Here is a 55,849-nt window from a genome sequence, read left to right as displayed (position 1 = left end):
GCGGCGCGTCGCCCATATCCGGGCCCCGGTGTGCAGGTCGGCGGCGGAGTCGGCGCGCATGCCGGGGCTGCCGAGGACGACGAGGTCGGCGACCTCGCTGCCGTCCAGGCCGTGGACCGCCAAGCCGCACAGGACCGAGCCGTAGCTGTGGCAGAAGAGGGCGGGCGGTGCCGCCGGGGCGAGTGCGGCAAGGCCCGACAGGAAGCGGTCCAGCTGCTCGGCGCCGGATTCCGCGAGGCGTCCGGTGGCGGCGTCGAGGCCGACGCCCACGGGTGTGGTGTAGCCCGCCCATGCGATCACGGCCGTCGGGGTGCCCGGGGCCTGCCGGGCCGTCTCGGCGAGCAGGGAACGGGCCATCCCGGCGGGGGTGCCGTAGTGGTCCTTCGTCCGGTCGAAGGAGTCCAGGTCGATGTCCGAGCCGGGCACGACGACCGCGGTGCGCCGGGCCGCCGCCAGGTCGCCGTGGACCTCGGCGAGCCGGCCCCGCCCGCGGGGGTCGAAGGCGAGGATCTGCCGGCCCGGCGCCAGCAGCCGGGCGCAGCGTCCGGCGCGTTCGCCGGCCCGTTCGCGCTCGTGGGCGGGGAGGGCGGGGTCGGCCGCCCTGGCCCGCTGCAGGTCGCGCTCGGCACCGACGGCGCGCCGGTTGGCCGCGTAGCGCAGCGGCAGAGGGGCGCCGTCGAAGTTGCCCACGATCAGCGGGTGACGGGCCGCCAGTTCCTGCTGCTGCCGGTCGTCGAGGGTGGCGAAGAAACGGGCCACCCCGGCCGGGGACGCGGTGGCCGGATCCGGGAGCGGGCGGTGGAGGGAGCCGTCCGCGCGCCAGGCCGCGGCGGCGCCGGCCGGCGGGCCGGTCACCACGGTCTGCTCGCCTCCGACGGCCCAGCCGGCCGTGCCTGCCATCACGGTCGTGGCGAGCGCGACGGCGGCCAGGGTGCGCTTGAAGCGACGCATGGACGGTTTCCCCTCATGGTGGTGCAGTGACGAGGGGGACCGTAGGGAGGGGATGGGTGACGGTACGTCACCCCACGGAGCCAACCACGAGGTCATACCGGGGTATGACGGGTACCGACCGGCCGGGCCGGAGACGGGTGTTCATCTGCGTGTGCAACTCCTGAGCCCGCTGGGACGGCAGGGCTAGGGTGGGGAGATGTTCACTGCATTTCGCTCCTATGTCATTGCTCCGGGCTTTCTCCTGCGCCCGGCGACGCCGGACGACGCGGACGGCCTCGCCGTGGCCTACCGGCGCAACCGGGAACATCTGCGGCCGTGGGAGCCCTTCCGGGACGAGGCGTTCTTCACGACGGACGGGCAGACGGACCGGCTGCGCAACCTGGCCGAGCTGCGGCGGACCGGGCGGGCGATGCCCTGGTTGCTGGTGGCCGACGAGGGACAGGGCGATGTGGTGGGCGTGGTGAACGTGACCAACGTCGTGCAGGGTCCGCTCCTCAGCGCCACCCTCGGCTACTGGATCGCGGCCGACCACACGGGCAAGGGCCTGGCCCCGTCCGCCGTGACGGCGGTGTGCCGGGACGCCGACGAGCACCTGGGCCTGCACCGGATCGAAGCGGGGACCGTGACCTCCAACACCGCCTCGCAGCGGGTGCTGACCAAGTGCGGATTCGAGCTGATCGGCAAGGCCCCGAACTACCTGCACATCCACGGGGCTTGGCGGGACCACTTCCTCTTCCAGAAGATCCTCAACGATCGCGTGCCCGACTGAGGTCCCGGGCTCCGGAGTCCGCGGCCACCACCAGCGTCACGCCCAGCACCACCAGCACGGCGTTCGCATATATCTCGTAGCCGTGCAGAAAGCCCGCGTACCGCACGAGCGCCCAAGAGCGGAACCAGCCGGTGGCCCAGTGGAGAATGCCGGCGAGACCCTGCAGGACGAGAAGGCCCCCGAGACCTTCGAGAAGTTTCCTCATGCGAGCCATCGTCGTCCGCCGGCCCCGGCCCGGGCATCGGCCGGAAGACGGCACGATGCCGCCGGAAGGAGAGGAAGAACCGGGCGCCTTGATGCCAAAGTCTCGACCTCGGCAACTTTGGTCGCGAGCACCGGCCCGACGGGCCGGCGGCGGCGTTCCGGTCAGTAGATTTGCGGCGTGACCAGGAACCGCAGTGGCGAGGCCGCCGCCCGGGGCATCGGCCTCGCGGGCCGGGCCCGGCGCACGGTGCGCGACTGGGCCGTCGACGTCCTCTGCCTCACCGCGGCTGCGCTGGTGGGGCTGCTGGCCGCGGCGGCGCTGCGCACCGATCCGCACACCTCCGGGGCCGTCCTCCTCGCCGATCAGATCGTCGGCGCCGCCGCGTGCGCGGCGCTGTGGGTGCGCCGGCGCCGGCCGGTGGGGCTGGCCGTGACACTGATCGCAGTGAGCACGGTCACACCGCCGTCCGCGGGCGCGATGCTGGTGGCGCTGTTCACCGTGGCGGTGCACCGCCCCTTCACGGTGACCGCCTGGGTGGGCGGGGCCGCGCTGCTGTGCGCCGTGGTCTCGGCCGCCGTGCGTCCCGACCCCGACCTGACGTTCGCGGTCTCGGCGATCACGGGCGTGCTGATGGCGCTGACCGCGATCGGCTGGGGCATGTTCGTCCGCTCCCGGCGTCAGCTGCTGCTGTCGCTGCGCGAACGGGCCCAGCGGGCCGAGGCCGAGGCGGGGCTGCGCGCCGAGCGGGCGCAACGGCTGGCCCGGGAGCGGATCGCCCGGGAGATGCACGACGTGCTGGCGCACCGGCTGTCGTTGCTCTGCGTGCACGCGGGGGCCCTGGAGTTCCGGGCCGACGCCTCCCCGGTGGAGGTGGCCCGGACCGCCGGCGTCATCCGCTCCAGCGCACATCAGGCGTTGCAGGAGCTGCGGGAGGTGATCGGTGTGCTGCGTGCCCCCACGGTGGCCGACGCCGGTGATCCGGGCCGGCCTCAGCCGACGCTCGCGGCGCTGGGGGGACTGGTGGAGGAGTCCCGTCAGGCGGGCGCGGCGGTCGTGCTCGACCAGCGGGTCGCCGACCCCGCGGCGGTGCCGGACGTCGCGGGCCGCACGGTCTACCGCATCGTCCAGGAGGGCCTGACCAACGCCCGTAAGCACGCGCCCGGTTCGGAGGTCACGGTTGTCGTCGAAGGTTCCCCGGAACGGGGGTTGACGGTCGAGGTGAGGAACCCCGCAAGCGTGGTGGTGGCGGACGGTCCGGCGGCGGTGCCGGGGGCGGGGCAGGGCCTGATCGGCCTGGCCGAGCGCGCCGCGCTGGCGGGCGGCCGCCTGGAGCACGGCCCGGACCCCGGCGGAGGTTTCCGCCTCCGCGGCTGGATACCGTGGCGGCCATGAACGCACCACTCCCACCACCGCCTCCCGCCGGCCTCGGGGACGGGCAGGAGCCGCAGTGCCCGCCGATCCGTGTGCTCCTCGTCGACGACGATCCGCTCGTCCGGGCCGGGTTGTCGTTCATGCTGGGCGGGCTGTCGGACATCCGGATCGTGGGCGAGGCGGCGGACGGCTCGGAGGTGGCCGCGCTCGTCGACCGGCACACCCCCGACGTGGTGTTGATGGACCTCCGCATGCCATCGCTGGACGGGCTGGCCGCCACCGAGCAGCTGCGCGGGCGCGAGCGGGCGCCGGAGGTGATCGTCCTGACCACGTTCCACGCGGACGAGCAGGTGCTGCGGGCGCTGCGCGCCGGGGCGGCGGGCTTCGTGCTCAAGGACACGCCGCCCGCCGAGATCGTGGAAGCCGTGCGCCGGGTGGCGGCCGGTGTCCCCGTGCTCTCCCCCGGTGTGACCCGGCAGCTGATCGCCCGGGTCACGGACCGGGCGCAGGACGAGCGGGGCGGCCGGGCGCGCGAGCGGCTGGCGCTGCTGGGCGGCCGGGAGCGGGAGGTCGCGGTGGCCGTGGGGCGCGGGCAGTCCAATGCGGACATCGCCGCGTCCCTCTATCTGAGCGTGGCGACGGTCAAGGCGCACGTCTCGCGCATCCTGACCAAGCTCGGTCTCAACAACCGGGTGCAGATCGCCCTGCTCGTCCACGACGCCGGGGAGATCCCGGACGACGTCTGAGGTCCCGGCCGCGGGTCCGGGTCGCGCTCACGGTGACCCACCGTAGTGCCCCGGGCGCACCGGGCATCGCCTTGCCCGATCGCCTCGGAATCTATGCCTCGCCGTGGCATGGCTGTTACACGACCGCAGGGAAACGGCGGGTTGCGGATCATAAGATCGAAGTCTTGATCAGCGGGGCGATCGATGGTAGTCGCCCCCGTTTTCGTGCACTACCGCGCTCACTTGGCGCAGGGGATGGGAGACACGCCTGTGCCAGGGCGAATATCGCGTCGGCGCATGCTCCAGGTGGCGGGCGGCGGCTTGATCGCCGGAACGGGCGCGGTGGGCGCCTGGCAGTGGCTGGCCCCGGGCGCGGAGAAGGACGACAGCTCCGGGCGGTTCACGGCGAGCCCTGCGCGGGCCGCGGTGTCCGAGTCGTACGTCCACATCATGGCGCACGCCGACGACTCGCTGTACTTCATGAACCCGGAGCTGGAGCAGGCCATACGCAGTGGCGCACCGGCCGTGACGGTGTGCATGACCGGGGGCGAGTCCGACGGCCGCAACGCCCTCAGCCGCAGCCCCGGTTACGCGCAGCTGCCGGAGAAGCGCCCCGAGTTCGTGCGCGCCCGGATCAACGGCCTGCGGGAGGCGACCGCCCACATGGCCACCGGCGACTGGCTGAGCCCGTGGACGGTGGAGAAGACGTCCCTCGTGCCCGGCTTCGAGGTCGAGCTGCAGACGCTCAAGGCCGCCCCCCAGGTCCAGTTGATCTTCATGGAGCTGGTCGAGGCACGGGTCATGCGCGCGCCGCGCAAGGACAGTCTGCGCGGGCTGTGGCTCGGCGCGACCCCGACCCTCACCACGCTCGTGCCCGCCGCCAGCCCCGTCGAGCGCACCTTCCAGTACAGCCGGCAGCAGGTCGTCGACTCCCTCACCGCCGTGCTGGAGCGCTTCCAGCCGACGGTCGTGCGGACTCTCGACCCGAACCCGACGCATCTGCCGAAGCAGCCGCAGTACGCCGGTACCCCGTCCGTCCTGGAGGGCATAGCCCGGCACGACCACCAGGACCACACGGCCTCCGCCCACTTCGCGCAGGCCGCCCTGGCCCAGTACTGGGGCCGCAAGCACGCGCGGCCCACGGCCGTGGACAGCTACGTCGGCTACGAGGTGGCCCTGCTGCCCAACAGCCTCGACAAGGCCACCACCGCCCACAAGATCGAGATCCTCGACATCTACGGCTGGGCCGACGGCAGGGACTGCGGCGACCCGGCCGGCTGCGGCGACCGGAAGGTGGGCAACCGCTCGAAGGACACCCGCTGGTCCGACAATCTCCGCCACCGGGCCACCGGCACCCAGCGGTGGGTGCAGCCGCTTCCGGACGGCCGGCTGGCCGCCTTCGCGATCCTGGACGGCCGGGCGCAGTGCTGGGTCGAGACCAGGGCCGGCAGCGGCGTGTGGTCCAAGCCGGTCCCGGCCGGCGGTTCCCTGCTGGAGGGCCAGCTGCAGGCGCTGCGCCACGCGGACGGGAGCGTGCAGCTGTTCTCGGTGCGGACGGTCCTGCCGGCGCCCGGCACGGCGCACCGGCGCGAGGTCGTCACGGCGTCGCAGACCGGACGGCTGCCCGGTGGCGCGCCGTCGTTCGGCTCCTGGGAGTCCCTCGGCTCGCCCGAGGAGGACCCCGAGCGGTCGATGGAGGTGGGCTATCCCGTCGCGGTCACCGGCCAGGACGGGACCGTGCACGTCTTCGTCAAGAACTGGGCGGGCGGCGTGAGTTGGCGCTCCCGCTCGGGCGGCGGGGACTGGACGGAGTGGGAGGAGCTGGGCACGGAGCCGGACCGGCCCGTGCGGATCGAGGACGGGCTGGACGTCGCGCTGGACGGCAAGGGCCGTGTGCACGTCGTCGCGGCCGACGCCAAGACGGTCCACCACTGGATGTCCGCGGGGCCGGGCACGGTACCGGAGCCGGCCGCCGCGACCCGGTTGCCGGCCGCCACGGGTCCGCTGACGCTGGTGGCGCTGCCCGGCGGCGGTATGCGCCTGGCCATGCGCCGGCCGACGACGTCGCAGGTGGTCATCGCGGACCGGCAGGCCGAGGGCGGCTGGCGCGTGACGTCCCAGGGCGAGTCCATCGGCGGCTACGGCCGGGTGGCGCTGGCCCAGGCCGGCAACACCACGGTGCTGGCCGCCCGGGACGACAAGGGCCGGATGCGGCTGTCCGCGGGTGCCGGCCGGCCGGGCCCCTGGCAGGAGGAGGGCGTGCCGCACCGCGGAACGGCGGGCATCGCCCAGGACGCCAAGGGCCGCCCGGTGGTCGTCGTCCTCGGCATGGACGGCCGGCTCAGCAGTGCGCGGGGCAGGGGCACCGGCCGGTCGGCCTTCACCGACTGGATCGCGCACGACGGCAGCGCCCTCAGCGAGCTGCAGGATTCCTAGCCCCAGGATCGATCACAACAACACGGGAATTCCGCCGTCCCGCCCGGGTGTCCCCCGGGCGGGACGGCCTGTGTCACTTCGCGGAAATGTCCTGCTGGATGACGCGCTCCATGTTCCGCTCGGCCAGTGCCGTGATGGTCACGAAGGGGTTCACGCCGATGGAGCCGGGAATCAGGGAACCGTCGGTCACATAAAGGTTCTTGTATCCGGAGACCCGGCCGTAAAGGTCCGTGGCCTTGCCCAGGACGCAGCCGCCGAGCGGGTGGTAGCAGAAGTCGTCGGCGAAATTCTTGAGCTTGCTGCCGAAGAGGTCGTAACGGTACATCGTGGTGTTGGCCTTGTTGATGCGGTCGAAGAGCGACTTCGCGGCATTGACGGCGGGGGTGTTCTGGTCCCGGGTCCAGCGCAGCGTCGCCCGGTCGGTGGCCTTGTCGTAGACGAACGTGCCGCGCTCGGGGTTCTTGGTGATCGCCAGGTAGAGGCTGACCCAGGTCTCCAGGCCGGCCGGCATGGGGGCGATCTCCGCGAAGACGGGGGCGGCCGGGTTGTCCCAGTCATCGATGCCGAGCGCAGGGATGGACGACTGCTTGGCGCCGGTGGGGTTCCACATGTGGTTGGCGCGGGCGGTCATGATGTTGCCGTTCGGACCCCAGCCGGCGCCGACCTCACCGCTGAGGTCGGGCAGCGCACCGGTGTCGCGGGCGCGCAGCAGCAGTTCGGTGGAGCCGAGGCTGCCGGCACCGAGGAAGAGGTACGTGCAGGTGATCTCCTTGGTGGCGATCTGCTTGCCGTAGGCGTCGGTCTCCTCGATGGTCAGCACGTACGAGCCGTCCCGCTGCCGGCCGATGGTCTTGACCTTGTGCATCGTGCGGATGGCGACCTTGCCGGTGCCGAGGGCGGCGGCCAGGTAGGTCTTGTCCAGGCTCATCTTGCCGTGGTTGTTGCCGTAGATGACCTCGGTGGCCAGCGCGGACTTGGGGACCTCGCCGGCCGCCTCGCGGCGCATGTAGTCCCAGTCGTAGACGTTGGGGACGAACGTGGTGCCCAGGCCCGCCTTGCCGGCCTGCTCGCGCGAGACGCGGGCGAACTTGTACCACTCGGTGTCCTCGAACCACTTCTTGTCGATGTGGTTGACGCGCAGGACGGAGTTGGCGCGCGGGAAGTACCGGTCGTACATCTCCGCGGCGTCGACGCGCGGCAGGACCTCCTCGAAGTAGGAGCGCTTGGGCACCACGGCCATGCCGCCGTTGACCAGGGAGCCGCCGCCGACGCCGCGGCCGACGTAGACGGACATCTGGTCGAAGTTGACGCGGTCCAGGACACCGGCGTAGGGGGTGATGTTCTTGTTGACCACGTCGAGCCAGAGGAAGGAGCCGAGCGGGGCCTCGGTGCGGCTCTTGAACCAGGTGGAGCGCTCGTCCGGCTTGAGCATGTTGGGGAAGATGTTGCCGTCGGCCCCCGGCTTGTCCCACTGCTGCCCCATTTCGAGCATCAGCGTCTGCACGCCCGCCTCGCCGAGCCGCAGGGCGGCGACGGCCGCCCCGTAGCCGGTGCCGATCACCACGGCGGGCACGAAGGAGCCGTTCTCGCCCTGGCCGGCGGCGTGCGCGCGGGGGGCCGCGGTGATGGTGGTCGCTCCGCTGAGGGCGGCGGCGCCGAGGGCCGCGAGGCCGAGCAGCCGGCGGCGCGACAGGTGCTGGTTCTCTACCACGGTGGTGTACCTGACCTTTCGGATACTGCTGGTGGCCGCTGTGACGTGCGGCGTGACGAACCGGGTTGGTCTGAAGGGGGTCGCGCGGGGCGGGCGTTGCCGCTACCAGGCGACCGGCAGCCGGTGGACGCCGTGCACCGGGGCGTCCTGCCGGAGGGGGATCTGGTCCGCGGGCACGGCCGGACGCAGTCCTGGGAAGCGGTCCAGGAGCGCGGTGAGGCCGGCGTCCAGGGCGATGCGGGCCAGGGGGCCGCCGAGGCACTGGTGGGCGCCGTGACCGAAGGCGAGGTGGCCGGTGGTGTCGCGGGTGAGGTCGAGCAGGTCGGGGGCGGGGAAGCGGCGCGGGTCGCGGTTGGCGGCGGCGAGGGAGACCACGACCACCTCTCCGGCCCGGACGGTGGTGCCGCCGATCTGCACGTCCTCGCGGGCGGCCCTGGTGGGGCCGTGGTCGACGACGCTGACGTAGCGCAGCAGCTCCTCGACGGCGCGGTCGGTCCGCCGGCGGCCCGTACCCAGCGCGGTGAGCCGGCCGGGCCGGTCGAGGAGCGCGAGGATGCCGAGGCCGAGCTGGTGGGCGGTGGTCTCGTGGCCGGCCGGCAGCAGCAGGAAGGCCACGGCGGCCAGTTCGTCGTCGGTGAGGGCGGGGTCGGCGCCGATCAGGCCGCTGAGGAGGTCGTCGGCGGGGTGGGCGCGGCGGAGCCGGACCAGCCGGTGCAGGCAGGCGGTGAGGGAGGCGCCGGCGCCGGTGAGGTCCTCGGCGGAGGTGCCGGAGCCGCTCCATACGGCGGCGTCCTGCCGGAACCGTTCCCGTTCGCCTTCGGGCACGCCGAGGAGTTCGCAGAGCAGCAGGGCGGGCAGGGGCAGGGCGTAGTGCTCCATCAGGTCGGCCGGGGAGCCCGCGCGTTCCATCGCGTCGAGGAGCTCGCCGGTGATCTCCTCGGCCCGCTCGGCGAGGCGGCGCATGCGGTGCTCGGTGAACTGGGCGGCGAGCAGCCTGCGGTACCGCTGGTGCGCGGGGGCCGTGGACGCGCCCGGCGTTCCGGGCCGGGCCGGCGGGTGTTCCGGCAGGGTGGCGGCGCGCGGCACGGCCGGGTGCGTGGCGTCGGCCCGGGCGGTGAAGCGGGCGTCGGCCAGTACGGTGCGGGCGGTGGAGTGTGCGGTGGCCAGCCAGCCGGGACGGCCGTCGGGAAAGCACACCCGGGTGAGCGCCTCGTTCCCGCACAAGGAATGCATCGCGGCCGGCGGGTCGAAAAGGCTGTCGCGAGCAGTGGGGAAGGCCACCGGCACGCCCTGGGTCATGTCCCGCCTTTCAGGGGTGACGCCGCCCGCGACGTCACGGTCGGGGACGGCGCGTTTCACCTACTCACAAGCCGTTCACGGTGGCCGGACAACGATGTCGGCACCTGTGAAATGACGGTATGGAGAGCCTGAGAAGGCTGTCAACGAATCCGATTACCCGCGGCACTAACCCTGTGGGCGTCACCCCCGAGGTTCGGTTACCCGCGGTAAGTCGAGGGCTTCGGTTCGGTTCGGTCCGGCAGCAGGTGCACCAGCGCGGCGAGCTGGGAGCGGCCGGCGACATTCAGCTTCCGATAGGCGTGGGTGAGGTGTTTTTCCACCGCGCGGGAACTCACCTCCAGCCACTCGGCGATGTCCTTGTTGGAGGCCCCGTGCGCGGCGAGCCCGGCCACCCGGCGCTCGGTGGGGGTCAGCAGGGCGACGGCGGCCGAGGCCGTGGAACTGGCGAAGTTCTGCAGCTCCCGCCCGGCCCCCTCGGCGAGCCAGGACGCGCCGCAGTCGAGGGCCTGGTCGAGGGCCAGGCGCAGTTGCGGCTCGGCCTCGGCCAGCCCGGCCCGCAGCAGCCGCCGGCCGAGCAGCAGGGAGGTCCTGGCCCGCTCCACGCCGTTGGGGGACTTCTCCAGCGTGGCCGCGGACTCGCGCAGCAGCCCGAGTCCCTCCGCGCCGCCCGTCAGCGCTCCCTTGACGCGCTGGGCGCGGCCGATGGCGACGGGGGTGCCCCAGGCCACGGCCCGGGTGTACTCCTCCTCGATCAGGTCGTGGGCCCGGTCGGTGTCGCCCATGCGGTAGTGCAGTCCGGCGGCCCAGGCGCGCCAGGGGAAGACGGCGGGGTTGCGCCAGTCGGCCCGCTCGGCCGAGCGGCCCCAGTCGAGGAAGTACTCCAGCGCGGTGGGCAGATCGCCGCGCTGCGCGGCGGACGAGCCGCGGATGAGCTGCAGGGAGGAGGGCCGGTAGCCGTGGTCGGCGCCCTCGCGGCGGAAGGCCAGCAGGCGCCGGGACAGTTCGGCGTCGCGGCTCTCGATGGCGAGCAGGACGAGGGCGGTCATCCCCTGGAGGGTGGCCCAGTCGGCCGCCCCCAGCCGCAGCGCCTCGTCGGCGGCGGCCCGGGCCTCGGCGATCCGGCCCTGGGCGAGCCTCACATGGGTGAGTTCGACGGCCACCACGGCCTGCGGGACGGTGCTGTTGTCGCGACGGGCCCGGTCGCGGGCGGTCGTCAGCCAGGGGCCTATCGCGTCCAGGGAGTCCGCGGCGATGAGGGTGTGGATCAGCAGCGGAAGGGCGGTGTGGGTGTGCTCGGGGGACGCGGGCTCGTGCTGCAGGACGCGGTTGGCCAGCGGTGCGACCTCCGCGGCGGACATGCTCTGCGACATGGTGACGCCGTGCAGCAGGACGGTGATCAGCTCCCGCTCGGCGGCGGTGTCCATCGACGGGGCGGGGCCCAGGGCGCGCAGGCGGTCGGCGCACAGGGGCAGTTGGCCCGGTCCGATGACGGCGACGTGGCGCAGTCTGGCCTCCAGGCGCAGGGCCAGTTCCCGGTCGTCGCCGGTGAGCCGCTCGGGGGCGCCGAGTTCGGCGGCGAGCCCGGTGACCGCTTCGACGGTGGGCCGCGGGCAGCTGCCGAGCAGGGACGGCGGGATACGGACGGCGGCCTTGGCCCGCTGCACGGCCGAGGGGAGCAGCAGCAGGGCCTGGGAGACGTGCCGGATCGCGGCGGGCGGGTCGAAGGCCCGCTCGATGGTGGCCAGGTCGACGAGCAGGGCGGCCCGTTCGGTGCCGGACGGGGCGCTGCCGAGGAGGGCCCGGCGCAGGTAGCGGGCGGCGTCCTCGGGGGCGCCGCGCCGCAGGGCGGCGCTCGCGGCGGCCCGCAGGACCTCTACCGCCCAGCCGTCCTGGCAGGAGGTCGCGGCGAGCAGCTGGGCGGCGGCCCGTTCGGCCGGGTGGCCTCCGCTGTGCAGCAGGAGGGCGGCGTAGACGTGGATGTCCTCCTGTTCCGCGGGCGTCATCAGCTCCTCGACGGCGTCGCGCACGGCCGGGTGGGCGAAGCGGAGCTCGGGCCCTCCGGTGAGCAGCCCGAGCCGGTGCAGCCCCCGGGCGGCCTCCTCGCGGCCGGTGTCGTCCAGGCCGGCGAGGCGGCCGACGAGTTCGGGGGCGCGGCCGTCGTCGAGGACGGCCAGAGCCTTGGCCAGGTCCTGGACGGGCCCGGGCTGGGAGCGCAGCGCCACGGTGAGGCGGTCGCGCAGGGCGGGCAGGGGGGCGGCGCGGACGGTGTGCGCCTGGGCCACGACGGGTTCGCCGTCGGCGGCGAGCGCGGTCAGGGTCGCGGTGAGGAACATCGGGTGGCCGCCGGTGGCCTCGTGGCAGGCGGCGGCGTACTCGGGGTCGGCCGGGCGGCCGAACGCGGCGGCGACCAAAGCGGCGGTGCCGGCGGGGGTGAGGGGGCCGGGGCGCAGGACGTGGGCGGCGCGGTCGGTGATGTCGTGGATGCGGGGCTCCTCGGCACCCGGCTCGCCCTCGCGGAGGGCGACGACGACGGTGACGCGCAGCCCGGTCAGCCGCTTGACGAGGTGGCCGAGCCAGCGCAGGGAGGGACCGTCGGCCCATTGGAGATCGTCGACCACCATGAGCAGCGGTCTGTGGGTGCTGCGGTCGGTGACGAGCGTGAGGAGCTCGCCGTACGGGTCGTGGCCGGGCGGGTCCAGGAGGGCGCCGGGCCGCAGCGGGTCCAGGAGCTGGCCGGCCACGCCGTAGGCGAAGTCCCGTTCGAGGACGGCGCCACTCGCGGTCAGTGCCTGGGTGCCGCGGCGTTCGGCGAGGGCGGGCAGGGCGCGCAGCAGGGCGCTCTTGCCCGTGCCCATGCCGCCGGTGACGGCCAGCAGTGATCCTGCGCCTGCGTCGGCGGCCTCCAGGGCCGCCGTGATGACGTCCAGCTCGCGCCGCCGGTCGAGCAGGGGTGTCATGACTTCTCCCTCGGTACGCGCCCCAGCGCGTCGGCCAGCTCCGGGCGTCCTTGGATGCCCAATTTGCGGTAGACCTTCGTCAGATGCAGTTCGACGGTGCGCGGCGTCACCGACAGCTCGGCCGCGATGGTGCGGTTGGCGAGCCCCTGGACGGCCAGGTTCGCGACGCGCAGCTCGGCGCCGGTGAGCCCGCCACGGGGTGCGGGGCCGCGGTCGGCGGCGGGAGCGTCCGCGGTGGCGGGACGTTCGGGGCCGGCCGGCCCGTCGGCCGCCGGGGCGCGGCTGCGCAGCAGGGGTGCGATGGTGTCCGTGCCGGAGAGCGGTGCCGTGGCCAGGGTGGTGAGGGCCTGCCGGTACTGCCAGCCGGCCGGTGCGGCGGGGTCGGCCGGGGGGCCGGGTTCGCCGATCTCGCCGGATTCGCCGGTGGCGAGGAGGGTGCGGGTGACGGCATAGGGCGCGCCCCAGGCGAGCGCGAGCCGGCGTTCCTCGGCCATGAGGAAGGCGGCGGCGGTGTCGTGCGGGTCGTCGCCGCGGGCTGTGGCGGCGGCCGAGCGCCAGGGCAGCAGGGCGGGGTTGGCCACCTGCCGGGTGAGCAGGAGGCGGCCGCATTCGAGCAGGTCCGCCAGGGCCCGGTCGCGGCGGCCGGTGGCCAGGTGGGTGCGGCCGCGGGCGAAGAGCAGGTACGCCCAGCCGATGCTGCCCTCGGCGCAGCCGGCGCGGGCGAGCCCGATGGATCGCTCGGCGCCGTCGAGGTTGCCGCTCTGCAGGTAGATCAGGGTTTTCAGGGCGACGAGCAGGGAGGTCGTGCTGGGGTGCCAGCAGTGCGGTGGCATCAGTTCCTGGGCCCGGTCCAGGGCCCGGGACGCCTCGGCGGGCCGTCCTTCGTGCAGCCGGGCGAGGGCCGTGGTGACGAGCGTGGCGCCGGCCACGGCACGGGCGTCGGCGTGTTCGGCGCGCAGGAGCACGGTGTCCAGGCCGGCGTGGGCCTCGGCGAAGTCGCCGGTGAGGACGAGGGCGTGGCAGGCGGTGACCTGGGCGGCCAGCGGGGTGGTGTCCGCCGCGGACGGGGCGAGGGCGGCGCGGGCCAGTTGGCGGGTGCGGGTGATGTCGTGGCCGCTCAGCGCGGCGCGCCAGGCGGCGACGGCGGCCTCGGCGGGGTGGGCGGGGCGGTCGGGGAGCGCGGGCACGGGGGGCCGGTCGAGGGGGTGGGTGGTGTCGGGCTGGACGTGTTCGGAGAGCCAGTACAGGGCGCGCAGCGCCCCGCGTTCGGGTTCGCGGAGCTCGTTGCGGGCGGCGAGGTCGGCGATGAGGGGCCGGGCGGCGGCGACGTCGCCGCGGGCCACGAACAGGTCGGCGGCGCGGACCCAGGCCGGGCCGGCGGTGGCGTCGGCGGGGGTGAGCAGGGCCTGGCGCAGGTGCCGGTCGGCGGCCTCGGGCGCGGAGGGGAGGACGGCCGCGGCGAGTTCGGTGAGGGTGCGCACGCGCAGGTGGGGGGCCATGGGTTCGCGCAGGGCGCGCTGGAGCAGGCGGGCCGCTTCGGCGGGCCGGCGGGTGGCGCGGTGGCGGGCGGCCTCCCGGCGCAGGACGTCCACCGCCCATGCGGCTCCGAGGACGCGGGCGCCCAGCAGCATGCCGGCCAGGGCGGCGTCGGGGAGGGCGGCGCGGTGGGCGTGTTCGGCGGCGCGGGCGTAGAGCTCCTCGCGGCGGTCGGAGCTCATCCGCGCCAGGACGACGTCGGCCGCCTTGGGCTCGCGGAAGGCGGGGCGGTCGCCGCCGGTCAGCAGGCCGGTGCCGGACAGGAGTTCCAGGGCGCGCCGGGTGCCGACGGTCCGGGGCTCGGCCACGGCGCCGAGCAGGTCGCAGGTGGCGTCCTGGCCGCAGACGGCGACGGCGCGCAGGACGTCGAGCAGTTCTCCCGGGAGCGTGGTGAGCGTCCTGACGGCGCGTTCCCTGATGGCTTCGACGGCGCTGTCGCCGAGCTGCGGGAGGTGGTCCGCGCGCGGTGCCCAGCCGTGGCGCGCGAAGCGGCCGGCCACCGCGCGCAGCACGGCGGGGTTGCCGTCGGTGGCGCGGGCGGCGGCGTCCCGGAAGGCGGGGTCGACCGGTGTGCGGAGCGTGGCGGCGAGCACGGCGTCCACGCCGTCGGCGGACAGCGGGGCGAGGTGGAGGGTGTGCCGGGTGACGGCCGTTCCGTCGTCCACGGCGCGCGGCCGGAGGTGGTCGTCGGGGCCGGCCGGGGTGGCTCCGCTGCGTGCGGTCAGCAGCATCAGCGGGGTGCCGGGCAGCCGGCGGGCCAGGGCGCGCAGCCAGCGCAGGGAGTGGGGGTCGGCCCAGTGGACGTCGTCGACGACGATCATCAGGGGGTGGGTGCGGGCGGCGGTGAGGAAGGCGTGGCACAGGGCGGCGGTGTGGTCGGCGTCGTCCTGTCCGGGTGCGAGGGGCAGGGCGATGCCGGTGGGGTCGATGGCCGTGGTCAGCTGGGCGGCGACGCCGTAGCGCAGCCGGGTCTCCTCCCAGGACGCCTGGGCGGCGGCGACGCGTACGCCGGCGTCGCAGGCGAGTTCGGCGGCTCGCTCCAGCAGGGCGCTGCGGCCGGTCCCGGGGGTGCCGTGGACCTCGGCGAGTGCCGGGCGTCCGGCGTGCAGCGAGGTGAGCAGGTCGGTCAGGAGCCGCTGTTCCGCGTCGCGTTCGACGAGCGGTGGGGCGGTGGGCGGGTCCACCGGGGGGCGTCGGGGCGGGCGTTCGTCCGTCACCTGTGGTGTCACCCGGCCCTCCGTACGGCCCGGCCGCCGTGGTCGGTGGCGGCGGGGGCGCGGCGGGGGCCGGGGGCGCCCAGCTGACGGGGGAGGTCGGCCCGGCCGCGCACGTCGAGCTTGCGGTAGACGTTGGTCAGGTGCATCTCGACGGTGCGGGGGGTGATGAACAGGGCTTCGGCGATCTCCCTGTTGCTGATGCCGCCCTTGGCGAGGGTGGCGATCCGGCGTTCGCTGTCGGTGAGCGAGTCGAGCGGGCTGACGGCGATCTGGGACATGCGGCCGCCGGCGGTCAGCAGCTGGGTGCGGGCGACGGCGCTGAGCGCGTGGTAGCCGCAGCGGGTGGCCAGTTCGATGGCCTGCCGCAGGTGCTGCCGGGCCGCCCGGGCGTCGCCGCGGGCGAGCAGTTCGTGGCCGAGCTGGTAGGTGGCCTTGGCATGTTCGAGGCGGGCGGGCGAGTCGGCGAGGACGTCCACGGCCTCGGCGAGCCGGTCCACCCGCACCCTTCCCTCGGCGACGACGGCGGCGGCGATCAGGCCGATGCCGTGGGCGCGCGGGGTGCCCCAGCGCCGGATGTGCGGCTCGACGCTCTCGACGACGGCCGCGGCGTCGCCGGTGCGCCCCATGCGGACGAGGGTGGTGGTGGCGGGCAGCCACCAGGGGGCGAGGACGGGGTTGGTGACGCCGGCCTCCTCCAGGCTCCGTCCGCAGCGCAGCCACAGCTCCAGCGCGCCGTCGAGGTCACCGAGTTCCCGCTGGATGCGGCCCTGGACGTAGAGGTAGTGGTGCCACTCCCAGATGTGCCGGTCGGCGCCCCCGCGGCCGACGTGGTCGAGGATGCCGGCGGCTTCCCGCGCCTTGCCCTGGGAGAGCAGGACGGTGCTCAGGGCGATGTGCGGCATGGGGGAGCCTGCGGTGCGTTCGCTGTGGTCCGCGATGTCGACGGCGGCCCGGGCGTCGGCGGCGGCGCCGGTGACGTCGCCGGTGCCGTACAGGAGGAGGGAGCGGCCGGCCAGTGCGGCGACGTGCGTGTGGGGCTCGTAGTGGGTGCGGCTGCCGGAGAGCGCCCGTTCCAGGCCGGCCAGCGACTCGTCCACCTCGTCGGCGAGGCCGAGGACGACGGAGGCGCCCAGCACCCACCAGCTGGAGGGCGCGGTCTCCTCGACGCGCAGGGAGCGGCGGGCCAGCGCGGCCGCCTCGTGGGCGGGTCTGCCGTCCAGCGCCGCGTAGGTGCTCATGGCGGCCAGCAGCCGGCGTTCGGCGGGGCTGTCGCCGTGCGGTACGGGCCAGGAGCGGGCCCGCTCGCGGGCCGTGGCCATGACCGCCTTCTCGTTGACGGCGGTGACCAGGAACGCGGATTCGACGCCGGTGCGCAGCTCGCGTTCGGCGGGGGCGGGGTCGGCGCCCAGCTCGGTGTGCAGGCCGTCGAGGACGCGCCCGAGGGCGCGGACGGCCTCGGGGGCGCGGCCGGTGTGGAGGGCGGCCAGGCCGTACTCGACGGCGATGGGTGCCCGGTCGAGGGGGCCGGTGGCGGCGTCGAGGGCCTCGCGCAGGTGCCACAGGGCCATGGCGGGGGCGATGCGGGCGCAGGCCCGGGCGAGTTCGACGCGGATGTCCCGGCGCTGAGCCTCGGTGCCGGCGGCCAGGGCGCGTTGCAGGTAGCGGACCGCGGCCTCGGCGGCGGCGCGGCCGGGGGCCTCCGTGGCGGCGTCGCGCAGCACGTCGAGCATCCAGGGCTCGTCGAGCTCGGCCAGCAGCACGAGTTGTTCGGCGACCTCGGCGGCGGGCCGTCCGGTGTCGTTGAGGATGCGGGCGGCGCGGGCGCGCAGCTCCTCCAGCTCCGGTGCGGGCAGGTCGGCGAGGACGGCCGTCCGCACCGGGTCGCACATGGTCTCGGGCTCGCCGGGGACGATGACCTCGTTGCGGCGCAGGGCGTCCATGGCGGCCGTCATCCGGGTGCCGGTGACCCCGGAGAGCGCGGTGAGCAGGTCGGTGTCGACGCTGCCGAGGACGGCCAGGGCCCGGGCCACCCTGCGCACCGGGCGGGGCTGGCCGGCCAGGTGGGCGGGGACGGCGGAGGCGGCGACGGCCTCGCCGGCGGCGGCGAGCCGGTGCACTCCCGAGGCGTCGGGGCGGACCCCGGCCTCGCGCAGTCCGTCGAGGAGCCGGTGCAGCAGCTGGGGGTTGCCGCCGGTGATCTCGGCGCAGCGGCCGACGAACCGTTCGTCGGGCGTTCCGCCGAGGACGTGGGCGATCAGGCGGGCGGTGGCGCCGTCGCCGATCGGCCCGAGCTCCAGGAGGGTGCAGCGGTCCTGGGCGAGCATCTCGGCGAGCACGGGGGTGCCGGGCCCGTCGCAGTCGGTGCGCTGGGACATGAGCAGGAGCAGCGGGCGGGCGGCGGTCCTGCGCAGGACGAAGTCCAGGCACTTCAGGGAGGTTTCGTCGCACCACTGGGCATCGTCGACCACGAGCGCAAGGGGACCTTCGGCCATGAGGGCCAGGGCCTGTGCGTGGACGCGGCGGTGGGCGGCGTAGCCGTCGAGGGCACGGGCGGCGGGGGTGTCGGCCGCGGTGCGCAGGGCGGCGGCTCCCGGCCCTAACAGGGCGCGTATGCCGCGGGCTTCGCCGGTGGCCCGGTCACCGGGCAGACCGGCGTGGTGACGGACAGTGAAGCCTGCGGGGTGCAGGCGGTCGCTGACGGCGCTCAGCAGGGAGCTCCTGCCGATGCCTGCGGGGCCGCGCAGGAGGACCGCATGAGCGGTCCCCTCGCGGGCGCGCGCAGCGAGCCGCATCAGGCCGCTCAGCTCGACGGAACGGCCGGCCAGGCGTTGGGGACCGCCCTGACCTGCATCGAAGGTGACCGCCACGGCGTTCCTCTTTCATGAAGCCACACTCGACCTCTGACGACCGACGTGCTGACGGACGGCCCGGGGAGAGGCCGACTTGCACGATCAAGATCGGAAACGACGGTAACAGTATCCCTAATGGGGACCCATCACGATTGAGCCAGAATGGCGGACACCCGTGGCCAGGGGGGAACGCCGGGTAACCGCGCCCCCGGAAGGACCCACCCATCCGACTGTCTTTGTCAACGCAATTGCGATTCTTGACAGACAGAGCCCGAAAATGCACGCATCCCCGGGACTTGATATCTGATGGACATATGACTCATGTACGCTGCGGCGTTCTGCCCGTCCGCCACCGAACGACCCGGAGCGACCTGTGCAGCTACACCTCGGCCCCGCCGGCGGCCTCCGTCCGGACCACGGCTTCGACGCCCCCTGGCCACAGACCCTGCCCGCACCGGCCGCGGGCGCCCTGGACCTCTGGCTGCTGCACACACCCGAACCCTGGCTCCTGGCCGCCTCCCCCGACCGTTCCCCGCTCGACGAGCAGGAGCGCGGGCGGGCGGCCTCCTTCGTCCGCCCCCTCGACGCCGCCCGGTACGTCGCGGCCCACCTGATGCTGCGCCGGGTCCTCGGCGCCTACCTGGACCTGCCGCCCGGGGAGGTGACCTTCGTCCGCGAGGAGTGCCCCTGCTGCGGCGAGCCCCACGGCAGGCCCGCCGTGTCCGCCCCCGGCGCCCCGCACTTCTCCCTGTCGCACGGCGGCGACCTCGCCCTCGTCGGGGTCGCCGCCGCACCCGTCGGCGTGGACGTCGAGCAACTCCCCGCCGCGCACACCGTCTCCGACGTGTCCGGGGCGCTGCACCCCGCCGAACGCCGCGAGATCATGGCGGCGCCCGAGGAACGGCGGGCGGCGGTCTTCACCCGGCTGTGGGTGCGCAAGGAGTCCTACCTGAAGGGCCTGGGCACCGGGCTGGGCCGCTCCCCCGACCTGGACTACCTGGGCAACGGCGGCCCGGGCACCCCCGCGTGGCCCGCCGGCTGGACGATCGTCGACGTGCCGGTGGGCTCCGGCCACGCCGCGGCCGCGGTCCGCGGCGAGCTCCACAGCCGGTACGACGTCAGGCGGCTGAACCCCGAGGGGCTCGCCGCCTGAGGTCTCAGCGCCGGGACGTCACTTGGCGACGGTCCACTGGCCGGTCTCCTTGCCGAAACCGGAGTCCGGAGTGAACGTGACGGACTTCGACTTGGCCTTCTCGGGGACCGAGACCACGACGTAGCCGAGGACCTTCTCCCCCGCCTTGAGCTTGACCGTCGCCGGCATGCTGGGGCCGGCGGTGGTCGAGCCGATGGACTGGGTGAACGCCTGCCCCTGGTCGTCGACGACCTTCACGCCGTTGGCGGGGCTGTCGTCGTAGACGGTCTGGCCCTTGTTGACGATCTCGAACTGGGCGGCGACCCAGCGCTTGCCCGGCTTCGGCTGCATGTACTTGTTGTCGCTCGCGGCCGGGTCGGCGAAGTTCTTCAGGGTGACCGCGATCTGGGCACCGTTCTTGGCCTTGAGGGTGGCGGTGCCGCCGAGGGCCAGCGAGCCGCCCTGATCCTGGGCGGGCTTGTCCTGGGCGGGCTTGTCCTGGGCGGGGCCCGAGCCCTTCGGGTCCTGCGCAGCGGGGCTCTGGGCCGCCGACGCCGAGTCCTCGGGCTTGGCGTCCACGCCGTCGCTGTTGCAGGCGGTGGCGGTGGCCGCGAGCGCGATGACGACGGCCGCGGTGGAGAGCTGACGACGCATGATGGTGAATCCCCCGTGCTGGTTTGTTTTGACGTGAACATTCTTACGGCACGTCAGGGCCGGATTCCGCCCCGGAGGGCCCCGTGTGGATCTTCTGTGACAGTCGGGGGATCAAACCGTGGTGATCGACACGGTCAGCGGATGGGAAGGCCCGACACCGCCCTCGCGATGACCAGCCGCTGGATCTCGCTGGTGCCCTCGAAGATCGTGTAGATCGCCGCGTCGCGGTGCATGCGCTCCACGGGGTACTCGCGGGTGTAGCCGTTGCCGCCCAGGATCTGCATGGCCTGGGCCGTGACGGCCTTGGCCGTCTCGCCGGCGAAGAGCTTGGACATCGACCCCTCCGCCGAGGTGAAGGGCTTGCCCGCGCTCGCCATCCACGACGCGCGCCACACGAGCAGCCGGGCGGCGTCGATGCGGGTGCGCATGTCGGCGAGCTGGAAGGCGACGCCCTGGTTGTCGATGATCGGGCGCCCGAACTGCACACGGGTCCGGGCGTAGTCCAGCGCGACCTCGTACGCGGCGCGCGCGATGCCGACCGCCTGGGCGCCGACGGCCGGGCGGGACGCCTCGAAGGTGGCCATCGCCGCGTTGCCGGCCGCACCCCGCTCGGTGCCGCTGCGGGCGCGTTCGCGGGCACGGGCCAGGCGCTCGTCGAGCCGCTCCTTGCCGCCGAGCAGGCAGTGCCCGGGGACGCGGACGCCCTGGAGGACGACCTCGGCCGTGTGCGAGGCGCGGATGCCGTGCTTCTTGAACTTCTGCCCCTGCGAGAGGCCGGGAGTGCGGGGCGGAACGACGAAGGAGGCGTGCCCCCGCGCGCCGAGCTCCGGGGCGACGACGGCGACGACCACGTGGACGTCGGCGATCCCGCCGTTGGTGGCCCAGGTCTTGACGCCGTCCAGGACCCACTCGTCCCGGGCCCCGTCGTAGCGCGCCCGGGTGCGCATGGCCGAGACGTCGGACCCCGCGTCGGGCTCGGAGGAGCAGAAGGCGGCGATCTTCACGTCGTCGGCGTCGCCGTACATCTGCGGGACCCAGGTGCCGATCTGCTCGTCGGTGCCGTTGGTGAAGACGCTGATCGCGGCGAGCCCGGTGCCGGCGATGGCGAGGCCGAGGCCGGCGTCGCCCCAGAAGAGCTCCTCCAGCGTCACGGGCACCCCCAGCCCCGTGGGGTCGAAGAACTGCTGGGCGTAGAAGTCGAGGGAGTACAGCCCGATCCTGGCGGCCTCGCGGACGACGGGCCAGGGGAACTCCTCCCGCTCGTCCCACTCCGCGGCGGCGGGCCGCATGACGTCGGCGGCGAAGCCGTGCACCCAGTCCCGTACGGCCCTCTGGTCCTCGCCGAGCTCCGGCGTGAAGTCCCCCACGGCCCCTCCCCTGCACGCCTTACTTACGGTAACGTGAGTGTGTTACTCGCCGGTAGCAGGTGTCAACTCCCCCGCCCCTCGAATCCGCTCCGTGGAGCGGGTGTTACTTTGCGCAGGCGTTGTGAATCACTGGGCGGGGAGGCACGTCTTTATGGAGACCAGTCAGCGGGACGAACAGCAGCGGGCGGCGGAGCAGCGGCGCAGGGAGCTGCTGGAGGCCGCCGACCGCGTGGTGCTGCGGGACGGGCCGGGGGCGTCGATGAACGCCATCGCGGCGGAGGCGGGGATCACCAAGCCGATCCTCTACCGCCACTTCGGCGACAAGGGGGGCCTGTACCGGGCGCTGGCCGTGCGCCACACCGACGCCCTCCTGTCGGGCCTGCGGGCCGCGCTCGACGCCCCGGCCGGGCGGCGCGAGCGGGTCGAGGCGACGCTCGACAGCTACCTCGCGGCCATAGAGGCGCGGCCGCAGGTGTACCGCTTCCTGATGCACCCGGACGAGGGCAGGCCCGGCGACCCGGGCTTCGACGTGGGCCGGCACTCCGCGCCGCTGCTGCGCCGGATGGGCGAGGAGCTGGCGCTGGTCATAACCGAGCGGGTGGACCTGGGGCCGGACGGCGACGAGCTGGCCCGCGCCTGGGGCCACGGGATCGTCGGCATGATGCACGCGGCCGGCGACTGGTGGCTGCGCGAGCGCCCGTGCCCGCGCGGCCGGCTGGTGCGGCACCTGGCGGACCTGCTGTGGGGCCGGCTGGCGGTGTCGGGCGAGCGCGCGGACGGCCCGGGGTTCTGAGCCCGGGGTTCTGAGCCCAGGCTCTGACCCCGGGTTCCGAGCCCGGGTTCCGAGCGGGCCCTCCGGGAGCGGGGCGGGGCGGGGCCTACCCCGTTTCCGCCCACGGGGCGCGGCGCGCGGCCCGCAGGGCGCGCCGGCGCCGCAGCCCCGTCAGGTGGTCGACGTACAGTCCGCCGTCGAGGTGGTCGCACTCGTGCTGCAGGCAGCGGGCGAAGAAGCCCGTGCCCCGCACCTGCACGGCCGCGCCGTCCACGGTGAAGCCCTCGACCACGGCCTCGTCGAAGCGCGGAGTCCCGGCTTCGACGCCGGGCAGGGACAGGCAGCCCTCGGGGCCGCGGACGGTGACGCCCTCGGCGGCGACGAGCCGCGGATTGACCAGGTGCCCCAGGTGCCGGCGGTCCTCGTCGTCGGGGCAGTCGTAGACGAAGACCCGGAGCGGGACGCCTATCTGGTTCGCGGCCAGGCCCACGCCGCCCGCCGCGTACATGGTGGCGAACATGTCCTCGACGAGGGCCGCGAGGTCCGCGTCGAAGGCCGTGACCTCCTCGCAGGGTGCCACGAGCCCCGGGTCTCCGAGCAGCCTCATGGGCCGCACTCGTCCTGAACTGCCGGGAATCGTGCCTCTTCGCATGGCCACAGGGTACGTTCCATGGACGGCGGGTTCGGGCCCGCGCCCGGATCTCGATAGGCTGATCCCCGACCGAAGCCTCCTGGCTGACGATTCGGCGCGGAGGGGGCGTTCCACACCGGCGGACCAGGGACAGGCGCGGCGCCGGAACAAGGAGGATCTAGGACGATGGCAGGCAACTCGGGGCCCCTGTCGCCGCGGGCCAAGCTGGCCGTGACGGCGGGCAAGGCGGCTGCGGCGGTGTCGCGGGCCGCGGGCCGTGGCAGCGGGTCGGTGATCGGCGGCAAGGTCGCGCTCAAGCTCGACCCCGACCTGCTGGCCCGGCTGGCAACCCACCTGGACGTGGTCCTGGTGTCGGCCACCAACGGCAAGACGACCACGACCCGGCTGATCGCCGAGGCGCTGCGGGCCAGCGGCCCGGTGGTGTCCAACGCGCTGGGCGCCAACATGCCCGCGGGCATCACCTCCGCTCTGGCCGGCGGCTCGGACGCGCGCTACGGCGTGATCGAGGTGGACGAGAAGTACCTGGCGGGCGTCGCCCGCGACGTCTCGCCGAAGGCCATAGCGCTGCTGAACCTCTCGCGCGACCAGCTCGACCGGGCCGCGGAAACGCGCATGCTCGCCGAGAAGTGGCGCGAGGGTCTGGCCGGCACCAAGGCCGTGATCATCGCGAACGCGGACGACCCGCTGATCGTGTGGGCCGCTTCCTCGTCGCAGAACGTGGTGTGGGTCGCGGCCGGCCAGGAGTGGAAGGACGACGCCTGGTCGTGCCCCTCCTGCGGCGGTGTGATGCAGCGCCCGGGCGACGACTGGTTCTGCGGCGAGTGCGGCTTCAGGCGGCCCACCCCGAGCTGGGCGCTGTCGGGGGACTACGTCCTCGACCCGCACGGCTCGGCGTGGCCGATCCACCTGCAGCTGCCGGGCCGGGCCAACAAGGCCAACGCCACCACCTCGGCCGCCGTGGCCGCGACCTTCGGGGTGCCCCCGCAGGTGGCGCTGGAGCGGATGTACCAGGTGCAGGCGGTCGCGGGCCGCTTCGACGTGGTGTCGTTCCTCGGCCGTGAGGTGCGGCTGCTGCTGGCGAAGAACCCGGCCGGCTGGCTGGAGACGTTCTCGCTGATCGACGGGCCGCCGGCGCCGGTGATCCTGGGCGTGAACGCCCGCGGCGCGGACGGCACGGACACCTCGTGGCTGTGGGACGTGGACTACCCCCGCCTCGCCGGGCACCCGATCTTCGTCATCGGTGACCGCAAGCTGGACCTCGCGGTGCGCCTGGAGGTCGCGGGCCTGGAGTTCCGGGTCTGCGAGACGGTGGACGAGGCCGTGCAGGCGGCGCCCCCCGGCCGGATCGAGCTGATCGCGAACTACACCGCGTTCCAGGACGTCCGCCGCCGCGTCGGCAACTGACCCACGGACAGCACTCAAAGGATTGTGAGCATGAGCCAGAACAGTCTGCGTGTGGTGTGGGTCTACCCCGACCTGCTCAGCACCTATGGTGACCAGGGCAACGTCCTGGTCCTGGAGCGGCGCGCCCACCAGCGCCGCCTGGACGTCCAGCGCGTCGACGTCCGCTCCGACCAGCAGATCCCCACGTCCGGGGACATCTACCTGATCGGCGGCGGCGAGGACCGTCCGCAGCGTCTCGCGGCCGAGCGGCTGCGCCGGGACGGCGGCCTGAACCGGGCCGTCGCCAACGGCGCGATCGTCTTCTCGGTCTGCGCCGGCTACCAGATCCTGGGCCACGAGTTCATCAACGACCTGGGCCAGCGCGAGCAGGGCCTGGGGCTGCTGGACGTCGTCAGCACCCGGGGCGAGGGCGAGCGCTGCGTCGGCGACGTGCTCGCCGACATCGACCCGCAGCTGGGCCTGCCGCCGCTGACGGGCTTCGAGAACCACCAGGGCGTCACCCACCTGGGCCCCACGGCCCGCCCGTTCGCCCGGGTCCGCTTCGGCAAGGGCAACGGCACGGGCGACGGCACCGAGGGCGCGTTCAACGAGACCGTCTTCGGTACGTACATGCACGGTCCGGTCATGGCCCGCAACCCGCACATCGCGGACCTGCTGATCAAGCTGGCGCTCGACGTCAACGCCCTGCCGCCGGTCGACGACCGCTGGTACGAGGCGCTGCGCGCCGAGCGGATCGCCGCGGCGACACAGCCCGCATAGCGGACGGTCACGATCCCCGCCGCCCGGCCCGGTTAGGGTGGCGGGGATTCCACCGGACGACGGGGTCCGGTCCGGTCTCCGGCCCGTTGCGGCCCTGATCAAAAAGGTCCCCCTGTCATGCGCATCGGTGTTCTCACCTCCGGCGGCGACTGCCCCGGTCTCAACGCCGTCATCCGTTCCGTCGTGCACCGCGCCGTGGTCGACCACGGCGACGAGGTCATCGGCTTCCACGACGGCTGGCGCGGCCTGCTGGAAGCGGACTACCGCACGCTGGACCTGGAGGCCGTGGGCGGCATCCTGGCCACCGGCGGCACCATCCTCGGCTCCTCGCGCGTCCAGCCCGCCCAGCTGCGCAACGGCGTGGAGCGGGCCAAGGAGCACGTGGCCGACCTCGGCCTGGACGCGGTGATACCGATCGGCGGCGAGGGCACGCTCAAGGCGGCCCGGCTGCTGTCGGACGCCGGCCTGCCGGTCGTGGGCGTTCCCAAGACCATCGACAACGACATCGCGGCCACCGACGTGACCTTCGGGTTCGACACCGCGGTGGGGGTGGCGACGGACGCCCTGGACCGGCTGAAGACGACCGCCGAGTCGCACCAGCGGGTGCTCATCGTCGAGGTGATGGGCCGCCACACGGGCTGGATCGCCCTGCACTCGGGCATGGCGGCCGGCGCCCACGCGATCGTGGTGCCGGAACGTCCCTTCGACATCGACGAGCTGACCGCGGTGGTCGGCAAGCGCTTCCGGGCGGGCAAGCGGTTCGCGATCGTGGTGGTCGCCGAGGGCGCCAAGCCGCGCCCGGGGTCCATGGAGTTCGCGGTGGGCGCCACGGACGTGTACGGGCACGAGCGGTTCTCCGGCGTGGCCACCCAGCTGGCGGGCGAGCTGGAGCGGCGCCTGGGCAAGGAGGCGCGGCCCGTCATCCTCGGCCACGTGCAGCGCGGCGGCACCCCGACGGCCTACGACCGGGTCCTGGCGACGCGCTTCGGCTGGCACGCGGTGGAGGCGGTGCACCGGGGCGCCTTCGGGATGATGACGGCTCTGCACGGCACGGACATCGTGCTGCAGCCGCTGGCGGCCGCCGTCGAGCAGCTCAAGACCGTGCCGCAGGAGCGCTACGACGAGGTGGAGTGCGTGCTGTGAGCTGACCCGCCCCCGCTCGCACCGGGCGCCCCCGGCCGGAGTCCCGGCCGGGGGCGGCTCTACTCTGGTCCCGGCGCATTGGTGCGAAATGGGAGAGAGCGGATGGATCACAGCGGGCACGGCATGATGCATATGGACATGCCGCCGTTCACGCTGGGGCGGGGTCTGCAGTTCAGTGGCGAACCGTTCTTCATGATCGGCTGTCTGCTGGGTCTGGGCCTCTACGGCTGGGCCGTGGTGCGGCTGCGGCGGCGCGGGGACGCCTGGCCCTGGGGCCGTGCGGTGGCGTTCGTCCTCGGCGTGCTGAGCGTCTGGCTGGTGATGTGCACCAAGCTCAACGACTACGGCATGGTCATGTTCAGCGTGCACATGGTGCAGCACATGGTCATCAGCATGCTCTCCCCCATCCTGATCCTGCTGGGCGCGCCCGTGACGCTCACGCTGCGGGCCCTGCCGGCGGCCGGGCGCGGCCGCAAGGGCCCGCGCGAGTGGCTGGTCTCCCTGCTGCACAGCCGCTACATGCGCGTCATCACGCACCCGGTGTTCACGATCCCGCTGTTCATCGCGAGCCTGTACGCCCTGTACTTCACCCCGCTCTTCGACTTCCTCATGGAGAGCAAGACGGGTCACATCGCGATGATGGTGCACTTCCTCGCGGTGGGCCTGGTGTTCTTCTGGCCGATCATGGGCGTGGATCCGGGCCCGCACCGCCCCGGGTACGTGATGCGGATGCTGGAGCTGTTCGCCGGCATGCCCTTCCACGCCTTCTTCGGCATCGCGCTGATGATGGCCTCGGAGCCGATGATCGGCACGTACATGCACCCGCCGGCCTCGCTGGGCATCGACCCGCTGGAGGACCAGCAGGCGGGCGGCGGCATCGCCTGGGCCTTCAGCGAGATCCCGTCCGTCGTGGTGCTGCTGGCGCTGGTCTACCAGTGGTACCGCTCGGAGCAGCGCCAGGCCAGGCGCAGCGACCGGGCGGCGGACCGGAACGGCGACAAGGAGCTGGCCGCCTACAACGCCTACCTGGCCTCGTTGAACACGCGGGGGCAGTGACGGGCCCGGCAGCGGTATGGCGGTACGGACCGCGGTGGGGAGACGATGGTCTCCTGGCCGCGGTCCGCGCGTTTTCGCACCCGGGCCGCCGTGAGGAGGTGCGGGATGCCCGGATCGGCGAAGGCGATGGCGGCGATGACCGTCGGCGGGCTGGTCCTGGTGACCGCCTACACCGTGACGATCGGCAGCAACGGCTGGCTGTGGTTCACGTGGGTGGTGCTGGGGCTGGCGACCATCGGATCACTGGCGGCGCGCGGCGCCTGAGAGGCACGGGCCCGGTCACGGCGCCGGTTTCAGAAGCGGAACACGGGCCCGGTGGCGGCCTCCAGGGCACAGGAGTGGGGGAAGGTCTTCCGCCAGGCGACCGCGGCCCCGTTCCATTGGCCGGTGGCGGTCGCGGTGACCGGGTCCTCCTCCTGGGTGCACACGCGCGCGGGGTCGGGGGGCAGCGCGTCGGGCCGGCCGTTCGCCAGGCGCAGGCTCTCGCATGCCTCGGACGCGTGCGGGTGGTGTCCGCCCGGGCCGGGGCAGACCAGCTGGACGCCGCGGATCCAGGTGCTCTGGGCGCCGGAGACGGTGAGGAGGAAGCGCCCCTCGCCCTTGCCGTCGGCCTGCGCCGGGGCCGGGGGGAGGGCGAGGAGGGCGGTGGCGGTCGCCGCTGCGGCCGCGGTGGTGCGTACGGACATGGTGGTGGCCTCCTGGGGCGCGGGGTTGCCCGCGCCAGGGCACCGCGCGCGGGCGCGCGCGGCAAGGGGCCGCACCGTGCGCTCACCCGTGCGGGGGTCCCCGGCCACCCGGTCGGCCGCGCGGGGTGACCTGCGGAAAAACCGTCGCGGGCGCGGGCCGGCGGGCCGTACGCTCGGCGCTTGTGACACAGCTTCTGACGAGGGACGACGCATGAGCGCGCGACTGCGCGAGGTCGCGCGGATGACGGAGGTGATCGTCGCCTCCGGTGGCTACACGACGCCCGGCGGCCGGGCGGTGGACTTCGCCGGTGCGGTGCGAAGGGCGCGGCGGGACACCGTGCTCCACGGGCCCGGGCCGGTGGCCGTGCCGGACGCGCGGGCCGGGGCGGCGACGGTGTTCGAGGTGACGGGCGAGGGCAGCCTGGACGCGTCGCGCCGCCTGGCGGCGGACGGCCCGGTGGCCGTCCTCAACTTCGCCTCCGCACGCAACCCCGGGGGCGGCTACCTCAACGGCGCGCAGGCGCAGGAGGAGGCGCTCTGCCGCGGTTCGGCGCTCTACGCGTGCCTGCGCGAGGCCCCGGAGTTCTACGCGGCCCACCGCGCCGACACGAGCCCGTTCTACAGCCACCGGGTCATCCACTCCCCCGGCGTCCCGGTCTTCCGCGACGACCGCGGCACACTGCTGGAATCCCCCTACACCGTGGGCTTCCTGACGTCGCCCGCCCCCAACGCGGGAGTGATCGCCCAGCGCGCGCCGCAGGAGACGGACCGCGTCCCGGCGGTGCTGGCCCAGCGGGCGGGCCGGGTCCTGGAGGTCGCCGCCGCGCACGGCTACCGCAGGCTGGTGCTCGGCGCCTGGGGATGCGGGGTCTTCCGCAACGACCCGCGGGAGGTCGCCACGGCGTTCGCCGCCCACCTCACCGGTGCGGGCCGCTTCGCGCACCGCTTCGAGCACGTCGTCTTCGCGGTCCTGGACCGCCGCGCCGACTCCCCCACGCGAGCGGCCTTCACCGCCGTGTTCGCCCCGGCCGGGCGCTGACCCGGGGGACGACGCCGCGCCCCGGCCCATGACGGGCCGGGGCGCGGTGTGTTCCGGGGCTCGGCCCCGGCGGGTGCGCGTGTGCCTTACTTCGTCGCGGCCTTCGGCGGCTCGGGGGTGGCGTGCGGGGTGCACGTCACGTCCTTGCCGTCGGTCTTGCCGGTGAGGAGGTACGCGTCGACGCGGTCGTTGATGCACGGGTTCTTCAGGCTCGTGACACCGTGCGAGCCGGCGCCCGCCTCCGTGATCAGCTGCGAGCCGCGGAAGCGCTTGTGCAGCTCGACCGCGCCCGCGTAGGGGGTGGCGGCGTCACGGTCGGACTGCACGATGAGGGTCTTGGGCAGCCCCTTGTGCGTGGCGACCTCGACCGGGTTCTGCTGCGGGGCCTTCCAGGTCGCGCAGGGCAGGTTCATCCAGGCGTTGGCCCAGGTCATGAAGGGGGCCTGGCGGTGGATGCGGGTGTTGTCGCGGTCCCACTTCTTCCAGCTGGTGGGCCACTTGGCGTCGGCGCACTCGACCGCGGTGTAGACGGCGTTGCTGTTCTCCGAGGCGATGTTGCCGGCCTTGTCGGTCAGGTCCGGGCCCGCGGCCTGGACGAGGGCCTTCTCGTCACCGGCGCGGTACTTCTTCCAGGTGTCGGCGACCGAGATCCAGGAGGAGTCGTAGTAGGCGGCGCTCTGGAAGAAGCTGATCAGCTCGGCCGGGCCGACGACCCCGCCGATGGGCTGCTTCTTCGCGGCGGCGCGCAGCTTCTCCCACTCCTGCTGGACCTTGTCGCGGGTGTCGCCGATGTGGAAGACCGAGTCGTACTTGGCGACCCAGCTCTCCCAGTCCTTGAAGCGGCCCTCGAAGGCGATGTCCTGTTCGAGGTTGGCCTTGTACCAGATGTTGTCCCGGGCCGGGTTGACGACGCTGTCGACGATCATGCGACGGACGTGGTCCGGGAAGAGCGTGCCGTAGACGGCGCCGAGGTAGGTGCCGTAGGAGACGCCGAGGTAGTTGAGCTTCTTCTCGCCGAGGGCGGCGCGGACGACGTCGAGGTCACGGGCGGTGTTCGGCGTCGTGAGGTGGGGCAGGAGCTTGCCGCTGCGCTCGGCGCAGCCGTCGGCGTACTCCTTGGCCAGCTTGCGCTGGGCGCGCTTGTCGGCCTCGCTGTCGGGCACCGGGTCGGCCTTGGGGGCCTTGACGAACTCCTGGGGGTCGACGCAGGAGATCGGCGCGGAGCGGCCCACGCCGCGCGGGTCGAAGCCGACGAAGTCGTAAGCCTGAGCGATCTTGGTGTAGATCGGGCTCTTCGTGGTGATCTTGCGCGGGAACTTCAGGCCGGAGCCGCCGGGGCCACCGGGGTTGTAGACGAGCGAGCCCTGGTGCTCCTCGGCGGTGCCGGTGGAACGGGCGCGGTCCACGGCGATCTGGATGGTGGGCCCGTTGGGCTTGGCGTAGTCGACGGGGACGGTCACGAACCCGCACTGGATGGGCTTCTCCAGGCCCCAGTCGGCAGGGCAGTCCTGCCAGTTGATGCCGGCCTTGGCCGCCCGCTCGGCGGCGATCTTCACGCCCTTGGCCTCGGCGGCGCCGCCCGGCACCGCCTCCGCGGCGCCGGCGGCCGGGGCGGTCAGGAACCCGGCGACCAGCGCGCTTGCCACCACGGTGGCAGCGGATATCGCGTTTGATCTCACGTGTGAATCCCCCTGCTGAGTGCCGCCCGAGGCGGCGATGATCACGCGGTCTGCAAGGGGGAATCCTTTCGTCTCCCCTGCCACAAAGGACAGGGTGGGCGGGCGTTCTTTACTAATCCGTAAACGTGACGAAACACGGAAGGGCACGAGAGGCACCCTTCGCCCCAACTATCCGCGAGACTTCCGAGTTGCGGCATTCAGTTGGGATAGTGCCGAATCCAGCAGCCTGCGCAGGGCCAGTGCGTCCGGTGCCACCGCGCTCACCACGGCCGCGGGGCCGGCGAGCGGGGCGAGGGCGGCCGTCGTCCCCAGCGGGCGGGCCGCCACCGGATGCCGGTCGAAGGCCGGGTCGACGACGAGGAGTTGACCGACGGTGCGATGACCGCCGAGCACGGCCCCGCCGTCCCAGCCGGGCGCCCCGGGCCCGTAGCACAGCTCCTGGTCGAAGAGCGGGCGCCCGGCCAGCCGCACGGTCAGCCGTGCGGCCAGCCGCCCCGGTGGCTCGGCCGCCCGGCCCAGGACCTGCTCCTCGCGGAGCACCAGGCGGGCGCCGGCGGCGAGGTCGACCCGTGTCGTCGTCCGCAGGTCACTGCCGCGGGCGGAGATCAGCGGCTCGGGGAGCCAGCACAGCTGCGCCCCCTCCCCCACGCCGATCAGGGTGTCGTACGCGGCGGGCGCACCCGTACGGCCCGGCAGGGCGATCGTGGCGGCCGTGGTCGTGAAGCGCAGCGCGGCGCCCGCCCGCACCTCGGCGGTGAGGGCGAGCAGATCGCCGCCGAGCGGCGCGCTCATGGCGCCGACGAGCGCGACCCGGGCCTCGCAACCGTCCGGGCGCAGCCGCCGCAGGGCGAAGGGGCCCGAACCGTCCAGCACGGGCAGCGCCGTGCCACCCCTGCCGTCGGGCGCGGCGACGATCCGTGCGGCGGCGCGCAGCCCGGGAGTGGCCGCAGGAGCCGGGACGGTCATGGCGTGCGGGCGGTCCACGCCGCCACCTGCTCGCGCACCCAGTCGCGTACGGGTGCGACCCCGCCCTCCGCGGCCAGCGAGGTGAAGGCCACCGGGAGCTCGCCGCGCTGGGACTTGGCGTCGCGGGCCATGCCCTCCAGGTCGGCTCCGACGTAGGGCGCCAGGTCGGTCTTGTTGACGACGAGCAGGTCGGCGGTGGTCAGCCCGGGGCCGCCCTTGCGGGGGATGTCGTCGCCGCCGGCGACGTCGATGACGAAGATCTGTGCGTCGACCAGGCCCTTGGAGAAGGTGGCGGTGAGGTTGTCCCCGCCGGACTCGACGAGGACGAGGTCGAGCGGGCCCACCGCGTCCTCCAGGTCCTCGACGGCTTCGAGGTTGGCGGAGATGTCGTCGCGGATGGCCGTGTGCGGGCAGGCACCCGTCTCCACGGCGGCGATGCGCTCGGGCGGCAGCACGGCGTTGCGCAGCAGGAACTCGGCGTCCTCACGGGTGTAGATGTCGTTGGTGACGACGGCGATGGACAACTCGTCGCGCAGTGCCCGGCACAGGGCGGCGACCGTGGCCGTCTTGCCGGAGCCGACGGGCCCGCCGAGGCCGATCCGCAGGGCACGGCGTCGCCCGTCGGGGCGGGTGGGGTCGGCAGGGCCGTAGGTGTGGCGGTGGGGGAACGCGTCGGGGTGGTCGAGGTGCATGGTCCCTCCGGGGGTCGGTGTGGGTTCTTCCCGGACGGCTGAGAATTCAGCCCCTCCGGCGTTTGAGGAGCGGGGTCCGGGGCGGAGCCCCGGGAAACGGCGAAAGGGCGGGACCGGGGCTCCGCTACGTGGCGAACAGACGCACCGGCCACGCCGCGTGCTGCTCCGCCGTGATGTCCAGCAGCGGCGCCGAGGGAGCGGGCAGGGCCTCCGGGCCCTCGCGCACGGCCCGTTGCGCGGCCTCCGCGGCAGCGGCCGCCACAGCGTCGAGCTCCGGCGCAAGCCGCGCCAACACCCCCGTCGCCTCGAACGGATCGAGGCTCAGCAGCCGCACCACGGCCGTCGCCGGCCCGCTCACCGCCTCGTACGCGGCGGCGTACGCGGCATCGAGCGGTCCGAGGCCGGCGGCGCGCGCGGCGAGGCCGAGCACGACGGGCTGGTGGGCGCCGCGCGGCCGGTCGGCGGCGAGGGCGTCGAGCGCGGGTGCGGGCCACGTCGCGCGGGCGGCCCGCATCATCTGCCGCCCGAGCCGCCGGGCCGCCGTGCGCAGGGCCGGCGAAGGAGTGCGGGCGTCGGCGGCCTCGTCGAGGGCGAGCGGATCGATTCCGGCGGCGGCAGCGGCGGCGAGCCCGGCCGCCGCCAGTCCGGCCGTGTGCAGCCGCCCGCGGCAGAACGACTCCAGTGATGCCCCGTCCGTGATCCGCCCGGCCTTGACGGCCGCCTCCGCCCCGCCGGAGTGCGCGTGACCGCCGGCCGGGAAGCGGCCGTCGGCGAGGACGAGCAGCGCGGCGAGGGCTCCCCTGCCCCCGGCCCGGGGAACGGGCGCGGGCGCGGGCGCGGGCAGGGGACGGGCCGGATCCTCCGGCGCGGCGATGACGTCGGTGATGGTCATCAGAAGAGGAAGTACCTCTGGGCCATGGGCAGTTCCGCCGCGGGCTGCGGCTCCACCGCGTCGCCGTCGATGGTGACCGTGAAGGTGTCCGGGTCGACCTCCACCCGTGGCCGGGCGTCGTTGTTGCGCATGTCCGCCTTGGTGACGCGGCGCGTGCTGCGGATCGGGACGAAGCGCTTCCCCAGGCCGAGGCGCTCGGGCAGGCCGTCGTCCATGGCCCACTGGGTGACGAAGTTGAGGGAGGTCGCGGCGGGGGCGCGGCCGAAGGCGCCGAACATGGGGCGGGGCAGGACGGGCTGCGGGGTGGGGATGGAGGCGTTGGCGTCGCCCATCTGCGCGTAGGCGATCTGTCCGCCCTTGAGGACGAGCAGCGGCCGCACGCCGAAGAAGGCCGGCTCCCACAGCACCAGGTCGGCGAGCTTGCCGGTCTCGACGGAGCCGATCTCGTGGTCCAGGCCCTGCGCCACGGCCGGGTTGACGGTGTACTTGGCGACGTAGCGCCGGGCCCGCGCGTTGTCGGCGGGACCGTCGCCGGGCAGGGGGCCGCGGCGCTTCTTCATCACGTGCGCGGTCTGCCAGGTGCGCAGGACGACCTCGCCGATGCGCCCCATGGCCTGGGAGTCGGAGGAGATGATGGAGATGGCGCCGAGGTCGTGCAGGACGTCCTCGGCGGCGATGGTGCCCGGCCGGATACGGGACTCGGCGAAGGCGAGGTCCTCGGGGACGGCCGGGTTGAGGTGGTGACAGACCATCAGCATGTCGAGGTGCTCGTCGACGGTGTTGACGGTGTGCGGCCGGGTGGGGTTGGTGGAGCTGGGCAGGACGTTGGCCTCGGAGACCACCGTGATGATGTCCGGTGCGTGCCCGCCGCCCGCACCTTCGGTGTGGTACGCGTGGAGGGTGCGGCCGGCGACGGCGGCGAGGGTGTCGCCGACGAAGCCCGCCTCGTTGAGCGTGTCGGTGTGGAGGGCGAGCTGGGCGCCGCTCTCCTCGCAGACGTTCAGGCAGGCGTCGATGGCCGCGGGGGTGGCCCCCCAGTCCTCGTGGATCTTGAATCCGACGGCACCGGCGCGCAGCTGGGCGCGCAGGGAGTCGTGGGAGACGGTGTTCCCCTTGCCGAGGAGGCCGATGTTGAGGGGATGCCCCTCCAGGGCCTCGAACATCCGGGCGAGGTGCCAGGAGCCGGGGGTGATGGTGGTGGCCTTGCTGCCCTCGGCGGGTCCGGTGCCGCCGCCCACGAGCGTGGTGATGCCGGAGGCGAGGGCCTCGTCGGCGAGCTGGGGGCAGATGAAGTGGACGTGGGCGTCGACGGCACCGGCCGTGAGGATCCGGCCGTTGCCGGCGATGATCTCGGTCTCGGGGCCGATGACGAGGTCGGGGTGGACGCCGTCCATGGTGTCGGGGTTGCCGGCCTTGCCGACGCCGGTGATGCGGCCGTCGCGGATGCCGATGTCGGCCTTGACGATCCCCCAGTGGTCGAGGACGACGGCGCCGGTGATGACGGTGTCGGGGGCGCCCTCGGCACGGGTGACGCGGGACTGGCCCATGGACTCGCGGATGACCTTGCCGCCGCCGAAGACCGCCTCGTCCCCGGCGCGGCCGGGACCGCCGCAGCGGTCCTCCTCGATCTCGACGACGAGGTCGGTGTCGGCCAGCCGGATGCGGTCACCGGTGGTCGGCCCGTAGAGGTCGGCGTAGGCGGCGCGGGTGAGTTCAGGCATCGAGCGGTCCCCCGCACGCGCCGCGCAGGCCCTCGACGATGCGCTTGCCCGCGAGGGGGACGAGCTCGACCTCGACGGGGATGCCCGGCTCGAAGCGCACGGCGGTGCCGGCGGCGATGTCCAGGCGCCTGCCGCGCGCGGCGGCGCGGTCGAACTCCAGGCCGGGATTGGCCTCGGCGAAGTGGTAGTGCGAGCCGACCTGCACGGGCCGGTCGGCGGCGTTGAGCACGACGAGCCGGGTGCGGTGCAGGCCCTCGTTGAGCCGTACGGGCTCGGTGGCGTGCAGTACCTGTCCGGGAATCATGGGCGTCGCTCCCCCGTCACGCAATGGGCTCGTGGACGGTGACGAGCTTCGTCCCGTCCGGGAACGTGGCCTCGACCTGCACGTCGTGGATCATCTCGGGCACGCCCTCCATGACCTCGTCGCGGGTGAGCACCTTGCGCCCGGAGGACATCAGCTCGGCCACGGTGCGGCCGTCCCGGGCGCCTTCGAGGATGTGCACGGTGATCAGGGCCACCGCTTCGGGGTGGTTGAGGCGCAGCCCGCGGGCCCGGCGCCGCTCGGCGACGCCGGCGGCCACATGGATGAGCAGCTTTTCCTGCTCGTGCGGGGACAGTTGCATGCGTCCTACCTCAACACAGTGTTGACCTGGGGTTCTTCTCCCCGTGGCCGCTGAAGGCAGATTAGGGCGCAAGCTTTTCCAACGCGTTAACTGCGCTGACCCGCTCTTTGCGCAGTCATGGCCGGAGCTCTCAGGGGCGCTCCGCGGCGCCGGGGTCGCGGTGCTCGGCGGCGATGCCGAAGCGGCGGCGTTCGCCCGGAGCGGACGCGCCCAGGGAGCCGAACGAGGCGACCGTGCTGATCACCTGCTCCTCGCCGGCCGCCGCGTCGGCACCGGCCTCTTCGAGCCGCTGCAGGTCAGCGGCGGAGACCAGGGCGACGAGCGGCTTCCCGTGGCGGGTGACGACCACCCGCTCACCGCCGTAGACGACGCGGTTGATCAGCTCCGCCAGCTCGGCTCGGGCTTGCGTCACAGGAATTTCGTAGGCCATGGCCCCATTCTAACGAGGTGTACGTCCTGTACATTTTTTACAGATGGTGATCACGTCGACGATCACCCGCGACGACCGACGAGAGGCGCAGCCATGGACCGATCCGCAGCCCGCCACGTCCTGCCGGAGTTCACCGAACGCACCGGCACCGGCGTCCACACCACGGACCCGTACGCCAAGCTCTTCTCCGAGCGCATCCTCTTCCTGGGGACGCCGCTGGACGACACGGCGGCGAGCGACGTGACGGCGCAGTTGATGTACCTGGAGCACGCGGCGCCGGACCAGGACATCTCCCTCTACCTCAACTCCCCCGGCGGCTCCTTCTCCGCCCTGTGCGCCGTCCACGACGCGATGCGCTACGTCTGCTGCGACATCGAGACCGTCTGCCTGGGCCGGGCCGACTCGGCCGCGGCCGTGCTGCTGGCGGCCGGGACGCCGGGCAAGCGGATGATGCTGCCGCACGCCCGGGTGCTCATCCGCCAGCCCTCCCTCGACGGGCCGGTGCAGGGGCAGCCCTCGGACCTGGCCCTGCAGGCGGAGGAGTTGCTGCGCACCCGGGAGACCCTGACGGGGATGCTGAGCCGGTGCACCGGGCAGAGCGCGGAACGGATCCGGCGGGACACCGAGCGGGACATGGTCCTGGACGCCCGCGCCGCGGTGGCCTACGGGCTCGCCGACGGCATCGTCACGAGCCGGGCGGCGCAGGATGCCGCCCCCGGGGCGCGGTGAGCGGCGTGTGGCCACCGGAGCTTCCGCCGCTGCCCGCCCTGACCCGCGCCGAGGGCGAGTTGGTGGACCGCTATCTGGAAGTACTGGATCTTCTCGGCCGGATCAACCCGGCCCGCACGCATGACACGTACGCCGCGCTACGAGCCGCGCAGGCGCTCGCGCTCGCGGCCACCGGGCTGCGCGACGCGCTGACGGTCATGCACGGACGCGGCGAACGCGAGATATACGCGGGGACGCTGGCACGAGCGATGCGGGTCCTGGACGGGGAACGGCGGGCCGGCCGGGTGATGTTGCCCTCGGAGCCGCCGAACTGAGGAGCGGAAACATTCGCCCCTCGATCTCCTTCAGACGGCGGAGGCGATCGTAGACGTGCCGCAGTGATCACTTCGGGCGACGCGCGCATGCGCCGCTCGGAGAGATCGCTCCGCCGCAGGTGGCGGAGTCACCAGGGGAAAGTCGCCACCGTCATATCGCCCCGCGTCCAGCCGAATTGCTCAAGGGTGACGAGGCTCACATATGGCGGGATCCGCTCGGCGCGGGCGGCGCGGCTGCGCCAAGATCCGTGCCGACGACAAGACCCCGCCACCGCGGCGGGGCGGTCCGGGCGGACGCCGAACCCTGCCGCCGCCGGGGCGACTGGTCGACATAAGTGCACCGGCAGGGATGGAGGACCCGAGCACGGCGGGACGGTGGGAGAGCAGCAACTCCCTGGCGTCCCTTGGGGTGAAGCCGCTCCGGCGGCCGGGCATTCTTCGCCTGCCCGAACCCGACAGGTCATCCTTCACAGGCGGCTGACGAAGGGTTTGGCATGGGCGCGCACAAACGTCCCTCAATGTCCAGGGCAGGGGCCATGCCCCTCTCCGTGAAATCCGCCCTGACTCTCGCGGCCGTCGGCGCCACGGTGCTGGCGCCGGGCACCACGAACGACGCGGAAGCCGCAACCATCTCCACCACGGCCCTGCAGATCGCGGCCTCCAAGGCCGGCTCCCCCTATCAGTGGGGGGCGACGGGACCGTACCGCTTCGACTGCTCGGGTCTGACCCAGTACTCCTTCAAGCGGGCCGGCAAGCAACTGCCGCGGACCGCACAGGACCAGTACAACCGCACCCCGCACATCCCCGGCTTCTCGCGCACCCGGGGCGACCTCGTCTTCTTCCACGGCCGGGGCGGTGTCTACCACGTGGGGATATACGCCGGGAACAACAAGATCTGGCACGCCCCCAAGACCGGTTCGGTCGTGCGACTCGAACGCATCTGGACGCAGAGCGTCTCCTACGGCCGCGTGAACGGCTGACCGCCGCACGGCCGGTGACCGGCGGCGCACACCCCGCGCGCCCGCCCCGGCCACGACGCGTCCCGCACGCAGAGCGTCCCTTCCGTGGCAGCGGACCCGACTGCCGCCCTCCGGTGCCCCACCGGCACCCGCGGTAACGACGAACCCACCGGTTCAGGAGCGCGCTCCACGAGAGCGCCGGGCCGGGCGGCCTCCGCCCGGCCCCTCCGTGCTGCCGCTCAGCCGGCCGGCAGCGTCCACGGCAGGCGGATCCACACCGTCTTGCCGCCGTCGGCAGTCGGGACGACCGAGAGCCTGCCGCCACGCTCGACGGTCAGGCAGCGGATGATGACCAGCCCGCGCCCGTGGTCCTGCTGGACGGCGGCGGGCAGCCGCCGGGGGTGGCAGGGATGGCTGTCCGTGACGCCGATGCGCAGGTGTTCGTCGCGGTCGAGGCGGACGTCCACGGTGAACGTCGGCGACTGGCCCCGGGTGTGCTGCACGGCGTTGGTGACCAGCTCGGAGACGATCAGCCGGACGGCGTCGGCGGCCTCCGAACCGGCGGCCAGTCCCCATTCCCCGAGCACGTCCATGACGTAGCGGCGGGCACCGGGCACCGAGGCGGAGACACTCGGCAGGGTGATGGTTGCTTCCTGGTGGTCTGCCATGGTGCTGTCCCTTTCCACCGCTGCTCTTCGCGTCAGACTGCCACTCTTCGCGGACGCGATGGGTGCGATCCACCGGAATATGGATATATCTGTCGCTCGAAGCGGTGAACTCTTCCCTGAGAGGCCGGATATGGACGGCACACTGGTCTATTGACTCTGACGTGTGGTGTGGAGCGGCGGGGAGGGAGAACGGATGCGGTACGGACCCGCGGTGCGCCGCCGCAAACTCGGCGCGGAGCTGCGCCGGCAGCGCGAACTGACCGGGATGACCAGCAGGGAGGCCGCCTGCGCCGTCGGCTGGCACCAGTCGAAGGTGAGCCGGATCGAGACGGGTATCAGCGGGGTCAAGCCCTCCGACGTGGCCCGGCTGCTGGACGTGTACAGCGTGTCGGACCCGGAGCTGAGGGCCCTGCTGGGAGCGCTGTGCGGGGCGGGGTCGAAGGAGGCGGAAGGGCCCAGGCGCGGCTGGTGGTACGCCTACCGCGATCTGCTGCCTTCGGCGTATCTCGACTTCATCAGCCTGGAGTCGGAGGCGTCCCACGCGCGGACGCTGGAGACCACGGTGGTGCCGGGCCTGTTGCAGACGCAGGAGTACGCCCGGGCCGTCACCCGGGCCGCGTTGGCCGACCCGCCGCCGGAGCAGGTCGAGGAGCTCGTGCGGGTGCGGATGGCCCGGCAGTCGGTGCTGGGCGGGGAACGGCCGCTGCAGCTCTGCGCGGTGCTCGACGAGGCGGTGCTGCGGCACGAGGTCGGCGGGCCGGAGGTGATAGCGGGACAGCTGCGGCATCTGCTGGACATGGGGTCGCTGCCGCATGTGCGGCTGCACGTGCTGCCGTTCACCAGCGGAAACCACATCGGGATCACCGGCCCTTTCGTTATCTTCTCTTTTCCGCGCATCGCCGATCTGGACGTGGTTGTTCTCGACCATTTGACGAGTAGCCTCTACCTGGAGCAGAAAGAGGACCTCCGGGCGTACGGCTCGGCATTCACCACCCTCCGGGCACACGCCCTCTCGCACGAAAAGTCATTGGAATACATCGCCGGGATCAGCGACGGCGCGTAGGGAGGCAACATGTCCGCAATGCCTCAGTACGTTCCCTCTCCAGCGGGTCACCTCGGCCCGTGCGACGCGGTCTGGCACCGCAGCAGTTACAGCACCGGGATGAACAACTGCGTCGAGACGGCGAGCCTCGCACCAGGGCTGCTCGCCGTGCGCGACTCCAAGCGCACGAGCGGACCGGTACTGCGGTTCGCACCCACCGCCTGGTCCGTGTTCGTCAGCGAACTGGGCGGCAAAAGCCCCGGGAACACCACCGGGCGAAGGTGAGCGTCAGGCGGTCGGCGCGGTCCTCACGATCGTGTCGGCCGCCTCCGCGACCTGCCGGTCCGAGAGGTCCGCGCGCGCGGTGAGCCGCAGCCGCGAGACGCCGTCCGGCACGGACGGCGGCCGGAAGCAGCCGACGGCCAGACCCGCCCGCCGGCAGTCGGCCGCCCAGCGCACCGCCGCCTCCGGCGAGGGGGCCCGGACGGAGACCACGGCCGCCTCGGGACGCACCGCCGTCAGCCCGGCCGCCGTCAGTCGCCGGTGGAGCCCGGCGGCCACGGCCCGTACCCGCGGGGCGCGCCCGGGTTCGCGGCGCAGCACCGCAAGGCTCGCCAGTGCGGCGCCGGCCGCCGCCGGGGCGAGGCCGGTGTCGAAGATGAACGTGCGGGCGGTGCTGATCAGGTGGTTGATGACCCGGGCCGGGCCGAGCACGGCACCGCCCTGGCTGCCGAGGGACTTGGAGAGCGTGACCGTGGCCACCACGTTCCGGTCGCCGGCCAGGCCCGCCGCGTGCACCGCGCCCCGGCCGCCGTCACCGAGGACGCCGAGACCGTGGGCGTCGTCCACGAGCAGGGCCGCACCGGCGTCCCGGCACGCGGCGGCGAGGGCCGGCAGCGGGGCGGCGTCGCCGTCGACGGAGAAGACGGAGTCGGTGACGGCGATCGCCCGGCCCGGGTGCGCGGCCAGGTTCTTGCGCACCGCCTCCGCGTCGGCGTGCGGGACGACGGTCCGCTCGGCACGCGAGAGGCGGCAGCCGTCGATGAGGGAGGCGTGGTTGAGCTCGTCGCAGACCAGCAGGGTGCCGGGGCCGGACAGCGCGGTGACGGCGGCGAGGTTCGCGGCGTAGCCGGAGGAGAGGACGAGGGCCGCCTCGAAGCCGCAGAACGCGGCCAGCTCCGCCTCCAGCTCGGCGTGCAGTGCGGTGCTGCCGGTGACCAGCCGGGAGCCGGTCGCTCCCGCGCCCCAGCGCCGGGCCGCCTCCGCGGCGGCCCCGGTGACCTCGGGGTGGCGGGTCAGGCCCAGGTAGTCGTTGCCGGCCAGATCGATGAGGCCGGAGTCGGCCGGACGGGGGCGCAGGGTCCGCAGGAGCCCCGCGGCCCGCAGCCGCTCCTGCTGCGCGTCGATCCAGTCGAACGGGTCCTGGGGCATCGGCCGTCCCTCTTCATTTGGCGGGTTTGCATAAAACCTAGCCGTCGCGGCGTCCGGGCACGGTGTGGCAATACACACACCTCAATCGGCCTCTGTTGTGCGATCCCTACCTTGGCCGGGAGCGGTCGGGTAAGCGAGGATCTGCGCCATGGACCTGCTGAACACGCTGGTGGAGAAGGGGTTGCGGCGGGAGCTGCCGACCCGCGAAGAGGCGCTCGCCGTGCTGGCGACCTCCGACGACGAGCTGCTCGACGTGGTGGCCGCGGCGGGCAAGGTACGCCGCACGTGGTTCGGGCGACGGGTGAAACTCAACTATCTGGTCAACCTCAAGTCCGGGTTGTGCCCCGAGGACTGCTCGTACTGCTCGCAGCGGCTCGGCTCCAAGGCCGAGATCCTCAAGTACACGTGGCTGAAGCCGGACGAGGCGTCGAAGGCGGCCGCCGCGGGCGTGGCCGGCGGCGCGAAGCGGGTCTGCCTGGTGGCCAGCGGCCGCGGTCCGACCGACCGGGACGTCGACCGGGTCTCGAAGACCATCGAGGCGATCAAGGAGCAGAACGAGGGCGTCGAGGTGTGCGCCTGTCTCGGCCTGCTCTCCGACGGCCAGGCGGAGCGGCTGCGCGCCGCGGGCGCCGACGCCTACAACCACAACCTCAACACGTCCGAGGCGACGTACGGCGACATCACCACCACCCACACCTACGCCGACCGCGTGGAGACGGTGCAGCAGGCCCAGGCGGCGGGCATGTCCGCCTGCTCGGGGCTGATCGCGGGCATGGGCGAGAGCGACGCGGACCTGGTGGACGTCGTCTTCTCGCTGCGCGAGCTGGACCCGGACTCGGTGCCGGTCAACTTCCTCATCCCCTTCGAGGGGACGCCGCTGGCCAAGGAGTGGAACCTCACGCCGCAGCGGGCGCTGCGCATCCTGGCGATGGTGCGGTTCGTCTGCCCGGACGTGGAGGTCCGGCTGGCGGGCGGCCGCGAGGTGCACCTGCGGTCGATGCAGCCGCTGGCCCTGCACCTGGCCAACTCGATCTTCCTCGGCGACTACCTGACGAGCGAGGGCCAGGAGGGCAAGGCCGACCTGGCGATGATCGCGGACGCGGGCTTCGAGGTCGAGGGCACGGACACCACGACGCTGCCGGAGCACCGCGCGGACGCCCTGGCGGCCGCGGGCTGCGGCTCGCACGGCGCCGGCCCGGGTGCGGGCGGCTGCGGCTCGCACGGTGCGGGCGAGAGCACGGGCGGCTGCGGTACGGGCGGCGGCTGCGGCCCGTGCGGCGAAGACGGCGCGGCGGCGGATGCAGCGGCCGAGCCGGTGCCGGCGGGCGAGGCCCGTACGGACCTGGTCGCCGTGCGGCGCCGTGGTGCGGGAACGGACCTGCCGCCCAATGCCTGAGCCGCTCACCGCGAGTGACCTGCTCGCCCTGGACAAGCAGCACGTGTGGCATCCGTACGGTCCGATGCCCGGCCGGGTCGATCCGCTGGTGGTCGAGTCCGCGTCCGGGGTCAGGCTGCGGCTGGCCGAACCGGTCGACGGCGTCGGCGAGCTGGTCGACGGCATGTCGTCCTGGTGGTCGGCGATCCACGGCTACAACCACCCGGTGCTCAACGCCGCGGCCCACGCCCAGCTGGAGCGGATGAGCCATGTGATGTTCGGCGGGCTCACCCACGAGCCCGCCGTGCGGCTGGCCGCCAAGCTGGTGGAGATCACGCCCGAGGGGCTCGAACACGTCTTCTTCTCCGACTCCGGCTCGGTGTCGGTCGAGGTCGCCCTGAAGATGTGCCTCCAGTACTGGCGGTCGGCCGGAAAACCGCGCAAGCAGCGCCTGTTGACCTGGCGCGGCGGCTATCACGGCGACACCTGGCAGCCGATGTCGGTGTGCGACCCGGACGGCGGCATGCACGCACTGTGGTCCGGTGCGCTGCCCGAGCAGATCTTCGCGGACGCGCCGCCGACCGGCTTCGACGCCGAGGTCGATCCGGCGTACGCGGCACACGTGCGGGAGCTGATCGCGCGGCACGCCGACGAGCTGGCCGCGGTGATCGTCGAGCCCGTGGTGCAGAACGCGGGCGGGATGCGCTTCCACTCCCCCGGCCACCTGCGGATGCTGCGCGAGGCGTGCGACGAGCACGACGTGCTGCTGATCCTCGACGAGATCGCCACCGGTTTCGGCCGTACGGGCGCGCTCTTCGCGGCGGATCACGCGGGGGTCACCCCCGATGTGCTGTGTCTCGGCAAGGCGCTCACCGGCGGCTATCTGACGATGGCGGCGACGCTGTGCACGACACGGGTGGCGGAGGGCATTTCCCGGGGCGAGGTCCCGGTGCTCGCGCACGGCCCGACGTTCATGGCCAACCCGCTGGCGGCGGCCATCGCCTGCGCGTCCCTCGACCTGCTGCTGTCCCAGGACTGGCAGGCGGAGGTCAAGCGGATCGGGGCGGGCCTGCTCGACGGTCTGGCCGAGGCGGCGCAGTACCCGGGAGTCCGGGACGTACGGGTGCTCGGCGCGATCGGCGTCGTCCAGCTCGATCACGAGGTGGACATGGCGGCGGCGACCCGGGCGGCGGTGCGCGAGGGAGTGTGGCTGCGGCCGTTCCGCGACCTCGTCTACACCATGCCGCCCTACGTCACGGGCGACGAGGACCTCGCCCGGATCTGTGCGGCGGTGCGCGCCGTCGCCCGCGAGGGCTAGGCCGTGTCCGCAAAGTAGCGCCGTACGCCCGAAGGGCGTGGCCCGCGGCGTCTGGTGCTGGGGGCACCTCCCAGCGGTAGCTGGGGGAGATCGCAAGGCGGAGGGTCGTCCTCGTACTGGGCGTACTCGGGCGACCCCGACAACGCAGCGAGCGTGCGTGCTGGGGGCGCCTCCCAGCGGTAGCTGGGGGAGTCGCGGGCCAGGCGGGACTTTGCGGACACGGCCTAGGACGGAACGCCGTCCGCACACGGCGGGCGGCGCAGGACCGGCGCCGTGCCGCGCGTGCGGCCGGCGCCCTGGTGGAGGGAGCGGAATCATGTCGGTCATGGTCGTCACGGGGACGGGCACGGAGGTCGGCAAGACCGTGGTGACGGCCGCCGTAGCGGCGGCGGCGCTGGCCGCCGGACGTTCGGTGGCGGTGCTCAAGCCCACCCAGACCGGGGTCGGCCCGGGCGAGGTGGGGGACGTCGCGGAGGTGTTGCGGCTCGCGGGGCCCGTGACCGGTGTGGAACTGGCCCGTTTCCCCGAGCCCTTGGCGCCCGCGACGGCCGCCCGGCGGGCGGGCCTGGCGCCCGTGTCGCCGCAGGAGATCGCACGGGCGGCGGCCGAGCTGGCCGCCTCCCACGACCTGGTGCTGGTCGAGGGCGCGGGCGGGCTGCTGGTCCGTCTGGACGACGCCGGTGCGACGCTCGCGGACGTGGCCGGGCTGCTGGACGCGCCGGTGCTTATCGTCGCCCAGGCGGGTCTGGGCACGCTCAACACCACCGAGCTCACCGCCGAGGCGCTGCGCTCGCGGGGGCTGCACTGCACGGGCGTCGTCATCGGCAGCTGGCCGGCCGAACCGGACCTGGCCATGCGCTGCAACCTGTCCGACCTGCCGGAGGTGGCCGGGGTGGGACTGCTGGGCGCGGTGCCGGAGGGGGCGGGTGCGATGCCTGGGCAGACCTTCCGCGAGGCGGCGCGGTCCTGGCTGACGCCGGAGCTGGGCGGCACCTGGGACGGTGCGGTGCCCTGCGGGGCGCTGCGCTGATCCGGGAGGGCAGGGGAGGGAAGCCCCGTCCCTGGGAAGAATCGACGTAGCCGTCGTATTCCCGGCCCCGGGAAGGGGTATGACATGCCGTTCCGCAGCACCAGAACGCCGCACGACGTGGTGCACCACCCGCTCTTCGCCCGCGTCTACGCGAGGCTGAGCCCGGTCATGGACGAGCGCGCCGGCGTCGGGGCCCACCGGCAGGCGCTGCTGACCGGCCTGTCCGGACGCGTCATCGAGATCGGCGCCGGCAACGGGCTGAACTTCCCCCACTACCCCGGCACCGTCTCGGAGGTGGTGGCCATCGAGCCGGAGCGGCGGCTGCGGCGGCTGGCGGTGGAGGCGGCGGTCCGGGCGGGGGTGCCGGTGGACGTGGTCCCGGGCGCCGCCGAGGCACTGCCGGTCAAGAGCGAGGCGTTCGACGCGGCCGTGGTGTCCTTGGTGCTGTGCTCGGTGCGGGACGTGCGGCGCTCGCTGGCGGAGCTGCGGCGGGTGCTGAAGCCGGGCGGTGAGCTGCGGTTCTTCGAGCACGGCATCGCGCAGGGGCGGGTGCTGGCGCAGGTGCAGCGGTCGCTGGACCGCACGGTGTGGCCGCTGCTGTTCGGCGGCTGTCACACGGCCCGCGATCCGCTGGCGTCCATCGAGGCGGCCGGCTTCGAGATGGGTGACTACCGGCGGCTGCAGGTGCCGCGCACCAGGGTGCCCGTGCCGTCCTCGCCGTGCGTGCTGGGGGTGGCGCGGCGGCCGGCCGAGCCGGGGCCGTGAGCCCCGACGGCCCAGGACGCCCCGGACCGCCTCGGACGGCTTCGGACGGGTGAGTTCCCTCACGGACGAGTGCACCCGCGGATAAACGGAGCCAGCCTCCGGTACGTTGATCATCAACGACGCTCCAGGGGGTTTGCCATGTCCCGTCCGTTCCGTTTCGCCGTCAACATGCTCGACACCGGCACGTCCGCCGAATGGCGCACCAAGTGCCGCAAGGCCGAGGCGATGGGCTACGACGTCATCCTCGTGCCCGATCACCTCGGCATGCCCGCCCCGTTCCCCTCGCTGGTGGCCGCCGCGGAGGCCACCGAGCGGCCGCGGGTGGGCACGTTCGTGCTCAACGCCGGGTTCTGGAACCCGGCGCTGCTCGCCCGCGAGGTGGCCTCCACCGACCAGCTGACCGGCGGCAGGCTGGAGCTGGGGCTGGGCACCGGCTACGCCAGGGCCGAGCACGACAGCGCCGGCCTGCCGTTCGGCTCGCCCCGCGAGCGGGTCGACCACCTGGAGCGCACGATCACCGAGCTCGACCGCCTGCTGGGCGACCCGGAGCACCGGCCGGCGACCGCACAGTCGCCCCGTCCCCCGCTGCTGCTCGGCGGGAACGGCAACCGCGTGCTGCGGCTGACGGCGCGCCACGCGGACATCGCCGCCTTCACCGGGGCGCAGACGGGGCCCGACGACTCGCTGCGCCTCATCAGCCCGGCCGCACTGGAGGAGCGCGTGGCGGCCTACCGCGGCTTCGCGGCCGGCCGCAGCACGCCCGCCGAGCTGAACTACCTGGTGCAGCGGGTGGAGGTCGGCGACGACGGCCCCGCCAGGGCGCACGAGCTCGGCGCCCTCGCCCCGGACTTCCCGGCGGAGGAGCTGCTGGAGCACCCGGCCGTGCTGATGGGCACCGTGCGGGAGATCGCCGAACGCGTGCGCGGCCACCGCGAGCGCTACGGCTTCACCTACTTCACGGTCCTGGAACCCTTCATGGACGCGTTCGCCCCGGTGATCGAGGAGCTCCGGAGCTGATCCACCGGGGCCCGCGGAGCCGACCCGCCCTTCACTTTGCCCGTCCTTTACCCTGGATGGGCACACGGTCCGATGACCCGGGCCTTCGAGAACCTCAGTGAAAGGTGTGAGCGTCCGTCCATGGGCGAGCCTCCCAGTAGTCCCCGGAGCCGACATCGCGCGGTCCTTCCGTCCCTGCCCGATCATGGGACGGAGGTGAACCGATGACCGAAGTCCTCCTCCTGGTGCTGGCCCTGCTGCTGACGCTCGCCTGTGCCGTGTTCGTCGCTGCGGAGTTCTCCCTCACCACCGTCGAGCGCGCCGAGCTCGAACGGGCGGTCGACAGCGGCGAGCGCGGCGCGGAAGGCGCCCTCAAGGCCGTGCGGAGCCTGACCTTCCAGCTCTCCGGGGCCCAGCTCGGCATCACCGTCACCGGCCTGATCATCGGCATGATCTCCAAGCCGTCCATCGCGGCGCTGCTGGCGGGTCCCGCCGAGGCCCTCGGCCTGCCGCCCTCGGCCGCCTCCTCCACGGCCCTGATCCTGGGCACCGTGCTCTCCACGGTCGTCCTCATGGTCGTCGGCGAGCTCGTCCCCAAGAACTGGGCGATCTCCCGCCCGCTGGCGGTGGCGAAGAAGGTCGCCGGCCCGCAGCGGGCGTTCAGCGCGGCCTTCCGCCCGCTGATCCGCCATCTGAACAACAGCGCCAACCACATGGTGCGCCGCATGGGCCTGGAGCCGGCGGAGGAGCTGGCCACCGCGCGCGGCCCCCAGGAGCTCGCCGCGCTGGCCCGCCACTCCGCCAAGGAGGGCGCGCTGGAGGCGGACACCGCCGAGCTGTTCGTGCGGACGCTCAACCTCGCCGGCCTCACGGCCGAGAACGTCATGACCCCCCGCGTGCAGGTCATCGCGCTCGACGCCCGGGCCACGGCCGAGGACGTCGCGAACGCCACCCGGGCCACGGGCCTGTCCCGCTTCCCCGTCTACCGCGGCAGCCTGGACACGGTCATCGGCATCGCCCACATCAAGGACGTCCTGACCATACCCGCCGACCAGCGCCTCCACCGGCCCGTCACCACGCTGTTGCGCCAGCCGATGCTCGTCCCGGAGTCGCTGACCGTCGACCGGCTGCTGGACCGCTTCTCCGCCAAGCGCAGCATGGCCGTCGTCATCGACGAGTACGGCGGCACGGCCGGCGTCGTCACCCTGGAGGACATCATCGAGGAGGTCGTCGGCGAGGTCCGCGACGAACACGACCCGCACGAGCTGCCCGACCTGGCACCGGCCGGCACGGACGCCGAGGGCCGCAAGCAGTACGACGCGGACGGCGCCGCCCGCACCGACCAGCTGGAGCACATCGGGCTGCGGGCGCCGGACGGCCCGTACGAGACCCTGGCCGGCCTGGTGGCCACCGCCCTCGGCCGCATCCCCGTCGAGGGCGACGCCGTCGAGGTCGCCGGCTGGCGCATCGAGGTCACCGACGCCGGCGGGCGGCGCGCGGCCCGGGTGCTGCTCACGGCCCCCGCGGCGCCCGGCGCCGACGGCGCCCGCCCCGATGAGGAGGCCGGCCGATGACCGCGGTCCAGCTGCTGATCGGGCTCGCGACGCTGGTCGCCAACGCCTTCTTCGTGGGCGCGGAATTCGGCATGATCTCCGTGCGCCGCGGCCAGATCGAGCCGTACGCGGACGCCGGCGACCGGCGCGCCCGCAGCGTGCTGTGGGGCCTGCGGCACATCTCGGCACTGATGGCCGCGGCACAGCTCGGCATCACCCTGTGCACGCTGGTGCTGGGCGTGGTCGCCGAGCCGGCCATCGCCGACCTGCTGGAGCCGCTCTTCCACGCCGTGGGCCTGCCGCAGGGGCTGGTCCACCCGGTGTCGTTCGTGATCGCGCTGTCCGTCGCGACGTACCTGCACATGCTCTTCGGCGAGATGGTGCCGAAGAACGTCGCCCTCGCCGAGCCGGTGCGCACCGCCCTGCTGCTCGGCCCGCCGCTGGTGACGCTGGCGCGCGCCCTGCGCCCGTTCGTCTTCGCGATCAACCGGCTGGCCAACGGCGTGCTGAAGCTGCTGCGGGTCGAGCCGAAGGACGAGGTGGCGGCGGTCTTCTCGGACGACCAGCTCGCCCGCATGGTCGCCGACTCCAGCGAGGCCGGCCTGCTGGACGAGCGGGCCACCGCCCGGCTGCGCGACGCGCTCGGCCTGGGCAAGCGCCCGGTCGAGGACGTGGTGCTGCCCATCGAGCGCGTGGTCGCCGCCCGCTTCGGGGTGACCCCCGACGAACTGGAACGGCTCGCCGCCTCCACCGGCTTCTCCCGCTTCCCGGTACTCGACGACGCCGGGCGCATCCTGGGCTACCTGCACGTCAAGGACGCCCTCGACGCCACCTCGCGGGAGACGCCCTTCCCGCTGCGCCGGATGCGCCCGATCGCCCGGGTGCGGGCCGACACCCCGCTGGACGACGTGATCGGGGCAATGGGCCGCACCGGCGCCCACCTGGCCGCGGTCATCGGCGAGGACAGCCGCCTGGCCGGCCTGGTCACCCTGGAGGACGTCCTGCGCCAGCTGGTCGGCCTGCGGCAGTGATCCCCTCCCCGGGCCGGTGCCCCCGGCCCGGGGACGGCGGCGGTAGGATCACGGCGCCATGCCGATGAATGCCACGTACACGCACACCAGTTTCGTCGCCGTCGGCGACTCCTTCACCGAGGGCATGTCCGACGGCCTGCCGGACGGCTCCTACCGCGGCTGGGCCGACCTCCTCGCCGCCCGCCTCGCCGCCCGGACGTCCGGCTTCCGGTATGCGAACCTCGCGGTGCGCGGCAAGCTGATCGGCCAGATCGCCGACGAGCAGGCCGCGCCGGCCGCCGCCATGGGCGCGGACCTGGTGACGCTCGTGGGCGGGCTCAACGACGTACTGCGGCCGCAGTGCGACGTGGACCTGGTGTGCGCACGGCTCGCGCAGGCGGCGGACCTGCTGGCCCCGAGCTGCCGGCAACTGGTGCTGATGCGCAGCCCCGGCCGGCGCGGCCCGGTCCTGGAGCGCTTCCGGCCCCGCATGGAGCAGCTCTTCGGCTTCATCGACGAGCTGGCCGAGCGGCACGACGCCGTGGTCGTCGACCTGTTCTCCTCCGAGGCCCTGGGCGACTCCCGGCTGTGGGCCGAGGACCGGCTGCACCTGAACGCCGAGGGCCACCGCCGGGTGGCCGAGGCGGTCTGGCAGGCGCTCGGCCACGCGCCGGAGTCCGACTGGCGCGAGCCGCTGCCCCCGTTCGTGCGTCCCGGCTGGGCCGCCCGCCGCACCTCGGACCTGCGCTTCGCCCGTGAGCACCTGGCCCCCTGGATCGGCCGCCGCCTGACGGGCCGCTCCTCGGGGGACGGGCGTCCGCCCAAGCGGGCCGAGCTGCTGCCCTACGAGCCGCTCCCGCTGCCCGGGGGCGGGTCGCCGCTCCCGTAGCGCACCTTTCGTAGCAAGCCACAAACCGGGGTGCTGTCCGGATCTGCGCGAACCGCCAGTAGACTTTCGCCACGTGACTGCAAAGCCCCGCATCCCCAATGTCCTGGCCGGCCGCTACGCCTCCGCGGAGCTCGCCGTGCTGTGGTCCCCCGAGTACAAGGTGACGCTGGAGCGGCGGCTGTGGCTCGCCGTCCTGCGCGCACAGAAGGACCTGGGGATCGAGGTGCCGGACGCCGCCCTCGCCGACTACGAGCGGGTCCTGGACCAGGTCGACCTGGCTTCGATCGCCGAGCGCGAGAAGGTCACCCGGCACGACGTGAAGGCCCGCATCGAGGAGTTCAACGCCCTCGCCGGCCACGAGCACGTGCACAAGGGCATGACCTCCCGCGACCTCACCGAGAACGTCGAGCAGCTGCAGATCCGGCTCTCCCTGGAGCTGGTGCGCGACCGCGTCGTCGCCGTCCTGACCCGGCTCGGGAAGCTGGCGGCCGACCACGCCGAGCTCGTCATGGCGGGCCGCTCGCACAACGTCGCCGCGCAGGCCACCACGCTCGGCAAGCGCTTCGCCACCACCGCCGACGAGCTGCTGGTCGCCTTCGCCCGCACCGAGGAGCTGCTCGGCCGCTACCCGCTGCGCGGCATCAAGGGCCCGGTCGGCACCGCCCAGGACATGCTCGACCTGCTCGGCGGCGACGCCGCGAAGCTCGACGAGCTGGAGCAGCGGATCGCGGCCCACCTGGGCTTCGCCCACGCCTTCACCTCCGTCGGCCAGGTCTACCCGCGCTCGCTCGACTACGACGTGGTCACCGCGCTGGTCCAGCTGGCCGCCGCGCCCTCCTCGCTCGCCAAGACGATCCGCCTGATGGCCGGCCACGAGCTGGTCACCGAGGGGTTCAAGCCCGGCCAGGTCGGCTCGTCCGCCATGCCGCACAAGATGAACACCCGCTCCTGCGAGCGCGTCAACGGCCTGATGGTCATCCTGCGCGGCTACGCGTCCATGACCGGCGAGCTCGCCGGCGACCAGTGGAACGAGGGCGACGTCTCCTGCTCGGTGGTGCGCCGCGTGGCCCTGCCGGACGCGTTCTTCGCGCTCGACGGCCTGCTGGAGACCTTCCTGACCGTGCTCGACGAGTTCGGCGCCTTCCCGGCCGTCGTCGCCCGTGAGCTCGACCGCTACCTGCCCTTCCTCGCCACCACCAAGGTCCTGATGGGCGCGGTGCGGGCCGGGGTCGGCCGCGAGGTCGCCCACGAGGTCATCAAGGAGCACGCCGTGGCCTCGGCGCTGGCGATGCGCGAGCAGGGCGCCGAGCGCAACGAGCTGCTCGGCAAGCTGGCCGCCGACGAGCGCATCCCGCTCGACCGTGCCGGGCTCGACGCGCTGATGGCCGACAAGCTCTCCTTCACCGGCGCGGCCAGTGACCAGGTGGCCTCCGTGGTCGCCCGGATCGAGGAGATCGCCAAGCGTCACCCGGAGGCGGCCGCCTACGCCCCCGGAGCGATCCTCTGACCCGCTCGTTCACGCGCGAGGAGCTGGAGGCCGCCCGCGACCGTCTCGTACCGGACGTGGTCGCGGACGGCCTCCGCGTCCTTTTCTGCGGCATCAACCCGGGCCTGATGTCGGCCGCCACCGGCCATCACTTCGCCCGGCCTGGCAACCGCTTCTGGCCCGCCCTGCACGCCTCGGGCTTCACGCCGCGGCAGCTGAGCCCGGCACAGGAGCGGGAACTGCTCGACCACGGGCTGGGCATCACCAACGTCGTCGCCCGCGCCTCCGCGCGCGCCGACGAGCTGAGCCCCGTGGAGTTCCGCGAGGGCGGGCGCGTCCTGGTCGGGAAGGTGACGTTGCTGCGGCCTCGCTGGCTGGCGGTCGTCGGCGTCACCGCCTACCGCGTGGCCTTCGACGACAAGGGGGCGAGGATCGGCCCGCAGGAGCGGACGATCGGCGACACCCGGATCTGGGTCCTGCCCAACCCCAGCGGCCTCAACGCCCACTGGCCCCTGCCGAAGATGGCGGAGGAGTTCGGGCGGCTGCGCGCCGCCGCCGGCGAGGCCCCGTAGGCACCGCCGGGTGAGTCCCGTCACTCGCCGCTCCGCCGTGCACCGGATACGATCCGTGCAGGCAAAGGGCACGCAAAGCGAGGAGGCGGCACGTTGGGGCGGCTCACCGGCGGGGATCCGTCTCTCCTGAGGCGGATCAATTCGGCCGTCGTGCTGCACGCGCTGCGCGCCGCCCAGGCGCCCACGCTCACCGATCTGGTCAAGGTGACGGGGCTGTCCCGGCCGACCGTCGAGGGCGTGGTCGAGGGGCTGATCGCCTCCGGGCTGGTGGTGGAGGCGGCCGCCGACGAGACCGCGGCACGCCGTCAGGGACGCCCGGCCCGGCGCTTCCGCTTCCGGGTCGAGGCCGGCCATCTGCTCGGTGTCGAGATCGGGCCTCACCGCATCGCGGCGCTGCTCGCGGACCTGCGCGGGCGCGTGGTGGGCTCGGCGCACGTGGAGGTCTCGGCCACGGCCCCCGCCGACGAACGCCTGGAGCACGTGCGCACGGCCGTCGCCGACCTCCTCAAGCGGGCCGGGGTGCCGCGCAGTTCGCTGCGCGCGGTGGGGGTGGCCACGCCGGGCATCGTGGAGGCGGACGGGACCGTGCGGCTGGGGACGGCGCTGCCGCAGTGGACCGGACTGCCGCTCGGGGAGCGGCTGCGGCGTTCGTTCCGCTGCCCCGTGCTGGTGGAGAACGACGCCAACGCCGCCGCCGTCGCCGAGCACTGGAAGGGCGCGGCGACCGCCTCCGACGACGTGGTCTTCGTGCTGGCGGGGCTGAGCCCGGGCGCCGGTTCGCTGATCGGCGGCCGATTGCACCGGGGCTTCGGGGGCGCCGCCGGGGAGATCGGCGCGCTGCACCTGCTGGGGCGGGAGGCCACCCCGGAGGAGGTGCTGTCCACCACCGGGGAGCCGCTGCACCCGCTCGACGAGGCGCAGGTGGCACGGGTGTTCACGCTGGCCGGGCAGGGCGACGAGCGGGCCCGGGCGGCCGTGGACCGCTATCTGCGCCGGCTGGTGCACGACGTGGCGGCGCTCGTGCTGGCCCTCGACCCGGAGCTGGTCGTGGTGGGCGGCTGGGCGGCCGGGCTGAACGGCGTCCTGGAGCCGCTGCGCACCGAGCTGGCCCGCTACTGCCTGCGGCCGCCGCAGGTGGCGCAGTCGCTGCTGGGCGAGGCCGCGGTGGCGACGGGCGCGCTGCGGCTGGCCCTCGACCACGTGGAGGCGCAGCTCTTCGCGGTCGAGAGCTCGGTGACGGCGCGCCGCTGAGCGGCCGTCAGCCGGCGAGGAGCTGGACGGCCGCGCCGCCCGCCTCCCCGAAGGTGAGCCGGCAGGTGTCGGCCCGGTAGGTGGCCACGGCGACGGCGGCGGTGCGGCCGCCGGAGACGTAACGGGTGGTCACGAGGAGGACGGGCGCGCCGGGGAGCCGGTCGAGCTGCTTGGCGTCGTCGGCGCGGGCGGAGCCGAGCTCCACGGCCCGCTCCCGGCCCTCCAGTTGCAGGTGCTGCAACTCGCGCAGGACGGCGCGGGCGCGGGCAGGGCCGGCGGGCGTGTCGATGGCGGCCAGGGCGGGGACGCTGCTCGCGGGGACGTAGAGCAGCTCCGCGGCGACGGGCTGGCCGCGGGTCTTGCGGGCGCGGCGCACGGTGTGAACGGCCTGGCCGGGCTCGGTCTCCAGGAGCCGGGCGACCGCGGCGGGCGGCACCTCCTCGGTGCTGTCGACGGGCTGCCAGGCATCGGCCGCGGCGCCGGGCCAGGTGTGCTCGGCGTCGGCGACGGCCACTCCCATGCGCGGCGGCGCGACGGTGGTGCCGACACCGCGGCGGCGCTGCAGCCGGCCCTCCAGCTCCAGCTGTTCCAGCGCCTGACGGAGCGTGGCACGGGCGACGCCGAAGCGGGCCGCGAGCTCGCGCTCGTTCGGCAGGATCTCTCCCACGGCGAACTCGGAGTCGAGTGCCTCACTGAGGACGGTCTTCAAGTGCCAGTACTTCGGCTCCGGCACCGATTCCAGCTGCGTGGTCCCCACCCTGTTCCTCCGCAAAGGCTTTTTGCGCGCTTCTTTATTAAAGGTTGTTGCAGTATGCCTGCGACCATAGGGCGGCGTGGGCACTTGGTCAAGACCAATGACACCCGCCCCGGGCGTTGTCAGAGGGCTCGGGTACCGTCGGTAATCATCGGGTCGCAGCGAGCGGCAGGAAGCGGGGGACGGGCGATGGAGCAGGTGCGGGACCAGGTGACGGTGGTCACCGGGGGCAGCAGGGGCATCGGGGCGGCGGTGGCGCTGCGGCTGGCCCGCGCCGGGCATGCCGTGGGCATCGGCTACGAGCAGGCGCAGGAGGCCGCGGAGAAGACGGCGGCCGCCGTGCGCGACCACGGTGTGGCGTGTGTGGCCGTTCAGGTGGACACCAGCGACGAGTCGCAGGTCGACGCCTTCTTCGACACCGTGCGGGACCGGCTCGGCCCGGTGACCGGCCTGGTCAACAACGCCGGGATCACGGGCCTGTTGGGCCGGTTCACCGAGACTCCGGTGGAGCGGATGCGCAAGGTCGTGGACGTCAATGTGATGGGCGCGCTGATCTGTGCCCGCCGGGCGGCCCTGGAGATGTCCACCCGTCACGGGGGCGGCGGTGGCGCCATCGTGAACATCTCGTCGGGGGCGGCGACGCTGGGCAGCCCCGGCGAGTACGTGCACTACGCGGCGAGCAAGGCCGCGGTGGACGCGCTCACCGTCGGGCTGTCCAAGGAGCTGGCCGCGGAGGGGGTCCGGGTCAACTCGGTGCAGCCCGGGGCGGTCGTGACCGACATCCACGCGTCCATGGGCGACCCGGAGCGGCCGTGGCGCATAGCCGACCGGATTCCCATGGGCCGCCCCGGGGAGCCGGAGGAGGTCGCGGGGGCGGTGGCCTGGCTGCTGTCGCCGGAGGCGTCGTACACCACCGGTGCGGTGCTGCGCGTGGCGGGCGGGCTGTGACCCGCCCCGGCGCGGCGCGGCTGCCGGCCGGGGCGCAGGGCCGTCAGGAGGCGAAGCCCGTCAGCTTGTCGGGGTTGCGGATGAGGTAGATCTCGGCGATGCGGCCGTCGGCGATCTCGATGCTCATGAAGGTCTCGGGCCTGCCCTGGGAGAGCACCAGCAGCGCCGGGCTGCCGTTGACTTCGAGGAAGCGGATCTCCGGATCGGGCAGGGGGTTGCCGCCGACGGCCACGAGGAAGCGTCCGACCTTGTCGGCGGTCTCGATGACGCGGCGGGGGGCCTTGGCCTTGCCGCCGCTGTCGCTGACGAGGCGGACGTCGGGGGCGAGCAGGGCGAGCATGTCCTCGATGCTGCCGCCGGTGGCGGCGGCGAGGAAGCGCTCGGTCAGGTCGCGTCGGCGCACGGGGTCGACGTCGAAGCGCGGCTTGCGTTCCTCCACATGGCGCCGGGCCCGGCCGGCGAGCTGGCGCACGGCCGCCTCCGAGCGGTCGAGGACCTCGGCGATCTCCTGGTAGGGGAAGCCGAACGCTTCGCGCAGGACGAAGACGGCGCGCTCCAGCGGGGAGAGCGATTCGAGGACGATGAGCACGGCGAGGGAGACGGAGTCGGCGAGCACCGCCCGTTCGGCGGTGTCGGGGACGGTCGTGCCGAAGTCGGTGGGGACGGGCTCGGGGAGCCACGGCCCGACGTACGCCTCGCGCCGCGCCTGCACCTGCCGCAGGCGGTCGACGGCCAGGCGGGTGGTGACGCGCACGAGGTAGCCGCGCGCGTCGCGGACGGTTGTGCGGTCCGCGCCGGACCAGCGCAGCCACGCCTCCTGGACGACGTCCTCGGCGTCGGCGAACCGACCCAGCATGCGGTAGGCCACGCCCGTCAGCGTGGTGCGGTGTTCCTCGAAGGCGTCCAGGCCGGTGTCAGCTGCGTTCACACGGCCCATCCCACCCGAGGGGGCCGGGGGTTGTCCACGTGAGGCGGCTCTCGTCCCGGCGGCCGCGCTCCTGGGTCTACCCCGCGGTAACCCCTGCTGACATCCTGTCTCGTACGGAGTCCCACGGACACGAGGAGC

General features: G+C 73.7%; 52 protein-coding genes (1 of these 52 only partly in view). 29 read left to right on the top strand and 23 right to left on the bottom strand.

Annotated elements, in window-relative coordinates; all coding sequences use genetic code 11:
- A protein-coding gene (locus IE182_RS01685; protein WP_190107776.1) for an alpha/beta hydrolase crosses the window boundary here: on the bottom strand, nucleotides 1-951 show its 5' portion. The gene continues 294 nt to the left of window position 1, outside the view; the window shows 951 of its 1,245 coding nt (coding positions 1-951); the start codon lies at nucleotides 949-951; its stop codon lies off the left edge, out of view.
- A 196-nt stretch (nucleotides 952-1,147) separates the two neighbouring features.
- Between IE182_RS01685 and IE182_RS01680 the strand changes: the two genes are divergently transcribed.
- Nucleotides 1,148-1,720, top strand: coding sequence for a GNAT family N-acetyltransferase (locus IE182_RS01680; RefSeq protein ID WP_190107775.1), 573 nt, complete (start codon nucleotides 1,148-1,150; stop codon nucleotides 1,718-1,720).
- Here IE182_RS01680 and IE182_RS01675 read toward each other — a convergent pair.
- Nucleotides 1,698-1,925 carry a hypothetical protein gene (locus IE182_RS01675; RefSeq protein WP_190107774.1) on the bottom strand — a complete coding sequence of 76 codons (228 nt, stop codon included), beginning with the start codon at nucleotides 1,923-1,925 and terminating at the stop codon, nucleotides 1,698-1,700. The two genes, IE182_RS01680 and IE182_RS01675, sit on opposite strands and share 23 nt — an antisense overlap.
- Before the next feature lie 177 nt (nucleotides 1,926-2,102).
- Here IE182_RS01675 and IE182_RS01670 point away from each other — a divergent pair, with 177 nt between their 5' ends.
- The 3 genes from IE182_RS01670 to IE182_RS01660 all read left to right on the top strand — a co-directional run bounded on the left by IE182_RS01670 (nucleotide 2,103) and on the right by IE182_RS01660 (nucleotide 6,457).
- Nucleotides 2,103-3,317: a sensor histidine kinase gene (locus IE182_RS01670; protein WP_229844499.1), complete on the top strand. Its 1,215-nt coding sequence runs from the start codon at nucleotides 2,103-2,105 to the stop codon at nucleotides 3,315-3,317.
- Nucleotides 3,314-4,042: a response regulator transcription factor gene (locus tag IE182_RS01665; RefSeq protein ID WP_190107773.1), complete on the top strand. Its 729-nt coding sequence runs from the start codon at nucleotides 3,314-3,316 to the stop codon at nucleotides 4,040-4,042. Before IE182_RS01670 ends, IE182_RS01665 begins: the two co-directional genes overlap by 4 nt.
- Nucleotides 4,043-4,318: 276 nt before the next feature.
- A complete protein-coding gene (locus tag IE182_RS01660; protein ID WP_229844498.1) occupies nucleotides 4,319-6,457 on the top strand; it encodes a PIG-L family deacetylase in 2,139 nt (712 codons plus the stop codon).
- A gap of 73 nt (nucleotides 6,458-6,530) precedes the next feature.
- Here the strand turns inward: IE182_RS01660 and IE182_RS01655 are convergent, their stop codons facing one another.
- The 5 genes from IE182_RS01655 to IE182_RS32385 form a co-directional block, all read right to left on the bottom strand.
- On the bottom strand, nucleotides 6,531-8,168 hold the full coding sequence (locus tag IE182_RS01655; protein WP_190107771.1) for a GMC oxidoreductase: 1,638 nt from the start codon (nucleotides 8,166-8,168) through the stop codon (nucleotides 6,531-6,533).
- Nucleotides 8,169-8,270: 102 nt separating this feature from the next.
- Nucleotides 8,271-9,527 carry a cytochrome P450 gene (locus IE182_RS01650; RefSeq protein WP_229844497.1) on the bottom strand — a complete coding sequence of 419 codons (1,257 nt, stop codon included), beginning with the start codon at nucleotides 9,525-9,527 and terminating at the stop codon, nucleotides 8,271-8,273.
- Nucleotides 9,528-9,664: 137 nt separating this feature from the next.
- Entirely contained in the window at nucleotides 9,665-12,424 is a 2,760-nt protein-coding gene (locus IE182_RS01645) for a helix-turn-helix transcriptional regulator (protein WP_190107770.1), read from the bottom strand.
- Nucleotides 12,421-15,189: an AAA family ATPase gene (locus tag IE182_RS01640; protein WP_190107769.1), complete on the bottom strand. Its 2,769-nt coding sequence runs from the start codon at nucleotides 15,187-15,189 to the stop codon at nucleotides 12,421-12,423. Before IE182_RS01640 ends, IE182_RS01645 begins: the two co-directional genes overlap by 4 nt.
- A complete protein-coding gene (locus IE182_RS32385) occupies nucleotides 15,186-18,044 on the bottom strand; it encodes a helix-turn-helix transcriptional regulator (protein WP_190107768.1) in 2,859 nt (952 codons plus the stop codon). Before IE182_RS32385 ends, IE182_RS01640 begins: the two co-directional genes overlap by 4 nt.
- A 355-nt stretch (nucleotides 18,045-18,399) precedes the next feature.
- Between IE182_RS32385 and IE182_RS01630 the strand changes: the two genes are divergently transcribed.
- Nucleotides 18,400-19,179 (top strand): 4'-phosphopantetheinyl transferase family protein, encoded by a 780-nt coding sequence (locus IE182_RS01630; protein ID WP_229844496.1) that lies wholly within the window; start codon nucleotides 18,400-18,402, stop codon nucleotides 19,177-19,179.
- 18 nt (nucleotides 19,180-19,197) lie between these two features.
- On the opposite strand, the gene IE182_RS01625 is transcribed toward IE182_RS01630, so the two are convergent.
- Together IE182_RS01625 and IE182_RS01620 are read right to left on the bottom strand one after the other, a co-directional pair.
- Nucleotides 19,198-19,812, bottom strand: a complete 615-nt coding sequence (locus IE182_RS01625; protein ID WP_190107767.1) for a DUF4352 domain-containing protein — start codon at nucleotides 19,810-19,812, stop codon at nucleotides 19,198-19,200.
- A gap of 134 nt (nucleotides 19,813-19,946) precedes the next feature.
- Complete coding sequence (locus IE182_RS01620) at nucleotides 19,947-21,179, bottom strand: acyl-CoA dehydrogenase family protein (RefSeq protein WP_190107766.1); 1,233 nt, start codon at nucleotides 21,177-21,179, stop codon at nucleotides 19,947-19,949.
- A gap of 151 nt (nucleotides 21,180-21,330) precedes the next feature.
- On the opposite strand from IE182_RS01620, the gene IE182_RS01615 reads away from it, so the two are divergent.
- Nucleotides 21,331-21,972, top strand: coding sequence for a TetR/AcrR family transcriptional regulator (locus IE182_RS01615; protein WP_190107765.1), 642 nt, complete (start codon nucleotides 21,331-21,333; stop codon nucleotides 21,970-21,972).
- 85 nt (nucleotides 21,973-22,057) lie between these two features.
- Here the strand turns inward: IE182_RS01615 and def are convergent, their stop codons facing one another.
- Nucleotides 22,058-22,603, bottom strand: a complete 546-nt coding sequence (def, locus tag IE182_RS01610; protein WP_190107764.1) for a peptide deformylase — start codon at nucleotides 22,601-22,603, stop codon at nucleotides 22,058-22,060.
- A 165-nt stretch (nucleotides 22,604-22,768) separates the two neighbouring features.
- On the opposite strand from def, the gene IE182_RS01605 reads away from it, so the two are divergent.
- The 5 genes from IE182_RS01605 to IE182_RS01585 all read left to right on the top strand — a co-directional run bounded on the left by IE182_RS01605 (nucleotide 22,769) and on the right by IE182_RS01585 (nucleotide 27,229).
- A complete protein-coding gene (locus tag IE182_RS01605; protein WP_190107763.1) occupies nucleotides 22,769-24,007 on the top strand; it encodes a MurT ligase domain-containing protein in 1,239 nt (412 codons plus the stop codon).
- 30 nt (nucleotides 24,008-24,037) lie between these two features.
- Nucleotides 24,038-24,766: a type 1 glutamine amidotransferase gene (locus IE182_RS01600; protein ID WP_190107762.1), complete on the top strand. Its 729-nt coding sequence runs from the start codon at nucleotides 24,038-24,040 to the stop codon at nucleotides 24,764-24,766.
- Between the two features lie 117 nt (nucleotides 24,767-24,883).
- A complete protein-coding gene (locus tag IE182_RS01595) occupies nucleotides 24,884-25,909 on the top strand; it encodes a 6-phosphofructokinase (RefSeq protein ID WP_190107761.1) in 1,026 nt (341 codons plus the stop codon).
- Nucleotides 25,910-26,011: 102 nt separating this feature from the next.
- Nucleotides 26,012-26,965: a cytochrome c oxidase assembly protein gene (locus IE182_RS01590; RefSeq protein ID WP_190107760.1), complete on the top strand. Its 954-nt coding sequence runs from the start codon at nucleotides 26,012-26,014 to the stop codon at nucleotides 26,963-26,965.
- Between the two features lie 105 nt (nucleotides 26,966-27,070).
- Complete coding sequence (locus tag IE182_RS01585; protein WP_190107759.1) at nucleotides 27,071-27,229, top strand: hypothetical protein; 159 nt, start codon at nucleotides 27,071-27,073, stop codon at nucleotides 27,227-27,229.
- Nucleotides 27,230-27,258: 29 nt separating this feature from the next.
- Here IE182_RS01585 and IE182_RS01580 read toward each other — a convergent pair whose 3' ends face one another.
- Nucleotides 27,259-27,651, bottom strand: coding sequence for an SSI family serine proteinase inhibitor (locus tag IE182_RS01580; protein ID WP_190107758.1), 393 nt, complete (start codon nucleotides 27,649-27,651; stop codon nucleotides 27,259-27,261).
- Between the two features lie 211 nt (nucleotides 27,652-27,862).
- Between IE182_RS01580 and IE182_RS01575 the strand changes: the two genes are divergently transcribed.
- Nucleotides 27,863-28,690 (top strand): TIGR02452 family protein, encoded by an 828-nt coding sequence (locus IE182_RS01575; protein ID WP_190107757.1) that lies wholly within the window; start codon nucleotides 27,863-27,865, stop codon nucleotides 28,688-28,690.
- Nucleotides 28,691-28,776: 86 nt separating this feature from the next.
- On the opposite strand, the gene IE182_RS01570 is transcribed toward IE182_RS01575, so the two are convergent.
- From IE182_RS01570 to IE182_RS01535, 8 genes are all read right to left on the bottom strand, one after another.
- Nucleotides 28,777-30,336, bottom strand: a complete 1,560-nt coding sequence (locus tag IE182_RS01570; protein ID WP_229844522.1) for an alpha/beta hydrolase — start codon at nucleotides 30,334-30,336, stop codon at nucleotides 28,777-28,779.
- Between the two features lie 201 nt (nucleotides 30,337-30,537).
- Nucleotides 30,538-31,335, bottom strand: coding sequence for an urease accessory protein UreD (locus tag IE182_RS01565; protein ID WP_190107940.1), 798 nt, complete (start codon nucleotides 31,333-31,335; stop codon nucleotides 30,538-30,540).
- Complete coding sequence (gene ureG, locus IE182_RS01560; protein ID WP_190107755.1) at nucleotides 31,332-32,027, bottom strand: urease accessory protein UreG; 696 nt, start codon at nucleotides 32,025-32,027, stop codon at nucleotides 31,332-31,334. Before ureG ends, IE182_RS01565 begins: the two co-directional genes overlap by 4 nt.
- 124 nt (nucleotides 32,028-32,151) lie before the next feature.
- Entirely contained in the window at nucleotides 32,152-32,919 is a 768-nt protein-coding gene (locus IE182_RS01555; RefSeq protein WP_190107754.1) for an urease accessory protein UreF, read from the bottom strand.
- Complete coding sequence (locus tag IE182_RS01550) at nucleotides 32,919-34,640, bottom strand: urease subunit alpha (RefSeq protein ID WP_190107753.1); 1,722 nt, start codon at nucleotides 34,638-34,640, stop codon at nucleotides 32,919-32,921. The genes IE182_RS01555 and IE182_RS01550 overlap by 1 nt, the downstream gene beginning before the upstream one ends.
- Nucleotides 34,633-34,944, bottom strand: a complete 312-nt coding sequence (locus IE182_RS01545; RefSeq protein ID WP_190107752.1) for an urease subunit beta — start codon at nucleotides 34,942-34,944, stop codon at nucleotides 34,633-34,635. Before IE182_RS01545 ends, IE182_RS01550 begins: the two co-directional genes overlap by 8 nt.
- A gap of 16 nt (nucleotides 34,945-34,960) precedes the next feature.
- The gene (locus IE182_RS01540) at nucleotides 34,961-35,263 is read right to left on the bottom strand and encodes an urease subunit gamma (protein WP_190107751.1); all 303 of its coding nucleotides are present in this window, start codon (nucleotides 35,261-35,263) and stop codon (nucleotides 34,961-34,963) included.
- A 130-nt stretch (nucleotides 35,264-35,393) separates the two neighbouring features.
- Nucleotides 35,394-35,693 (bottom strand): type II toxin-antitoxin system Phd/YefM family antitoxin, encoded by a 300-nt coding sequence (locus IE182_RS01535; RefSeq protein ID WP_190107750.1) that lies wholly within the window; start codon nucleotides 35,691-35,693, stop codon nucleotides 35,394-35,396.
- Between the two features lie 93 nt (nucleotides 35,694-35,786).
- On the opposite strand from IE182_RS01535, the gene IE182_RS01530 reads away from it, so the two are divergent.
- From IE182_RS01530 to IE182_RS01520, 3 genes are all read left to right on the top strand, one after another.
- The gene (locus IE182_RS01530; RefSeq protein WP_190107749.1) at nucleotides 35,787-36,422 is read left to right on the top strand and encodes an ATP-dependent Clp protease proteolytic subunit; all 636 of its coding nucleotides are present in this window, start codon (nucleotides 35,787-35,789) and stop codon (nucleotides 36,420-36,422) included.
- Nucleotides 36,423-36,427: 5 nt separating this feature from the next.
- The gene (locus IE182_RS01525; RefSeq protein ID WP_190107748.1) at nucleotides 36,428-36,736 is read left to right on the top strand and encodes a hypothetical protein; all 309 of its coding nucleotides are present in this window, start codon (nucleotides 36,428-36,430) and stop codon (nucleotides 36,734-36,736) included.
- Between the two features lie 494 nt (nucleotides 36,737-37,230).
- Complete coding sequence (locus IE182_RS01520) at nucleotides 37,231-37,716, top strand: C40 family peptidase (RefSeq protein ID WP_190107747.1); 486 nt, start codon at nucleotides 37,231-37,233, stop codon at nucleotides 37,714-37,716.
- 218 nt (nucleotides 37,717-37,934) lie between these two features.
- Here the strand turns inward: IE182_RS01520 and IE182_RS01515 are convergent, their stop codons facing one another.
- The gene (locus IE182_RS01515; RefSeq protein WP_190107746.1) at nucleotides 37,935-38,363 is read right to left on the bottom strand and encodes an ATP-binding protein; all 429 of its coding nucleotides are present in this window, start codon (nucleotides 38,361-38,363) and stop codon (nucleotides 37,935-37,937) included.
- A 193-nt stretch (nucleotides 38,364-38,556) separates the two neighbouring features.
- Here IE182_RS01515 and IE182_RS01510 point away from each other — a divergent pair, with 193 nt between their 5' ends.
- Nucleotides 38,557-39,426, top strand: coding sequence for a helix-turn-helix domain-containing protein (locus IE182_RS01510; protein WP_190107745.1), 870 nt, complete (start codon nucleotides 38,557-38,559; stop codon nucleotides 39,424-39,426).
- A gap of 9 nt (nucleotides 39,427-39,435) precedes the next feature.
- A complete protein-coding gene (locus tag IE182_RS01505; protein ID WP_190107744.1) occupies nucleotides 39,436-39,690 on the top strand; it encodes a DUF397 domain-containing protein in 255 nt (84 codons plus the stop codon).
- Between the two features lie 3 nt (nucleotides 39,691-39,693).
- Here the strand turns inward: IE182_RS01505 and IE182_RS01500 are convergent, their stop codons facing one another.
- A complete protein-coding gene (locus IE182_RS01500) occupies nucleotides 39,694-40,836 on the bottom strand; it encodes an 8-amino-7-oxononanoate synthase (RefSeq protein ID WP_190107743.1) in 1,143 nt (380 codons plus the stop codon).
- A gap of 148 nt (nucleotides 40,837-40,984) precedes the next feature.
- Between IE182_RS01500 and bioB the strand changes: the two genes are divergently transcribed.
- From bioB to IE182_RS01445, 11 genes are all read left to right on the top strand, one after another.
- On the top strand, nucleotides 40,985-42,232 hold the full coding sequence (gene bioB, locus IE182_RS01495; protein ID WP_190107742.1) for a biotin synthase BioB: 1,248 nt from the start codon (nucleotides 40,985-40,987) through the stop codon (nucleotides 42,230-42,232).
- A complete protein-coding gene (locus tag IE182_RS01490; protein ID WP_190107741.1) occupies nucleotides 42,225-43,529 on the top strand; it encodes an adenosylmethionine--8-amino-7-oxononanoate transaminase in 1,305 nt (434 codons plus the stop codon). Before bioB ends, IE182_RS01490 begins: the two co-directional genes overlap by 8 nt.
- A 316-nt stretch (nucleotides 43,530-43,845) precedes the next feature.
- Nucleotides 43,846-44,559, top strand: coding sequence for a dethiobiotin synthase (bioD, locus tag IE182_RS01485; protein WP_190107740.1), 714 nt, complete (start codon nucleotides 43,846-43,848; stop codon nucleotides 44,557-44,559).
- An 84-nt stretch (nucleotides 44,560-44,643) separates the two neighbouring features.
- Nucleotides 44,644-45,324: a class I SAM-dependent methyltransferase gene (locus tag IE182_RS01480; RefSeq protein ID WP_190107739.1), complete on the top strand. Its 681-nt coding sequence runs from the start codon at nucleotides 44,644-44,646 to the stop codon at nucleotides 45,322-45,324.
- A gap of 138 nt (nucleotides 45,325-45,462) precedes the next feature.
- Nucleotides 45,463-46,341 carry an LLM class F420-dependent oxidoreductase gene (locus IE182_RS01475; RefSeq protein WP_190107738.1) on the top strand — a complete coding sequence of 293 codons (879 nt, stop codon included), beginning with the start codon at nucleotides 45,463-45,465 and terminating at the stop codon, nucleotides 46,339-46,341.
- 203 nt (nucleotides 46,342-46,544) lie between these two features.
- Entirely contained in the window at nucleotides 46,545-47,894 is a 1,350-nt protein-coding gene (locus tag IE182_RS01470) for a hemolysin family protein (RefSeq protein ID WP_190107737.1), read from the top strand.
- Nucleotides 47,891-48,904 carry a hemolysin family protein gene (locus IE182_RS01465; RefSeq protein ID WP_190107736.1) on the top strand — a complete coding sequence of 338 codons (1,014 nt, stop codon included), beginning with the start codon at nucleotides 47,891-47,893 and terminating at the stop codon, nucleotides 48,902-48,904. Before IE182_RS01470 ends, IE182_RS01465 begins: the two co-directional genes overlap by 4 nt.
- A 58-nt stretch (nucleotides 48,905-48,962) precedes the next feature.
- Complete coding sequence (locus IE182_RS01460) at nucleotides 48,963-49,772, top strand: SGNH/GDSL hydrolase family protein (RefSeq protein WP_190107735.1); 810 nt, start codon at nucleotides 48,963-48,965, stop codon at nucleotides 49,770-49,772.
- 73 nt (nucleotides 49,773-49,845) lie between these two features.
- Nucleotides 49,846-51,279: an adenylosuccinate lyase gene (gene purB, locus IE182_RS01455; RefSeq protein WP_190107734.1), complete on the top strand. Its 1,434-nt coding sequence runs from the start codon at nucleotides 49,846-49,848 to the stop codon at nucleotides 51,277-51,279.
- On the top strand, nucleotides 51,276-51,830 hold the full coding sequence (mug, locus tag IE182_RS01450; protein WP_190107939.1) for a G/U mismatch-specific DNA glycosylase: 555 nt from the start codon (nucleotides 51,276-51,278) through the stop codon (nucleotides 51,828-51,830). Before purB ends, mug begins: the two co-directional genes overlap by 4 nt.
- 93 nt (nucleotides 51,831-51,923) lie before the next feature.
- Nucleotides 51,924-53,081 (top strand): ROK family transcriptional regulator, encoded by a 1,158-nt coding sequence (locus IE182_RS01445; protein ID WP_190107733.1) that lies wholly within the window; start codon nucleotides 51,924-51,926, stop codon nucleotides 53,079-53,081.
- Between the two features lie 7 nt (nucleotides 53,082-53,088).
- Here the strand turns inward: IE182_RS01445 and IE182_RS01440 are convergent, their stop codons facing one another.
- A complete protein-coding gene (locus IE182_RS01440; protein ID WP_190107732.1) occupies nucleotides 53,089-53,838 on the bottom strand; it encodes a GntR family transcriptional regulator in 750 nt (249 codons plus the stop codon).
- Between the two features lie 186 nt (nucleotides 53,839-54,024).
- Here IE182_RS01440 and IE182_RS01435 point away from each other — a divergent pair, with 186 nt between their 5' ends.
- A complete protein-coding gene (locus IE182_RS01435; RefSeq protein WP_190107731.1) occupies nucleotides 54,025-54,783 on the top strand; it encodes an SDR family oxidoreductase in 759 nt (252 codons plus the stop codon).
- A gap of 43 nt (nucleotides 54,784-54,826) precedes the next feature.
- Here the strand turns inward: IE182_RS01435 and IE182_RS01430 are convergent, their stop codons facing one another.
- On the bottom strand, nucleotides 54,827-55,720 hold the full coding sequence (locus tag IE182_RS01430) for an RNA polymerase sigma-70 factor (RefSeq protein WP_190107730.1): 894 nt from the start codon (nucleotides 55,718-55,720) through the stop codon (nucleotides 54,827-54,829).
- Nucleotides 55,721-55,849 lie beyond the last annotated feature (129 nt).

It is taken from the genome of Streptomyces cinnamoneus (genome assembly GCF_014650495.1).
GTDB lineage: Bacteria > Actinomycetota > Actinomycetes > Streptomycetales > Streptomycetaceae > Streptomyces > Streptomyces cinnamoneus.
The sequence above is the reverse complement of the archived record's forward strand: the minus strand, read 5'-3'. Positions and strand labels throughout refer to the sequence as shown.

Bases quoted from the DNA above. Each gene is read 5' to 3' on its own strand.
- IE182_RS01505 (WP_190107744.1), top strand. From the start codon at position 39,436: ATGTCCGCAATGCCTCAGTACGTTCCCTCTCCAGCGGGTCACCTCGGC.
- IE182_RS01530 (WP_190107749.1), top strand. From the start codon at position 35,787: ATGGACCGATCCGCAGCCCGCCACGTCCTGCCGGAGTTCACCGAACGC.
- IE182_RS01545 (WP_190107752.1), bottom strand. From the start codon at position 34,944: ATGATTCCCGGACAGGTACTGCACGCCACCGAGCCCGTACGGCTCAAC.
- IE182_RS01565 (WP_190107940.1), bottom strand. From the start codon at position 31,335: ATGACCGTCCCGGCTCCTGCGGCCACTCCCGGGCTGCGCGCCGCCGCA.
- IE182_RS01660 (WP_229844498.1), top strand. From the start codon at position 4,319: ATGCTCCAGGTGGCGGGCGGCGGCTTGATCGCCGGAACGGGCGCGGTG.
- IE182_RS01615 (WP_190107765.1), top strand. From the start codon at position 21,331: ATGGAGACCAGTCAGCGGGACGAACAGCAGCGGGCGGCGGAGCAGCGG.
- IE182_RS01575 (WP_190107757.1), top strand. From the start codon at position 27,863: ATGAGCGCGCGACTGCGCGAGGTCGCGCGGATGACGGAGGTGATCGTC.
- IE182_RS01430 (WP_190107730.1), bottom strand. From the start codon at position 55,720: ATGGGCCGTGTGAACGCAGCTGACACCGGCCTGGACGCCTTCGAGGAA.
- IE182_RS01540 (WP_190107751.1), bottom strand. From the start codon at position 35,263: ATGCAACTGTCCCCGCACGAGCAGGAAAAGCTGCTCATCCATGTGGCC.
- IE182_RS01680 (WP_190107775.1), top strand. From the start codon at position 1,148: ATGTTCACTGCATTTCGCTCCTATGTCATTGCTCCGGGCTTTCTCCTG.
- IE182_RS01535 (WP_190107750.1), bottom strand. From the start codon at position 35,693: ATGGCCTACGAAATTCCTGTGACGCAAGCCCGAGCCGAGCTGGCGGAG.
- IE182_RS01675 (WP_190107774.1), bottom strand. From the start codon at position 1,925: ATGAGGAAACTTCTCGAAGGTCTCGGGGGCCTTCTCGTCCTGCAGGGT.
- bioD (WP_190107740.1), top strand. From the start codon at position 43,846: ATGTCGGTCATGGTCGTCACGGGGACGGGCACGGAGGTCGGCAAGACC.
- IE182_RS01555 (WP_190107754.1), bottom strand. From the start codon at position 32,919: ATGACCATCACCGACGTCATCGCCGCGCCGGAGGATCCGGCCCGTCCC.
- bioB (WP_190107742.1), top strand. From the start codon at position 40,985: ATGGACCTGCTGAACACGCTGGTGGAGAAGGGGTTGCGGCGGGAGCTG.
- IE182_RS01665 (WP_190107773.1), top strand. From the start codon at position 3,314: ATGAACGCACCACTCCCACCACCGCCTCCCGCCGGCCTCGGGGACGGG.
- IE182_RS01490 (WP_190107741.1), top strand. From the start codon at position 42,225: ATGCCTGAGCCGCTCACCGCGAGTGACCTGCTCGCCCTGGACAAGCAG.
- IE182_RS01605 (WP_190107763.1), top strand. From the start codon at position 22,769: ATGGCAGGCAACTCGGGGCCCCTGTCGCCGCGGGCCAAGCTGGCCGTG.
- IE182_RS01515 (WP_190107746.1), bottom strand. From the start codon at position 38,363: ATGGCAGACCACCAGGAAGCAACCATCACCCTGCCGAGTGTCTCCGCC.
- IE182_RS01480 (WP_190107739.1), top strand. From the start codon at position 44,644: ATGCCGTTCCGCAGCACCAGAACGCCGCACGACGTGGTGCACCACCCG.
- def (WP_190107764.1), bottom strand. From the start codon at position 22,603: ATGCGAAGAGGCACGATTCCCGGCAGTTCAGGACGAGTGCGGCCCATG.
- IE182_RS01435 (WP_190107731.1), top strand. From the start codon at position 54,025: ATGGAGCAGGTGCGGGACCAGGTGACGGTGGTCACCGGGGGCAGCAGG.
- IE182_RS01465 (WP_190107736.1), top strand. From the start codon at position 47,891: ATGACCGCGGTCCAGCTGCTGATCGGGCTCGCGACGCTGGTCGCCAAC.
- IE182_RS01510 (WP_190107745.1), top strand. From the start codon at position 38,557: ATGCGGTACGGACCCGCGGTGCGCCGCCGCAAACTCGGCGCGGAGCTG.
- IE182_RS01595 (WP_190107761.1), top strand. From the start codon at position 24,884: ATGCGCATCGGTGTTCTCACCTCCGGCGGCGACTGCCCCGGTCTCAAC.
- IE182_RS01475 (WP_190107738.1), top strand. From the start codon at position 45,463: ATGTCCCGTCCGTTCCGTTTCGCCGTCAACATGCTCGACACCGGCACG.
- IE182_RS01600 (WP_190107762.1), top strand. From the start codon at position 24,038: ATGAGCCAGAACAGTCTGCGTGTGGTGTGGGTCTACCCCGACCTGCTC.
- IE182_RS01500 (WP_190107743.1), bottom strand. From the start codon at position 40,836: ATGCCCCAGGACCCGTTCGACTGGATCGACGCGCAGCAGGAGCGGCTG.
- IE182_RS01590 (WP_190107760.1), top strand. From the start codon at position 26,012: ATGGATCACAGCGGGCACGGCATGATGCATATGGACATGCCGCCGTTC.
- IE182_RS01625 (WP_190107767.1), bottom strand. From the start codon at position 19,812: ATGCGTCGTCAGCTCTCCACCGCGGCCGTCGTCATCGCGCTCGCGGCC.
- IE182_RS01470 (WP_190107737.1), top strand. From the start codon at position 46,545: ATGACCGAAGTCCTCCTCCTGGTGCTGGCCCTGCTGCTGACGCTCGCC.
- IE182_RS01460 (WP_190107735.1), top strand. From the start codon at position 48,963: ATGCCGATGAATGCCACGTACACGCACACCAGTTTCGTCGCCGTCGGC.
- ureG (WP_190107755.1), bottom strand. From the start codon at position 32,027: ATGCACCTCGACCACCCCGACGCGTTCCCCCACCGCCACACCTACGGC.
- IE182_RS01580 (WP_190107758.1), bottom strand. From the start codon at position 27,651: ATGTCCGTACGCACCACCGCGGCCGCAGCGGCGACCGCCACCGCCCTC.
- IE182_RS01645 (WP_190107770.1), bottom strand. From the start codon at position 12,424: ATGACACCCCTGCTCGACCGGCGGCGCGAGCTGGACGTCATCACGGCG.
- IE182_RS01550 (WP_190107753.1), bottom strand. From the start codon at position 34,640: ATGCCTGAACTCACCCGCGCCGCCTACGCCGACCTCTACGGGCCGACC.
- IE182_RS01585 (WP_190107759.1), top strand. From the start codon at position 27,071: ATGCCCGGATCGGCGAAGGCGATGGCGGCGATGACCGTCGGCGGGCTG.
- IE182_RS01520 (WP_190107747.1), top strand. From the start codon at position 37,231: ATGGGCGCGCACAAACGTCCCTCAATGTCCAGGGCAGGGGCCATGCCC.